The sequence below is a fragment of the Virgibacillus dakarensis genome (assembly GCF_900155625.1).
GTDB lineage: Bacteria > Bacillota > Bacilli > Bacillales > Amphibacillaceae > Lentibacillus_C > Lentibacillus_C populi.
The window spans coordinates 806,611-864,281 of the sequence record NZ_LT732554.1; the positions used below are offsets into that span (position 1 = coordinate 806,611).

The following is a 57,671-nucleotide window of genomic DNA, read 5'->3' on the forward strand; positions in this document are numbered from 1 at the left end:
AATAGACTAACTATGTTTTATTTTATGTATCCAGGGGAAAACCCGTTATGTATCATCTTTAAAGAGGAGCGGATAAAAAATGGCAAAGAAAATAGCAGCGGTTCTGACAAACATGTTTGAAGATGTAGAATATACAGAACCAGCAAAAGCATTTACGGATGCCGGACATAAAGTTGTGACAATTGAAAAGCAGAAAGGTAATGAAGTAACTGGAAAAAATAATGAAGTAACGGTTACAATTGATGAAGGTATTGACAATGTAAATCCGGATGACTATGATGCGTTGTTTATCCCGGGTGGCTTTTCACCGGATCAATTACGTGCGGATGACCGGTTTGTCGCGTTTGCCAAGCATTTTATGGATGTCAAAAAGCCGGTATTTGCGATTTGCCACGGACCACAGCTGCTCATTACAGCGAAGTCCCTGGAAGGTCGTGCAGCTACGGGATACAAATCCATTCAAGTGGATATGGAATATGCAGGTGCATATGTAAAGGATGAGGAAGTAGTCGTTTGTAACAATCAATTAGTAACGAGCCGCCAGCCCGATGATATCCCGGCATTTAATCGGGAAGCATTGAATCTGCTGAAATAATGATGTTTAATATCAATAGTAAAAATTGAAACATCGACAGTAAAACACAGAATATCAATAGTAAAAGTTGAAACATCAACAATAAACCGGGCAACACCAACAAAAATCCCCAACGTTAAAAGCTTTGGGGATTTTTAATCGGTTTTATGACGATGGTCCCGCTTTCCTAATTGTAAAATTATCAGCAAGCAACAACCAATTCTGCGGAAAACGTAACCCAAGCTTCCAGTAACTGATTCCACGCAGTCCTAATTCCTTAATGAGGTCAAATTTAGCTTGGATCGAACGAGCATCTTCAAACCAGACTTCATGACGATTCCCTTGATCATCCGTATAATGATAAAAAGGTGCTTGTGATTCCTGATCGTATTCAATTGCCACATTCTGCTCACGTGCAATTGTTATTGCTTGCTGCGGACTAATCGCCCTGGCTGGTTCACCGCCTTGTTCGAATGGCAATGTCCAATCATAGCCGTATAAATTCTGACCGAGCAAAATTTTATCAGCAGGCATAACACTTAAGGCGAAGTTGACTACGTTACGCACTTGATTGATCGGTGATACTGCCATTGGCGGTCCATAACTGTACCCCCACTCATACGTCATTAACACAACCATATCGGCAATTTCGCCATGTGCTGCGTAATCATGTGCCTCATACACTACTCCTTGCTGTGTTGCGCTTGTCTTTGGTGCTAAGGCCGTTGACAGCAACAACCCGTTAGCATGCAGGCGGTCCCTTGCTTTTCGTAAAAAAGTATTATAGTCTTCCCTGTTCTCCGGGGGCAAAAATTCCAGATCAAAATGGACATCACGGTAACCCCCAGCATTGGCAGTTGCAATAATATTGTCCAATAAATTATTTTGTACGGTTTGGTTGTTCAGGATCGTTCTGCCTAATTCCGTGCTGAACTCACCTCCTTGAAGATTGGATACGACAAGCATTAAGGATGCATTATTGTTTGCAGCTATTTGTCTGAAGTTGTCCAATGGTGGAGGGTTTAGTGTACCATCACTGTTAATCGTATAACTGAATGGCGCAAGATAGGTGAGATATGGGGCAGCGTTTTCTGCAGCATTAATTAATGATTGGGATACGGTTTCACCATAAGGTTCAATATAGGCATTGGATGTGATTTCTCTCTTTGGTTGTTCCGGAATATATAACCGGAACCCAGCTTGTAGTACATTTCCTGCCGGGATATTATTAATCTGTGCCAGTTCCTGATAGGACATCCCAAACCTTTGCGCGATTGCATATAAGGTGTCACCTGGCTGGACAAAATAAAATTGGCCAATAATTGGAATAACCAGTGCCTGCCCAACTACAAGCTCATTTGGTGCATCAAGCTCATTAGCATCAATAAGTGCTGTAGTAGTCGTGCCATATGTATCGGCAATTTGATAAAGCGTATCCCCTGACTTTATGACATAAATTTGCAAGGAAGCTTCCTCCTTTCCGTTTTAACTCTACTTACAAAATATGCGAAGGAAGCTTTCCATATGCTTGCTAAATTGGTTCAGTGTTTGCATCCATCACGGTGCGCATTAAATAGAGGGCATATTCATTGCCTTGTTTTTCATTGGATGCCATACAATTTTCCGGAACGTGCAGGGAGTATTCATACATGTAAGCATCCTTCGCCGAGAATAATATACAAATATCCCCTGCGATTCCTGACATAATCAGGTTTGTCTTTTTTAAATGGGTTAACAATGATTGCAATGGTGTTTGAAAAAAGGCGGAGTGCTTCGGTTTTATAAAAAAGTAATCGTCGGGAGCAGGCTTCATTGCATCAATTACTTCACGGCTAGCGTCATTTCTGCAATACTCTACTACTTTATGAAAATCCGCTTGCCACAAATTGTAATGATCATTAATATAAATAACAGGTAGATTATTTTCTTTGGCAAATGACTTCAGTCTTTTTAGATTTGGCAGAATTTCCTTTGTGTGGTGAAGTAATCGTTCCCCGCCTTCAAATTTAAAGTCATTGATAAGGTCGATAAACAAGACAGCACTGTTTTCCATTGAAATGTTCATAGCAATGCCCCTTTCGTTTCTTGTTTATTTTTTTCCTAATTAAACAGATTTAAAACTTTTTTCCTGCGTGGTGATTTATAATGGATGATGAAAAATACATGCGTGAAGCACTGAACCAGGCATTGCAAGCACAAGAAGCTGGTGAGGTTCCGATTGGTGCGGTGATTGTTTATCATGGGGAGGTTATTGCTACCGGATTTAACGTTCGGGAAACATCCCAATTAACGTTGTCACATGCCGAATTGCTTGCAATTGAACAGGCAAATCAGGAAATTGGCAGCTGGCGGTTGGAAGATTGTACCCTTTATGTAACACTCGAACCGTGTCCAATGTGTGCGGGTGCGATCGTTCAGTCACGGATTGCCCGTGTTGTCTTTGGAGCATCTGATCCAAAAGCGGGCTGTGCTGGGACATTAATGAATTTATTGGATGATAACCGGTTTAATCATCAGGCAGAAGTAACCGCGGGTGTATTGGAACGAGAATGTGGGCAGTTATTGACTGACTTTTTCCGGGGATTACGTAATAAGAAAAAACAAATGTAGAGATGGATAAAGTTTACTGTTCTTGTCCATAGATTTCCATTGCATTTGTCTTAAAAACGCTTTATAATAAAACATGCCGTGCTAAGTGGGGAGGTAGCGGTGCCCTGTACTCGCAATCCGCTATAGCGAGGCCGAATCCCCATCCAAGGTGAGGCGACTTTAAGGTCTGCCTTAAGGGATTGGTGTTGACGTCTCAGGTCCTGCGCAACAGAGACCCATGAACCCTGTCAGGTCCGGAAGGAAGCAGCAGTAAGTGGATTCCTCTGTGTGCCGTGGGGAAGCCTGGACTGAGCCATGAACTTAAGTAACGCTTAGGGACGTTTCATCGACGATGGGTGCACGGTTTACATAATCGAAAAGGCTGTATCAATGGCAGAAATGGCATTGATACAGCCTTTTTATTCATCGGTATCTAGCCTATTTGATGAGTAGTTTTTAGCTATTTTGATCGATGAATTTTATATTGCTTGATCGGGAATCTCACCATTTGATCACCAACTTTATGCATTTTACCGGGAACTTTCAGCAACTGAACGGTAACGATGAAAAAGTCGAGCGCATTTCGATGCAAAACGGATGTTATGGTTCACATCTGCCCCTTAAATCGGGTATAATTAGAATGAATTGACAAAGGGGAACGTTCGTTATGAGCTATCAAGCATTATATCGTGTTTGGCGTCCAAAAACGTTTGCAGATGTTGTTGGACAGGAACACATTACTAGAACCTTACAGAATGCTATTGTGCAGCAAAAATTTTCGCATGCGTATTTATTTTCCGGTCCACGTGGTACAGGGAAAACGAGTGCAGCGAAGATTTTTGCAAAAACGATCAATTGTGAGCATGCACCGATAAAAGAACCATGTAATGAATGTGCATCCTGCCGTGGTATTCAGGATGGTTCAATTTCTGATATTATCGAAATGGATGCTGCATCGAATACGAGCGTAGAAGATATTCGGGAGATACGTGACAAGGTGAAATATGCTTCCAGCTCTGTTCCATATAAAGTGTATATTATTGATGAAGTTCATATGATATCGGTAAATGCATTTAATGCTTTATTAAAAACACTGGAAGAGCCCCCAAAGCATGTTGTATTTATTTTAGCAACGACAGAACCACATAAAATACCATTAACCATCATTTCAAGGTGCCAGCGTTTCGATTTCAAACCGATTTCTAATCAAGCTATTGTGGATCGGATGAAAACAATTATAGAATCTGAAGGAATTTCGGTTTCACAAGAGGCATTAGAAGTGGTAGCACTAGCTGCTGAAGGTGGAATGCGTGATGCATTAAGTATTTTAGATCAGGCCATTTCTTACAGTGACGATCGTGTGGAATTAGCTGATGTGTTAGCGGTGACGGGTGGGGTTTCGCAAAAGCTTTTGACCAATATTGTAAAAGCAATGCATGAAAAAGATGCTCAGCAGTCATTAAAAATATTGGATGAATTAATCCAACGAGGGAAAGATCCGGGACGATTTGTTTTTGATTTGATTTATTTCATGCGTGATTTGCTGCTTTATCAAAGTGCACCTTCATTAGAAGGAATTTTGGAACGTGCGTTGATCGATGATGATTTCAAGCAATTGGCAGATCAAGTGGCTGCTAACTGGATCCAGGAAGCAATCATCCAGTTGAACCAATGTCAACAGGAGATGAAGTGGTCGAACAGCCCGAAAGTGTTTATTGAAATGGCGATATTGACGATTGTAAATAACGATCGTGGATCAAGTCAAGCAGTCATAACGAATGATTCAGAAACGGTTGCCAAGCTTACAAGTCGATTGGAACAATTGGAACAGGAATTGAAGACACTAAGGGAATCACCGGCCCAGGTAGTAAGTCAACCAGCACAATCAGTATCAAGGCGATCCCAGCCGAGACAAACGAAAAACAGCTATAAAATTCCGTATGAAAAAATTCGTTCCGTTTTACAGGAGGCGGAAAAGCCGGCATTGAAACAGGTAAGAACCGAGTGGGCCGCGTTTTTAAACGCTTTAAAGGCGACAAACGCACCGGCACATGCAACCATTCAGGATAGTAAGCCGGCAGCGGCGTCCAGCCAAGCGCTTGTCGTCGCATTCAAATATGAAATACACTGTTCTCTTTTTCTTGAACACCGGGAGACAAGTGAATCTATACTGGAAAAAGCTATCGGAAAACATTTGACAATTATCCCGATTCCGGATAATAATTGGCAAGAGTTACGCCGTGAATATATTCAACAGCAAGAACAGCAAACGAACGACCAGCAATTGGAAGAACAAGCTGATCCATTAATTGAAGAGGCAAGAAAACTGGTTGGCGATGATTTGCTGGAGATAAAAGATTAGCAACATAGGCAGCTGTCCAGGGTATTACTGCCTTATAACCCTGGGAGCTAAACGCTACAACTGTAAATTTAAAGGAGGAATTTTCCATGAAGGGTAATATGGGTAATATGATGAAGCAAATGCAAAAAATGCAAAAGAAAATGATGGCTGCACAGGATGAGCTTTATGAAATGAGCTTTGAGGCCTCAAGCGGTGGTGGAATGGTAACAGTTACAGCGAACGGAAAGAAAGAAATTACCGATGTGCAAATTAAAGAAGAAGTTGTTGACCCAGATGATGTAGAAATGCTGCAGGATCTGATTTTAGCAGCAACTAATGATTGTTTAAAACAAATTGACGAGAAAACCAACGAAACAATGGGGCAATTCACGAAAGGATTAAATATGCCCGGAATGTTCTAGTTCTAGGGGGCAACTAAATGTATTATCCAGAACCGATTTCCAAATTGATTGATAGTTTCACAAAACTGCCAGGGATCGGACCAAAAACAGCAGTCCGTCTGGCTTTTTTTGTGATTAATATGAATGATGATGATGTAATGGATTTTGCTAATTCATTAGTCAATGCAAAACGCGAACTGACACACTGTTCTATTTGCGGTCATATAACCGATCAGGACCCTTGTGCGATTTGTCAAGACGAGTCACGTGATCAGTCGATTATTTGTGTTGTTCAGGATCCGAAAGATGTCATTGCAATGGAAAAGATGAAAGAGTTTCATGGAAAATATCACGTCCTGCATGGTGCTATCTCGCCGATGGATGGCATTGGTCCGGAAGATATTAATATTCCCGATCTGCTTAATCGTTTAAAAGATGAAGAAGTGAAGGAATTAATATTAGCAACAAATCCAAATATCGAGGGTGAGGCAACGGCGATGTATATTTCCCGTCTTGTTAAACCATCGGGTATCAGAACAACGCGAATAGCCCATGGATTACCTGTCGGCGGTGACTTGGAGTATGCAGATGAGGTTACCTTATCAAAGGCATTGGAAGGCAGAAGGGATTTGTAGTGAACAAAGGCGTAAGCGCCCGTTTAGCGACGTATAAACTGGACTGAGCCGTAGGAGATAAAGGAAACACGGTGAGCTGAAAGCGAACAGATGTTGACCTTATCGTACGGAGGTGAAGGAAGTTTACTAGTCGCTGGGTGCTGGAGCCGGACGTGGCCTACTCTGGCGTGAGCAGAATAGCGCTTGAAATGTTTGTAGACTCATTTGTAGGAGTTTGGTACTGTCATGAGTAAAAAAATAAAGAAAAAAGATATCGATGAACAACTATTGGATTCCATTTTTACCCTGGAGCGAGAATGGAAACAAATTCGCTCTCTTGTTGAGAGGAGTATCGAACCAATGGACACAAGTATCTATCGGGAGAATCTTGCTCAAGCAAAGTATTTATTTTTACTGCGGGAGGCACGTCACCGGAAAATCAGCGCGATTCGCTATAATTAATGCTTGTTTCCAGTTCTTTTTCCTCGTTTTCTTTCATAGATAGTAGAAAGGGACAAGGAGAAGGAGTTGAAGGTTTTGAGCTCAACCGTTGTTATTTCCATTATGGTTGCATTAATTGTATTACTTTTAATTGTTGGGGCACCTGCAAAGCCAATGCGTTTTATCGCCCACAGCACGGTGAAGTTAGGGATTGGCATCTTGTTTTTATTTTTCTTTAACGTGTTTGGCGGGGCAATTGGTCTGCATATACCTATCAATCTATTTACAACTGTCGTATCAGGTTTTTTAGGCTTGTTTGGAGTAGCCTCACTTGCTGCGATCCAATTGTTTATCATTTCATAAAAAGCAAAAAGCCGGGACGTATGGTATACGCCTGGTTTTTTTGGCCTGTTTATGGAAACAAACAGGCTAATAAAACATATAGTTAACTATAAGAAAGTTTTACAGATTACATGTATAGATTTCGTTAGATTAGGAGATACTAAGCTAACGGAGGTGGGGAGATGAAACAAACTATTTCAATGGAACGCTGTGGTATATGTGAGGAAGAGAAAGAAAAAGGAATTCATTTATACAAAATGTTTATCTGTTGTGAATGTGAACGAAACATGATTCACACAGAGCCAAGAGAAGAAAAATATCATTATTATCTACAAAAGTTAAAAAATATGAATCAACCAACACTACACTCATAAGTACAAAAAGCGGAGGCGACCGAGCTTGACGTTGCCCACTTTGCCTTGTACAAAATAGAAGCTTTTGTAGTCTTTGCATTTTTACTTGCAAAGGCTTTTTTTATTGGATTAATATTGGGGGAGGATAAAGAAAGAGGACGTAAAATCATGAAACTAAATCAGCAAGATACACCACTATACGCAAGGTTAATCCAATTTAGCGAACAACACCCTATTTCCTTTCATGTACCAGGGCATAAAAATGGATCTATATTCCTTGATGATGCCAAAAACACATTCAATCATATTCTGCCGATTGATTTGACCGAATTGACTGGTTTGGATGATCTGCATGCGCCTAATGGGGTAATTGCTGAGGCTGAGCAACTTGCCGCAAATTTTTTTGGTGCAAACCAGACCTTTTTCCTTGTCGGTGGGAGTACAGTGGGGAATCTGGCGATGATTCTCGCCGCTTGTTCAGCGGGGGAAAAAATTATTGTGCAGCGTAATAGCCATAAATCAATTATCAATGGGTTAGAGTTGTCTGGTGCAATGCCAGTTTTTATTGCACCATTATATGATGAATCAGTTGGTCGTTTTACACACCCAGACATTGATACACTTAAACAGGCGTTGGAAATACATCCTGATGTTAAGGCAGTTGTCTTAACCTACCCGGACTATTTTGGTAAAACATATCCGCTAAGACAGATGATCGACTTGGTTCATTCCTATAATATCCCCATACTAATTGATGAGGCACATGGGGTACATTTTTCACTTGGTGATCCATTTCCACCGTCTGCTTTAAAGCTTGGTGCCGATATTGTTGTTCAATCAGCACATAAAATGGCACCGGCACTGACCATGGCCTCCTATTTACATATGAAGACGGAACGAATTGCAGCAGATCGGATAGCCCATTATTTACAAATGCTGCAATCAAGCAGCCCTTCCTATCCATTAATGGCGTCATTGGATATAGCACGATCATTTTTAGCATCCATTTCACCAACAGACATAGAAGCTGTGAAAACGAGTGTTATGCAAGTCAGAAAATCTTTTGCTTTAAGTGGGTTTTGGAATCTTTTACCAATTACTGAATTTGATGACCCACTTAAATTAACGTTAAGCGTGAAACCAGGGCTTACTGGATTTGAATTAGCTCACTATTTTGAACAAGGCGGGATCTATCCGGAATTAGCTACACATAATCAGGTGTTATTTATTCATGGACTGCAGCCCTTTGAAAAACTTATGCAGTTGCGGAAAGTAATGAAAAGCGTGATGGATCAATTAAAAATAATCGAAAGTCATGCTACAATAGAGATAACAAAAATGTTTTCCAAAAAAATGGGCACGCTTAGCTTGCCTTACCAGAAAATGAATCAGCATAAAACAGCAACCGTTTCGCTTAAGCAGGCAATCGGCAAGGTAGCGGCGGAAGCGGTAATCCCATATCCGCCTGGAATACCACTAGTCATGAAAGGCGAGCGGATTACAGGAGATCATATCAAGATAATCGAACAATTAATCATCCAAGGTGTTACAATTCAACACCGAGATATAACAAGGGGTATCCGTGTTTTTACCGGACAGATAAAGGAGAAAAATACGTGAACGGACATTTTATAACATTTGAGGGCGTTGAAGGAGCCGGAAAGACGACCATTCTTCATTCTTTAGGAAATAAACTGCAGCAGTTAGGGTTTGCTGTAGTCATCACACGTGAGCCAGGCGGGATCGAAATTGCCGAGAAAATAAGGGGAATCATTCTGGATCCGTTAAACACCGAAATGGATGGTCGGACAGAAGCATTGCTATATGCTGCAGCACGGAGACAGCATTTAGTCGAAAAAGTGTTACCAGCATTAGAAAAAGGGAATATTATATTATGTGACCGGTTTGTTGATAGTAGTCTTGCCTACCAAGGATATGCAAGAGGATTAGGAATCGATGAGGTATGGTCGATCAATCAATTTGCCATTGATCACTGTATGCCGGATCTAACCTTATTTTTTGATATCGAACCAAAAAAGGGATTACAGCGTATTACGGCGAATAAGAATAGAGAAAAGAACCGATTGGATTTAGAAACGATTCATTTTCATGAGCAAGTATATGAGGCGTATAACATATTAAGAACAAGGTTTTCCGATCGTTTTACAACGATCAATGCTGATCAGCCGCTTGAGCAGGTGGAATTAGATGCAAAAGACAAAATTGTTTCTTATTTGAGAGAAAACAATAAGTAAAGGAGGTTTTGAATAATGAAGCTGATTATTGCAGTCACGCAGGATAAGGATTCCAACCGTCTGGTAGATGCACTTGGTGAAGAAAACTTTAAAACGACAAAGCTTGCTACAACTGGCGGATTTCTTAAAGAAGGAAATACAACACTCATGATTGGCTGCGAGGATGAATATGTCGATGAGGCCCTTAAAATTATCCGGGATAATTGCTCACAGCGGGAACAAATGGTAGCACCAATTTCGCCAATGGGCGGTAATGCCGACTCCTACATTCCAAAACCGGTCAAAGTAGAAGTAGGCGGAGCAACCGTATTCATCCTCCCAATCGAATCATTCTTTCAATTTTAACTTCAAAAGCGGAAGCGCCCGTTTAGCGGCGTATGGACTGGACTGAGCCGTAGGAGATAAAGGAAACACGGTGAGCGTAGCGAGGCGATGTTGACTTATCGTACGGAGGTGAGGGAAGTCCACTAGCCGCTGGGCGCTGGAGCTAGACGATCAAAAGCGGAAGCGCCCGATTAGCAGGTTTGATCTACTGCGCTTCCGTACATATGGATTAAAGGGGTCATCCCAATGAAAATTACCCAGGAAATGCGGGGACAAATCGATTCCGCAGCTAAAAATAATCGAAATAATATAGATGGCAGGCAATCATTTGACGGTGTCATGGAGTCGCATACGCAAAAACTGAAGCAACAGGAGCTTCAGCAATTAATGAAGGACATTACGCTGCAAGGAGACAGGCTTGCCCGCTTTCGTTCATTTCGTGACTTGGTGAAATTCAAGCGTATGGTGAAGAGTTTTTTACAGGAAACAGTGTATAGTGGTCTTCATCTGCAGAAATCACACAGCTTTGAAGCAAGTCAAAGTCGAAAACTGACCATCGTCAAAAAGGTAGATGAAAAATTAATTGAATTAACCGAGGAAATGATGAGCCAAGAGAAAAAAACGGTTGATTTATTAGGTATTATTGGAGAAATCAAAGGGTTATTAATTAATTTATATAGATAAAGAAAAAAGTGGAAGTACAATCATATAGTTTTTGTACAGTTTAACTTTGTTAAAATATCTAACATTCCGGAAATTAGAACTGAAGGACGAAAAGCAATGAAAACATGGGAAGAAATAAAGGAAATCCAACCATTGGCAGGTAAAATTATTACGAATAGTATGGAAAAAGGGCGAATTTCACATGCATACTTGATTAGCGGAGAACGAGGAACCGGGAAAGAGAAGATAGCACTTCAGCTTGCTAAAAGTGTGTTTTGTTCCAATAAAGATGGTGTTGAACCATGCCAAACCTGTAATGCGTGTCAGCGAATAGCATCGAAAAATCACCCTGATGTACTTTGGATAGAGCCTGAAGGGCAATCAATTAAGAAGGAACAAATTGATAAACTGCAGAAGGAATTTATGTACTCAGGTTTGGAATCCAATCGGAAGGTCTATATTATCAAAGCAGCTGATACGTTAACATTAAATGCAGCAAACCGTATTTTAAAGTTCCTGGAAGAACCGAATAAAGCAACGACAGCCATTATGCTGGCAGAAAATAGTCAATCTATTATCCCTACCATTCGCTCACGCTGCCAAATACTTGATTTAAAGCCATTGAATCCACAACTTTTCCAGCAACAGTTAATGGAATCAGGAATACCGGAAGCGAACGCCAGACTTTTCAGTGCGCTCACTAATAACTTGACTGAAGCAATACACTGGAATGAAGATGAGTGGTTTGCACAGGCTCGAAAATTAATGGTACAATTAGTAGAAACGTTTGCAGCTAATCCAGACGATGTTTATTTGTTCATCCATAGTAAGTGGCTGCCCCACTTTAATGAGAGAAGTGGGCAGGAGCATGGTATGGATTTATTACTATTAGCCTTTAAAGATATTCTCCTGTCACATATCGGCTATGAGGATGCGACCGTTGTATTTGCTAAATCCAGCAATAAACTGGAAGACCTCGTGATGGCCTTTTCACAGGAGAAGGTTCTGGCAATTTTAAATGCTATTTTAAAGGCGAAACAAAAATTGAAGCAAAATGTTCATCCGACGTTAGTGATGGAACAACTTACACTTCAAATACAGAGGTGATAAATAGTGGTTGAAGTGATTGGTGTCCGTTTCAAGAAAGCGGGTAAAATATATTATTTTGATCCTGGGGAACATGATATTGATATAGATAGCTACGTTATTGTCGAGACAATACGTGGCATTGAGTTTGGCAAGGTTGTGATTGCCAGTAAACAGGTTGATGAGGAAGATGTCGTTCTTCCGTTGAAACAGGTTATGCGGATAGCTGATGAAAAGGATAAAATAACGGTCGTTGAAAATCAGCAACAAGCAGAAACTGCTTTCGAGACGTGCGCCAGGAAGATTACGGAACATAATCTGGATATGAATCTAGTAGAAGTGGAATATACATTTGACCGGAATAAAATTATTTTCTATTTTACAGCAGATGGACGAGTTGATTTTCGTAATTTGGTCAAAGATTTGGCAGCATTGTTTAAAACACGGATTGAACTTAGACAAATTGGTGTACGTGATGAAGCGAAAATGCTTGGCGGGATTGGCCCGTGCGGCAGGATGCTTTGCTGTTCGACATTTTTAGGTGACTTTGAGCCGGTTTCCATTAAAATGGCCAAGGACCAAAACCTTTCGCTTAATCCAGCAAAAATATCCGGATTGTGCGGCAGGCTAATGTGCTGCTTAAAGTACGAAAACGATGATTACGAAACGGCTAAACGCGTACTGCCTGATTTAGGAGAAATGATAAAAACACCGTTCGGGAACGGAAAAGTGGTTGGTCTGAACATCCTTGAGCGTGTCATCCATATTGAGCTTCCAGAGAAAGAGCGTGTTATTGAATATACATTAGATGAACTAATCGAAGAGGGAATCATTTCAGCACAAGCCACGGAATAGTGGGGTGTAAAATGTTGAGCAAAAGGCAAATTTTTGACCAAGTATCCGATATGGAGAAACGTATTGGTGAATTGTATGAACAGCTTGGAGATTTAAAGAATGAGTTGGGCAGTTTGCTTGAAGAGAATCAGCGGCTAACGATGGAAAATCATAATTTGCGTAATCACTTAAATACAAGCAAGCAGGATAAGAGAGAGATCGGAGACATACAGCAACCAAAGGATATACCGGGCGAGGGATATGATAATCTGGCAAGACTGTACGAGGAAGGGTTTCATATTTGCAACCTGGAATTCGGCAGTCCCAGAAGGAATGAGGATTGTATCTTTTGTCTTGATTTCCTGAGCAAAACGAAATAAAAGTACGAGCTGGCTCTATGTCTTACCAAGACACATGAGGCAGCTTTTCTGTCATAAGGATGGATCCCGAAAATGGTTGAATTACATAATGATGAACGACTTGATTATTTATTAGCTGATGAAACGATAAAAATCATTCAAAGTCCGACGGTTTTTTCGTTTTCGTTGGATGCTGTTTTGCTTGGACACTTTGCCTCTATTCCGTTAAAAAAAGGCAGTATTCTCGATTTGTGTACGGGGAATGGAGTTATTCCGCTGCTTCTGTCAAGAAGAACCCGTGCACACATTACAGCAGTTGAAATACAGGAGAGGTTATTCGACATGGCTAGCAGGAATGTACAAATGAATGGACTGCAGGAACAGGTGACAATGACTCATGGTGATTTAAAAGCAATGCAGCCCCAGCTTGGCCAAAGCAATTTTGATGTTGTGACGTGTAATCCTCCATATTTTCGTACCCCGGCCAAAACGGAGTATAACAAAAATGATTATTTAACAATTGCCAGGCATGAAGTGTTCTGTACGTTAGAGGATGTGGTGAAGGCTTGTAAATTGCACGTTCGCCCTGGTGGTAAGGTGGCAATGGTTCACCGTCCGGGACGACTTGTTGATATTATTACCTTGTTTCGCAACTATAAGCTAGAGCCAAAAAGGATGCGGCTTGTTTATCCAAAAATGGGCAGGGATGCTAATATGCTTTTAATTGAGGGAATCCGTGATGGGAGAGCAGATCTGACCATCCTGCCGCCGTTATATATTTATAACCCGGATAATACATACACAAAAGAAGCAGAGGAAATCATTTATGGAGGAATTTGAACATGTTGTCTATATACTAAAATGTAAAGATGGGACGTTATATACAGGCTATACAAATGATTTAAAAAGACGATTACGTTTGCATGAAACTGGTAAAGGGGCAAAATATACAAGAGGACGGGGTCCATTTCAGGTTGAATTCATTGAGCGGTTTCCAACAAAGGAAGAAGCAATGCAAAAGGAATATGCGATTAAGCAGCTTGACCGAAAAGAAAAAGAGCAATTAATACGTCTTAATAAGAAAGATGTGGTATGGGTTGAAAATACAAAAAAGCTTTGATAATCAGGAAGCAGGAACAGTCTATGTTGTCCCAACCCCAATTGGCAATTTAGAGGATATTACGTATCGAGCATTAAACGTGCTGCGTACGGTTAGTATCATCGCCGCTGAAGATACGAGAAATACGAAAAAACTACTGAATCATTTTGACATCGCAACACACTTGACGAGTTATCATGAACACAATAAAGAAGCAAAGGAGGGACAATTAATTGCTCGTTTAGAAAATGGTGAATCAATCGCAATCGTAAGTGATGCCGGGATGCCGGGAGTGTCAGATCCGGGATATGAGATTGTTCGCACAGCAATTAATCAGGACTTTCCGGTTGTTGTTTTACCAGGAGCAAATGCAGCGTTATGTGCCTTAGTTGGTTCAGGACTTCCATCAACTGAATTTTTATTTTACGGATTTTTACCAAGAAAAAAGCAGGAAAAGCATAACGAGTTGGAGCGATTGCAGTCACTACAGGCAACATTGTTGTTTTATGAATCGCCTTTTCGGGTCAAGGATACGCTTGCAGCTATCCTAGAAGTACTTGGCAATCGGCAAATCGCCATTGCCAGAGAGTTGACCAAACGATATGAGGAATATACTAGAGGAAATGTTGATGAGATTATCGGCTTGCTCGAGGAAAAGCAGTTAAAAGGGGAGTTTTGCATCGTAGTTGAAGGGGGTACCAATGAAAAGGATACGAGTAAGGAACTATGGTGGGGACACTTATCTGTTATTGAACATGTTAATCATTACATCGATAATGTGGGGATGCATAATAAGGAGGCCATAAAACAGGTTGCCAAAGATCGGCAAATGGCAAAACGAGCTGTTTATCAAATGTATCATGTAAACAATTAAAAAAGAGACTAACGTTAGCGATGTAAAGCGTCAGCCCCTTTTACCACATTAACTTATTTTCATTTTACGTCTCGCTAACCGTTCAAAAACTTTCTACCCTTATTTATTAAATCGTGACTGGATTTCCTCTATTAAATTTTTTGCCCCTTCAGGGCTAAGTATGAGTTTCCCGTTGGCAAATGACATGTTTTCGTCAGAGGTTTCCCCGGTAATTTGGCATGTCATGTTTGGTGTGTATTTTTTCAAAACAATTTTGTCATTATCGACATAAATTTCCAATGCATCTTTTTCATGAATATCAAGTGTACGACGCAATTCAATCGGTATGACAACACGGCCCAGTTCATCAACTTTTCTTACAATTCCTGTAGACTTCATAATTTTTTCTCCCCTCTATAGGTTAAGAATGTTTTTCGTCAAGGTTCGACATGTATCTATGCAATATAGTACCAACGTTTCCCAAAAGTGTCAATAAATTTTTAATTAAAATAAAAATAAATTTGAAAATTGGATTACCTTAAATTAGCTGCTTAGAAATGTAGTATGAATAGCACGAAAATGGAAAACTTGTGTTAAAATCGCTACAATAGAAGGAAGAACTTGTGCAGGAGGTCAAAGTACATGCCGAAAGAAAAAAAGACATTTTATATTACAACACCAATTTATTATCCGAGTGGTAATTTGCATATTGGACATGCCTATTCTACTGTAGCCGGAGATGCGATAGCACGCTATAAGCGATTGCGCGGATACGATGTGATGTATTTAACCGGCACAGATGAACACGGGCAAAAGATCCAGCGAAAAGCAGAGGAGAAGGGAATTTCACCACAGGAATATGTGGACGATATTGTTGGTGGTATTCAGGATCTATGGAAACGGCTTAATATTTCCAATGATGATTTCATTAGAACAACCCAAGACCGCCATAAAAAAGTGGTGGAAAAGATATTTGCCCGGTTATTAGAACAAGGTGACATTTATTTAGACGAGTATGAAGGATGGTATTGTACATCGTGTGAATCATTTTTTACAGAACGTCAACTGGAGGACGGGCATTGTCCTGACTGTGGTGGACCGGTTGAAAAGGTAAAGGAAGAATCGTATTTCTTTAAAATGAGCAAATATGTTAATCGACTTGTACAGTTTTATGATGAGCACCCGGAATTCATTCAGCCGGAAAGCCGTAAAAACGAGATGCTGAATAACTTTATTAAGCCGGGGCTGGAAGATTTGGCAGTATCACGCACAACCTTTGACTGGGGGATTAAGGTACCAGGAGATCCAAAGCATGTTATTTATGTATGGATCGACGCACTCAGTAACTATATCACAGCACTTGGCTATGGAACAGAAGACGATGCCAAATTCCAAAAATACTGGCCGGCCGATGTCCACTTAATGAGCAAGGAAATTGTCCGATTCCATACAATTTACTGGCCAATTATGTTGATGGCATTGGATTTGCCACTCCCTAAAAAAGTATTTGCCCATGGCTGGATTCTTATGAAGGATGGAAAAATGTCCAAATCAAAAGGGAACGTGGTCGACCCTGTCAAGCTTACGGATCGTTATGGGCTGGACGCTCTTCGTTATTATTTGCTGCGTGAGGTTCCGTTTGGTTCAGATGGTGTATTCACGCCGGAGGGATTCGTGGAACGGACGAATTATGATCTGGCGAATGACCTAGGTAACCTGTTAAATCGAACAGTTGCGATGATTGTAAAATATTTCGATGGGGAAATTCCGGCATATACAGAAGCGGAGACAGAGGTAGATCAGAGATTGGAACAGCTTGCTGAGGAAACAATCGGCAAAATAGAAAATGCAATGGAAAATATGCAGTTTTCTGTCGCCCTTTCGTCATTATGGCAATTCATCAGTCGGACAAACAAATATATTGACGAAACAGAGCCATGGATTTTGGCGAGGGATGAAAGTAAAAAGGCACGTCTTGGTAATGTGATGGCTCATTTAGCGGAATCATTGCGGATTGCTGCTGTCATGCTGCAGCCGTTCCTGACTGAAACGCCAACGGAGATGTTTAGACAATTGGGGATTAATGATGATGCTCTAAAGGAATGGGATAGTGTTCATAAACAAGGGCAGATAAATCCTGGAACAAAGGTAGAAAAAGGGGAGCCGATTTTTCCGCGTCTTGATGTCGATGAAGAAATAAAAACGATCAAAGCAATGATGCAAAAACCTGCCGAAGCGAAAAAGGAAACAAAAGGTAATGCAGCAGCAGCGAAAGAGCAAATTGTCTATGAAGCGTTTATGAAGCTTGATATGCGCGTAGCAGAGGTTGTTAAAGCCGAAAAAATGAAAAAGGCGGACAAGCTGTTAAAGCTGCAGCTCGATTTGGGAACGGAAAAACGTCAAGTTATTTCCGGGATTGCCGAACATTATCAGCCTGATGAGCTTATCGGTAAAAAGGTTATTTGTGTAACAAACTTGAAGCCGGTTAAATTACGCGGGGAAATGTCTGAAGGAATGATTCTTTCCGGCGAAGATGCTGGTGGAACACTGGCATTAGCAACAGTTGAGCAGGCACTGCCGAACGGTTCAGTAGTGAAGTAGTGGAAGAAAAAGGCCAAATACCGTAACGGGTTGGCTTTTTTTCTGTAAAAGGGCGTGTTCAAGGTGATACTTTTACCAACTTTGAATACGGACTAAAAAGGAGGGTTACTGTGCTATTTGATACGCACGTACATTTAAATGCAGAACAGTTTTTTGAAGACCGTAACGAGGTAATTAAGCGGGCATTTGCTACAGGTGTTGAATATATGGTTGTTGTCGGGTTTGACCGGGAAACCATTCCGCTTGCTATTGAGATTGCCGAACAATATGCGTCCATTTATGCTGCAGTAGGTTGGCATCCGGTTGATGCGATTGACATGACAGATGAGGAGCTCAAGTGGATTGAAGAGCTAGCCAAGCATCCAAAAGTAGTGGCAATTGGGGAGATGGGTCTGGACTATCATTGGGATAAGTCACCAAAAGATATTCAGAAGGATGTTTTCCGCAAACAGATCCGACTTGCCAAAAAAGTAAATATGCCGATAATTATTCACAACAGGGAAGCAACAGAGGATATCTTGGAAGTTTTACAGGAGGAAGATGCCAAACAGGTTGGTGGTATTATGCATTGTTATAATGATTCAGCCGACTATGTACAAGCATGTTTGGATATGAACTTCTATATTTCGCTTGGCGGTCCTGTTACCTTTAAAAATGCCCCATTACCAAAGGAAGTTGCCGTTCAAGTACCTTTAGACCGATTGTTGATTGAAACGGATGCACCGTTTTTAGCACCACATCCAAATCGCGGGAAACGAAATGAACCGGCATATGTAAAATTGGTTGCAAAAAAAATCGCTGAATTAAGAGATATGTCCTTCGAGGAAATCGGTAAAGTCACGACAGAAAATGCCTTTTCTCTCTTTGGAATCACGTAAAAATGTCGTAAATTAGCTGTAATAGTCAACAAAAAATTAGACCGGTTAAAGTAGAGATCAGAGTGTATTCTGGTCTCTTTTTTTTTCAGTTTTGTAACACGTATAGATACCCTCTGTAACAGCACTTTATGGTTTTAAAAACAGAAAACATATACGATGCGTTTGCAGATGTAATCAGATTGTAACCAAACCGTAAACGGAATTGCTTTGATTTCGCATATGACTGTTACTATACCTAAAAAGGAAATAAGGGAGGCAAGAAGCATGAAAGTAATTTCAAAGCTGTTGCCGGCGTTGAAATGGAAGCTGGTTATCTCTGGTATTGGTGTATTAGCACTTGCGGTATTTTCCAGTCTGCTGTTGATAGAAGCGCAGAAAGCTGAAGTGGCCCTTACAGAAGACGGAAAAAAACAAACAGTGAAAACACATGCAAATACTGTAGAAGAACTGCTTAATGAAGAGGGAATTGCTATTGGCGAACATGATGACTTATCTCCCGGTCCTGCTACTGCAATTGAAGATGGCATGATGATTAATGTGAAGCATGCCAAACAGGTTGTAGTAAAAATTGATGGTGCTGAAAGGGAATATTTTACAACGGAGGAAACAATCGGAGAATTCCTAAAGGCCAATGATTTATCTTTTACCAAGCATGATGATACGTCATTTGCCCCGGATGATGCGATCAAGGATGGCCTGGAACTGAAGATTAAAAAGGCGTTTCAAATTGCTGTGAACGATGGCGGCGACAAGCAGCAATACTGGACAACAGGTGGCACAATTGAGGAATTTTTAGCGGCAAAAGATATTACATATGAAGCAGACAGTGATGATAAAATCGAACCAGCTCTAGATGAACAGGTAACAAGAGATACGGCCATTACGATTACTCGTATCGAAAAATTGCCAAATATCGTATTGGAAGAACCAGTTCCAATTGAAACAGAAACAAAAAAGGATGATACCCTTGAAAAGGGCGAGGAAAAGGTAATTAAAGAAGGTAAACAGGGAAAACTGGAAAAAACCTATGAAGCGTATAAGAAGAATGGTGAAGAAAAAAGAGGAGATTTAATCAATACGGAAATCACAGTAGAAAGCGTAAACCGCATCGTTGCAATCGGGGCGAAGGAGCCTGAGTCGGAAACCGCATCAGAACCCAACGTTGTTAAAACAGTTTCCAGCAATAATGATTCCAATGCAGAAGTGTTGTATATGACTGCGACGGCATTTACAGCTGATTGCAGCGGGTGTTCCGGTCATACTGCAACAGGTATTGATTTAAAAGCAAATCCGAATGCTAAAGTAATAGCTGTTGATCCAAATGTTATCCCACTAGGTTCGAAAGTATGGGTTGAAGGATACGGTAATGCCATTGCAGCGGATACAGGGGGGTTTAGTGGGAACCATATCGATTTACACGTACCGACGAAAGCGGACGCCTATAGCTTTGGGAGAAAGAAAGTAAAAGTGAAAGTAATGAACTAATATTTAAATATACAGTCACTTTTGCTGCTTATAACATTTGGCTCTTATTGATAAAATATATATAGCCTTTTCATAATAAGTGAAAACATTGCTCTTGCCATGCTATTATGGTAGGAGCATTGTTTTCTTACATTCGGGAAGTAAACAGGATGGAATGAGGTATAGATTTTGAAGATTAAGGAAGTTATCGTTGTCGAAGGACGCGACGATACAGCGAAAATCTGCCAAGCGGTTGATGCAGATACAATTGAGACGAATGGATCCGCTATTAATCATAGGAAACTTGCGCAGATCCGGCATGCACAAACGAAACGTGGTGTCATTATTTTTACGGATCCGGATTACCCTGGAGAGCGAATTCGCCATATTATTGATCAGGCAGTACCAGGCTGCAAACATGCTTTTTTAACAAAGGATGATGCAAGGGCGAAGCATCCGCATCGCAAAAGCTTAGGAATAGAACATGCCTCGGTTACCGCAATCAGACAGGCGTTAGCGGATGTATATGAATTGACCGAAACAAAGTGTAGTGATATTACGAAGCATGACCTCATCCATTATGGCCTGATCGGCGGGTCAAAGGCTAGCTCAAGAAGGGACAGGCTTGGTCAACTATTGCAAATTGGCCATACTAATGGGAAGCAGCTGTTGAAGCGATTAAGCATGTTTGAAATTACCCGCTCCCAATTTGAACAAACGATAAAGCGTATACTGCAGGAGGAAACTAATGGCGAGTAAAAAGTATATTGCTACCCCAACCCGTACAAATGAAATTCTGAACAAGTATCAATTTTTCTTTAAAAAAAGCCTTGGTCAAAACTTTTTAGTCGATGTCAATATCCTTGGGAATATTATCAGGGAAGCAGGAATTGATAAGCAAGCAGGGGTAATAGAAATCGGTCCGGGGATCGGCGCTTTGACCGAACAATTAGCGATTCATGCCAATAATGTTATAGCATTTGAAATTGATCAGCGTCTTTTGCCAATATTGGAGGATACGCTGGATGGTTACGATAATATTAACTTGATCCATCAGGATATCTTAGAAGCGGATGTTCATGCAGCAATAAAGGCAAACTTTCAACCTGAACAGGCTATCCATATTGTAGCTAATTTACCATATTACATTACAACACCAATTTTGATGAAACTTTTAAGGGAGAAGCTGCCAATCGTCAGTATAACTGTCATGATTCAGCAGGAGGTTGCGGCCCGGATGGCGGCTGAACCCAATTCAAAAAGCTATGGGTCATTATCCATTGCTGTGCAATATTATACAAATGCCAAGGTTGTGATGCATGTTCCAAAAAGCGTTTTCATGCCAAAGCCAAATGTTGATTCAAGTGTATTAAAGCTTACCATAAAGGATACGCCGCCTGTCGATGTACTAGACGAGGAATATTTTTTTACGCTTGTTCGAGCTGCATTTGCCCAGCGAAGAAAAACATTAAAAAATAATTTAACCAATTATTTTAAAGGGACATTTGTAAAGGAAGATATTAACATGATATTGGATTCAATTGGAGTCGATGGAGCCAGGCGCGGAGAATCACTCACGATGACTGAGTTCGCAAAACTTGCAAATGCCTTTTTTTTAAGACAAGAAAATATATAAATTTGGCTCTATTTTGCTTGGCACTTACGCCTTTGTTAAGGTAGCTGAATAATAATGTTAGCTATTGTCTTTTGAGTGACAATAGCTTTTTTAATCCGTTCCGAAAATAGAAATCAGGATATCCTCTAATAACGATGGCCACTAGAGAAAATGCAGTAGATTTCTTCGCACGCAAATTTATTTTCCAACATAGGCTATGTCAGGGATGCTTTCATTTGAAGGCTTGTGAGGTGGCTTTATGAATTTTTTAACTGGAGATCTGGTTACACGCAAATCGTATCATCATGATTTATTGTTTCGGGTTTCGTCACAGGCAAATGATCTTGTGATCCTGCATGGTGAAGATATTCGTCTGGAGGCAGATGCGCCGGCACATGATCTTGTACATGTACAGGATCGCGAATTGGAAAAAAGACGCAAAAAAGGAAAAGAACAAGAGGAGTCTTCCTATCGCTTGTTTCGACAGGATTATCAATTAATGAAAGAAAAACGTGATTATCAATCAACTGGTGGATTTACCTACCCAACAAAGTATTTTCAGCTGCCAGCCAGCGTGCTGCATTTGGATGGGGACAGAATTTATTTAAAGAAATGTATTGAATTATACCAACGTATGGGATTACAGGTTCATGGTATGCATTTGAACGAAAAAGAAATGCCCTTTGAGATTGGAGCACTTGTTGAAAAAATTCGGCCAGATATTATTGTGATAACTGGTCATGATTCATTTTCGAAAAATAAAGGATTGAAGAATGACCTCCGAGCCTATCGTCATTCAAAGTATTTTGCCGAGACGGTTCGAGAGGCAAGGCAAATTATCCCTCAATTGGATCAGCTTGTTATTTTTGCGGGGGCATGCCAGTCCCATTTTGAATCACTTATCCGGGCCGGGGCAAACTTTGCCAGCTCTCCATCCAGAATTAACATACATGCGCTTGACCCGGTCTATATAGCGGCGAAAATCGCCTATACCCCGTTTATGGAAAAGGTTGGTGTCTGGGATGCATTACGGAATACCTTAACAGGTGAAAAAGGAATGGGCGGTATTGAAACAAGAGGCTTGCTTCGGACCGGGATGCCATATCTTGAGGAAGACCAGGAACCGATGGAAAACTGAAAAATAAAAGCAAAGCTGGTCCTGATAAGTTACGGCTGGTGTTTTTCAGCATCAGCCAAGATTAATTTTAAATTGTCATACATATTTTTTTAACATTTACGAAATAATAATGCAGATATTTGATTTTCGCTGTTGACATGAAAAAAGGTATACTGTTATAATAAAAAGTTTCATTTGACTATTATACAAGCATGTGGTATCATATATTTAGTGAGGTGGAGTATAGTGGCAAAAACATTAATCGAAATTAAGCAAGGTCTTGAGTGTCAAAAAGGCAAAAGGTTAAGGCTAAGAGCCAATGGAGGGAGAAGGAAAACAATTGAACGGTGCGGTGTGCTGGCAGAAACGTATCCTTCTGTTTTCATTGTTGAACTTGATCAAGACGAGAACGCATTCGAACGTGTTTCATACAGCTATGCAGACGTTTTAACAGAGACAGTAGAACTAAGTTTTCAGGATGACAGAAAAGCGATGGTAATGGAGCAGTAGACATCATGTTTACTGCTTTTTGCATATTATGAAGACGTAAAGGATTAATTATTTCCTCTTTTACATACAAATAACGGGTGTATGTTTTGCTTGTCGGTGAAAGCTATAAATGTCGTAAGAAAAAAGCTCACATTAGAAAGGGGAGTTCTTTCATGGGCAGACGTGGAATTATGTCAGACCAATTGAAGGAAGAAATTGCCAAAGAGTTAGGTTTTTACGACACAGTAAAAGAAGAAGGCTGGGGCGGCATCAAAGCTCGAGATGCTGGTAACATGGTGAAACGGGCGATTGAAATAGCTGAGCAGAACATGCAACAAGGAGGCAGACCCTAATTGGGGGTTTGCCTTTTTCAATAATCACTACTCCGGGATAGATGCACTTACTTGGAGTGTGAAAACATCTCGAACCCCGAAACCATTATCGTCGAACACCCCCAAAGCAGTCGCCTCCACATTTCATTTTATGATACAATTTGGTATAGTTTTATAAAGTGGGTGACGGAGATGGTTCTTTTTGAGAGGGCGCCGGCTAAAATTAATTTATCATTAAATGTGCTGGGGAAGCGTGATGATGGCTTTCATGAGGTGGAGATGATCATGACAGCCATCGACTTAATGGATCGCATCGCACTATATCCTTTAGCCGAAAATCGTATAGAGGTGTCAGCGGATAATCAATATGTACCGAATGATGAGCGGAATTTGGCGTATAAAGCCGCGTTAGCTTTTAAAGATAAATACCATATTAATAAAGGTGTACGGATTGAAATAGAAAAAAATATCCCCGTTTCTGCAGGACTTGGTGGTGGAAGTAGCGATGCAGCGGCTGTGTTGCGTGGACTTGATCGGATGTGGTCAGTTAATGCTTCACCGCAGGAGCTGGCAGCTTTAGGAGAAAGTATTGGGTCCGATGTTCCTTTTTGTGTATACAGTACGACTGCGCTGGCAACTGGACACGGTGAAAAAATTAGGGAACTGCCTCCTCCTCCATCTTGCTACGTGATTTTAGCAAAACCAAACATAGGTGTATCAACAAGAGGTGTTTTTCAAAAAGTAAGCATTAAAGAACTTAGTCATCCGAATACAAATGAAATTATCAAGGCGATCGAAGCAAATGATTTTATTAAGCTATGTAAAAATATCGGAAATGCACTGGAGAATATCACTTTTTGTTTACACCCTAATGTGAAGCGCATCAAGGAAAAAATGGTACAAGCAGGGGCGAACGGTGTGGTAATGAGCGGGAGCGGCCCCACAATTGTTGGGCTTGTTGAACATTATAGCAAGGCGAAACGAATTTATAACGGGTTAAGAGGATTTTGCGAAGAAGTCTATATTGTCCGCTTACTTGACCACCGCTAATCTTGATAAAACACGTATAAAAGTGGTATATTTTAAAGTAAATATTCGGTTTTAGAGGTGTAGTTATGAAAAGAAGTGATCGGTTAGTCTCGTTAACAAATTATTTTTTGGAAAATCCTAAAAAACATACGTCGCTGCCCTATTTTGCTGATATTTATGATGCAGCAAAATCTTCTATCAGCGAAGATTTGGTTATCATTGACAGGGTATTGAAGCAGGAAGGCCTTGGACACTTGCAATCGGTTGCTGGTGCGGCAGGTGGTGTACGATATATACCGGATTATGCCAAAGAAAAAAGCGGGCAGTTTATTGCCGAGCTTATGAATACGTTGGCGGATCCAAATCGGATTCTTCCTGGCGGCTATCTCTATATGAGCGATATCTTAGGGGATCCAAAGATGGTTAAACAAATAGGCCGTGTGTTGGCAGCGACGTTTTCCCCACTGGAAATAGACGTAGTAATGACAGTGGCAACAAAAGGGATTCCACTGGCATATGCCGTTGCCTCCGTTTTAAATGTTCCGGTTGTGATTGTACGGAGAGATCCGAAAATAACAGAAGGATCATCCGTTAGTATTAACTATGTTTCCGGATCGTCACGAAAGGTTCAGACAATGGTGCTTCCTAAGCGAAGTTTGCAGGAAGGTGCAAATGTTTGTATTGTCGATGATTTTATGAAAGCCGGTGGTACGATCACAGGGATGACAAGTCTGCTTGAAGAATTTAATGCGAATGTTAAAGCAATTGGCGTTCTGGCAGAAGCAGATGATGAAGAGGAAGATCGTGTAGTGGAAAGTTATACATCATTAATCAAAATAAAAAATGTAGATATAAAACAGAAACAAATTCAAGTCTTGGCAGGTAATATTATCGATCAGGAAAATAAACCGGCAAATGAAAATAGGGCAGCTGACAAAAACTAATTTGCCAGCTGGGACTATTATCCAAATAGATGTTTCATCCAACTTTTTATGTATTAATTATTTAAACTTTTTTTAATATTAAGCAGGAATTATTAACTTTTTGTTGAATATTGGTAATAAGTTTAAAAAGAGTATGTTCAAAAAGGAAGATAAAGTGACTGAGGTTGGCTACTTCGCGACGTCTTGTTGCAAGACCAACACTGGTAGTCCTGCGCATCAAAGTTCGTGGTGGTGTAGGAAACAAGTTAATCAAAAACATTGATGGTCATTTTCATCGGACTTTTGGTACATCCTCTAAAAGGGAAAAGGTGGTGAAACATCATGGAAGTTACCGACGTTAGATTACGCCGCGTTGCTACAGAGGGGAGAATGCGTGCGATTGCTTCGATTACGTTAGATCAGGAGTTTGTCGTCCATGATATCCGTGTTATTGATGGAAATAATGGATTGTTTGTGGCTATGCCATCGAAGCGCACACCAGACGGGGAATTCAGGGACATTGCGCATCCAATTAATTCCAGTACCCGTGCGAAAATTCAGGATGCCGTTTTAGAGCAATATCGCCAAGCCGGTGAAGAAATGGAATATGAGGAAGCAGGCGCTTCGTAAAAGTGCAGGACAACAAGAGATCTAATCTGCGATGGATTAGTCTCTTTTTTTGGCAGGTGAGAAAGTATAAACTTTCTTATCCTGCATAAGTGCAACTAAGGCATTCGCCCAAAGGCTTGGCGAATGCCAAGTTTTCTAATAAAGCCATATTAACATAAATTGGAATAGTTACAGAAAATCCAATGAAATCGGCTGCTCCGTAATTTTGGCCAATCCGGCTACCGGAAACGAAACCTTCTACGGCCTCTATGTGTTGAAATAATCTACTTTTTGAGATATATTCATAATGGATAATAGAATGGAGGTTTCCTCATGACAGAACGCTTTTGCATCGTTCTTGCCGCGGGGCAAGGCACCAGGATGAAATCGAACGTTTATAAAGTACTTCATCCGGTTGCAGGACGGCCAATGTTGCAGCATGTAATCAATCAAATAAAATCCGTTAATTTAAATGAGATTGTGACGATTGTCGGTGTTGGCGCTGATAAAGTTATGGAACAAATTGGTAATGAATGCCAGTACGTTGTTCAAAAAGAGCAGTTGGGAACAGGGCATGCCGTTCAACAGGCGGAAGAATTGCTGAAGGATAAGGATGGCACAACAATTGTTGTATGCGGTGATACACCATTAATTACTAGTGCAACCTATCAGGCACTTTTTGAGCATCATGAACAGACAGGAGCTAAAGCGACAGTTTTGACAGCCAAGGCACCTGACCCTGCAGGATATGGCAGAGTAATCCGCAACAACAATGGTGAGGTAGAAAAAATAGTTGAACATAAAGATGCAAGCGAAAAGGAACGTTGCATCAACGAAATTAATACAGGTACATATTGCTTTGATAATCAAACACTTTTTCAAGCATTAAAGAAAGTATCAAATGACAATGCCCAGGGTGAATATTATTTGCCGGATGTGATTGGAATTATTCGGAATAATGGGGAGAAGGTAAGTGCATGTTTAACACCTGACTATGATGAAACCTTGGGAGTGAATGATCGGGTTGTACTAGCACAGGCTGAAAAAATCATGAGAAAACGGATTAATGCAAATCATATGCGAAACGGTGTGACAATTATTGATCCGGATAACACCTATATCGAGCCTGATGTGGTAATCGAACAAGATGTAGTCATCCATCCGGGTTCCATTATTGCTGGATCCTCTACTATTAAAGCAAATTCTGTTGTCGGGCCACATACCGAGATTACCAATTGTTTGGTAGGTGAAGAAACAGTCATTAGACAAAGTGTCGCGAAAGACAGCAAAATTGGTGACCGAGTACAAATTGGTCCATTCGCCCATATTAGACCTGAGGCTTTGATCGGAAATGAAGTAAAGATTGGCAATTTCGTCGAGGTAAAAAAATCCTCTATTGCCGAGAAAAGTAAAGTTTCTCATTTGAGCTACATTGGTGATGCGAAAGTTGGCAGTAATGTAAATGTAGGCTGTGGAACGATTACGGTCAACTACGATGGGAAAAATAAATTTTTAACAACCATTGAAGATGATGCTTTCATAGGCTGCAATTCCAATTTAATAGCACCAGTTACCATAGGAAAGGGCTCATATGTAGCGGCAGGGTCGACCATAACGAAAAATGTACCAGAGGAATCATTGTCAGTGGCGCGGGCCAGACAAACCAACAAAGAAGGCTATGCTACAAAGCTGAAAAACAGACAAAAAGGTTAACGGAGGTTTTTTTCATGACATCGAGCTATAAGGATCCATCTTTAAAGGTATTTTCCTTAAACTCCAATCGGCAATTGGCAGAGGAAATTGCAAATCATATTGGAACCACACTTGGTAAATGTACGGTATCGGCATTTAGTGATGGAGAAATTCAAATTAATATTGAGGAAAGCATTCGCGGCTGCGATGTGTATATCGTTCAATCAACCTCTTCGCCGGTCAATACACACATCATGGAATTATTGATTATGATTGATGCGGTGAAACGTGCATCGGCAAAATCGATTAACATTGTTATGCCTTATTACGGGTATGCAAGACAGGATCGTAAAGCACGTGCCCGAGAACCAATTACCGCAAAACTTGTCGCCAATTTGTTTGAGACAGCAGGTGCTGACCGGATGATCACGATCGACTTGCATGCACCGCAGATACAAGGGTTTTTTGACATGCCGATTGACCACTTGCAAGGTGTGCCAATCCTTTCCAGTTACTTTGAAGAAAAAAACCTCGAAGATATTGTTATTGTTTCACCAGATCATGGGGGAGTTACCCGTGCCCGTAAAATGGCTGACCGCTTAAAGGCGCCAATTGGTATTATCGATAAGCGCAGACCACGTCCAAATGTTGCTGAAGTAATGAATATTGTAGGAAATATAGAGGGAAAGACAGCAATATTAATTGATGACATAATCGATACAGCCGGAACGATTACATTAGCGGCGAATGCATTAATTGAGAATGGGGCAAAAGAGGTATATGCCTGCTGTACACATCCGGTTTTATCAGGTCCTGCAATTGAACGTATCGATGACTCAAAAATTAAAGAGCTGGTGATCACCAATACGATTCCGCTTCCCAAGGAAAAACGAATTGCTAAAATTAAAGAATTGTCAGTAGCCCCACTTATGAGCGAAGCAATTATTCGGGTTCATGAACGGCAATCTGTAAGTATCCTGTTCGATTAAGGTTTAGAAAAATGTTAATTCGGGAAATATCTATATGGAATGTTTTGATAGAAACATCGAAGAATGAAACATGATTCTGGCAAAAGACTTAACAGCGCTTAAGTTTTAAATAATTGGAGGATGATGAACATGGCAGTAAAGTTAAAAGCATTAAACCGGGAAGACCATAAAAAATCAACTACAAAGGCAATCAGAGAAAATGGACAAGTCCCTGCAGTTGTTTATGGCAAGGCAAAAGAGGCAAAATCAATTGCCGTAGATAGCTTGGCGTTAATTAAAACCGTTCGTGACGAAGGAAGAAATACAATCATTTCCCTTGATGTTGAAAATGATAAACCAGTTGATGTAATGCTGCACGACTATCAAATAGATCCGATTAAAGATGAATTGCTGCATGCTGACTTTTATGTTGTTAATATGGCTGAAGAAATGGATGTTGAAGTGCCACTCAGATTAGAAGGAGAAGCAAATGGAACGAAAGAAGGCGGTGTTTTGCAACAGCCATTTTATGAGTTGCAAGTACGTGCAAAACCTGGAAATATCCCGGAAGAAATCAGTATAGATGTATCAAATCTCGGTATTGGTGACAGTATTGCAATAGCTGATTTGCCGCAACGTAATGAATATCAATTTCTCGATGATCCGGAAACGACGATCGCAACGATTGTACCACCGGATACATTAAAAGATGTTGAAGAAGCACCGGATGAAAATGATGAGCCGGAATTAGTAGACCGTAAAGGCGATGCCGAATAATGCTGGACGTCTTTTTCGTTTCCACTGCACGACATGTAAGTTTAGACTAAAATAATGGTTACCACCCTCCTAAAGATAGTTTGCTCTTATAGGAGGGTAATTTATATAGGATAATGAAAGTATATAAATTTAGGCTCTATTCTGTTCTTAGCAGAGTAAGCCACGTCCGGCTCCAGCGCCCAGCGACTAGTGGACTTCCCTCGCCTCCGTACGATAAGTCAACATCGGTTCGCTTCCAGCTCACCGTGTTTCCTTTATCTCCTACGGCTCAGTCCAGTCTATACGTCGCTAAACGGGCGCTTGCGCCTTTGTTCATAGCGAAATGACAATTACCGAAAAGGAAGAAACAAAATGAAGTGTATCGCAGGATTAGGTAATCCGGGCAGGAAATATAAAAAAACAAGGCATAATATAGGATTCATGGTAATCGATGAGTTAGCGAATCGTTTTCAAACAGATTTGACGAAAGCAAAATTTAATGGTAAATATGTGATGGAGTCTATATCAGGTGAAAAGGTGGTCTTTTTAAAGCCACAAACCTATATGAACCTTTCCGGGGAATCGATCAGGCCGCTAATGGACTATTACAATATCAATGTTGATGATCTGCTGGTTATCTATGATGATCTGGATCTTCCTGCGGGTAAAATTCGTTTACGGCAAAAAGGCGGTCACGGAGGGCATAATGGAATTCGATCGATTATTGATCATTTAGGTACAAAAGAATTTAAACGGCTCCGTATCGGGGTTGGCAGACCGAATGCACCGATTCCTGTTGTGGATTATGTACTGGGATCGTTTCCGAAAGAACAGAGGGACGCTGTTACCGCAAGTATAAATAAAGCAGCTGACGCTTGTCAGGAGTGGCTAAATAAGCCTTTTATTGAAGTTATGAATGATTTTAATAGATAAAACATATAGTGAATAATTATAATACCAGTATGATACCAGACCGGGGATCCCCATTCCGAAATTACTTTATGCAGGCGTTTTGTGCATACATAGACTCGGCTTCTTCACGTATAAAAAATGACTTTCCGGATAAACTTTATGGTACCCCATGTTTATTCGAGGAGGTATGCTTATGTCTATTGTCTATCAATGCAGGCATTGCGGACATGTCGTCGGGCAGGTAAATCAGCAGCTTGTTGATGAGACAATGCTTGGTCTGGATAAACTGTCTGCAAAGGATAAAAGGGAAATGATTCACTATCAGCAAAATGGGGATGTTCAGATCAAGACGATTTGCGAAAATTGCGAAGCGTCTCTAGGAGCAAATCCACAGTACCATGAGTTGGATTTTTTCATACAATAGCCACGGAAAAATAGCTTTGGTTCTTAAGCCAAGGCATTTTTGCGGTTCAAGATGGTGTTCAAAATGGCACCAAAGGATAAGTAGCGTGCTCGGTCACCTACTTGTTTCTCTAACGCCTTGGTCCTGTAAGACCCAATTCGGCATACCATTTGAACACGCATTTCTAGCTTAATCGGGGGTTTACGATGAAAGGGATTAATGGGTTTTTACAATCAAAAGAAGATATACAATCAATTATAAACGGGATTTCCATTGGCATGAAAGAACAGCTTATTGCTGGTTTATCAGGATCCGCCAGAAGTATCCTTGTCTCCATTATTAATGAGGCTAAAAAGAAACCAATGCTGCTGGTGACGCACCAATTGGCTCAGGCACAGCAGCTCTATGATGACTTATCTGAATTTAACAGGGATAAGGACATTCACTTATATCCGGTAAATGAATTAATTGCCTCAGAAATTGCCGTGGCAAGTCCGGAACTAAAAAGCCAGCGCATAGAGGCGTTAACGGAATGGTCAGAAAGGAAATCAGGTATATTAATCGCCCCGGTTGCCGCATTAAAACGAATGCTGCCTCCGTCAGACTATTGGCTGAAATATCAATTGCAATTTAATCTTGGCAAAGAAATAGATATCAAATCCTGCGTCCAGTCATTAGTAGATATGGGATATGAGCGTGCTTCCATGGTAAATACACCAGGGGAATTCAGTATGCGCGGCGGGATTATTGATATTTATCCGGTTACGGAAGAACATCCAATACGTATCGAATTATTCGATGAAGAAGTAGATTCGATCCGCTATTTTGATGCCGATTCCCAACGTTCATTGGAAAAACGAAAGGAAATAAAGGTTGGCCCTGCTACAGAGCTGTTGCTAACAGATGAGGATATGGTTACAGGTGCTGAACGTTTAGAGGAAGCATTGGCAAAATCCCTGCAAAAAATGCAGAAGAAAGAAGCCAAAGAAACGCTTAATGAAGTAATTAAACATGATATCGAACGGTTGAAAAATCTCGAGCGTTTTCCGGAAATGGCGAAATATAGTGGCTTTCTTTACAAAGATCCTGCTAGTTTGTTAGATTATCTGCCAGACAAAGGCATGATTGTGCTTGATGAAATGAGCAGAATCCAGGAAACGGCTACCCATTTGGATACGGAGGAGGCCGAATGGTACAGCAGTCTTTTGGCATCCAATCAAATGGTGCAGCAGAACCGGTTTTCTTTTGATTGGCATGATATTGGTGATAAAGTACAAAAGCAGCAGCGAATTTATATGTCTGTTTTTTTACGTCATATTCCGAATACGCAGCCGGAAAATATTATTAATTTGTCCACAAGGGCAATGCAGGAATTCCACGGACAAATGCATTTATTTAAAAATGAATTAAAGCGCTGGGAAAAAGGAAACTTTTCCGTTGTAATATTAGCACCGAATGAAAAACGTGCGGAGAAGATTCATTCCATTTTTACTGATTATGATATTGAAGCAGCTTTTGTAAAACAATTAACATTGCCAGTTAAAAAACCGACAATTTCAATTGGGAATATTAGTGGTGGTATCGAATTCCCAATGCACAAATTAGTCCTGATCACGGAAAATGAACTGTTCAAAAAAGTAACGAAACGTTCCCGGAAAAAACAAAAAATTTCTAATGCGGAACGAATAAAAAGCTACCAGGAGCTACGTGTTGGTGACTATGTTGTCCATGCGAACCATGGTATTGGTAAATATCTGGGAATTGAAACACTTAAACTGAATGATTTGCACAAGGATTATATGCTTATCAAGTATTCCGGGGACGATAAGCTATACGTCCCCATTGACCAAATTGATTTGGTACAAAAATTTGTCGCTTCTGAAGGGAAAGAGCCTAAATTATATAAATTGGGCGGCAGTGAATGGACGAAGGTAAAACGAAAAGTACAATCATCGGTAGAAGATATTGCTGACGATCTCATCAAGCTTTATGCGGAACGGGAAGCAAGAAAAGGTTATGCGTTTTCAAAGGACACTGAAATGCAGCGTGAGTTTGAAGCATCCTTTCCGTATCAGGAAACGGAGGACCAGTTGAGATGTATTGAGGAAATTAAACAGGATATGGAAAAATCACGGCCAATGGATCGTTTGTTGTGTGGGGATGTGGGATACGGCAAAACGGAAGTGGCGATTCGTGCAGCGTTTAAAGCGGTTGCTGATGGGAAACAAGTGGCCATTTTAGTTCCGACAACCATTTTGGCACAGCAGCATTTTGAAACAATTCGCGAAAGGTTCCAGGGTCATGCCGTTAATATTGGATTACTCAGCAGATTCCGGACGAAAAAACAGCAAAAGGAAACACTGGACGGATTAAACAGGGGTCTGGTCGATATTGTTATTGGGACACATCGCCTATTGTCAAAGGATGTACACTATCAGGATCTTGGCTTGCTCGTTGTTGATGAGGAGCAGCGATTTGGTGTGAAACATAAAGAAAAAATTAAGCAGCTGAAAACAAATGTCGACGTTTTAACATTAACAGCTACACCAATTCCAAGAACATTGCATATGTCGATGTTAGGTGTCCGTGATCTATCTGTTATTGAGACACCCCCAGAAAACCGCTTTCCAATCCAAACATATGTAATGGAATATAATCCGGTTTTCATCAGGGAGGCAATTGAACGGGAAATGGCTCGAGGGGGCCAAGTGTTTTTCCTTTATAATCGTGTTGAGAATATTGACCGTATTGCCCGGGAAATAGGCATGCTTGTCGATGATGCCAAGGTTGGGATTGCGCATGGCCAGATGAACGAGACAGAGCTTGAAAGTGTTATGTTTGGCTTTTTGGAAGGGGAATTCGATGTTTTAGTTAGTACCACGATTATTGAAACGGGTGTAGATATTCCAAATGTTAATACATTAATTGTCTATGATGCCGATCGTATGGGATTAAGTCAACTGTATCAGCTAAGAGGCCGAGTAGGACGATCCAATCGTGTTGCCTATGCGTATTTCACATACCAAAGGGATAAAGTATTAACAGAAATTGCCGAAAAGCGTCTGCAAGCAATTAAGGAATTCACTGAACTTGGATCCGGATTTAAAATTGCGATGCGTGATTTGTCGATCCGCGGTGCTGGTAACCTATTAGGCGCCCAGCAGCATGGCTTTATTGATTCTGTTGGTTTCGATATGTATTCGCAAATGTTGAAGGATGCTATTGATGCACGCAAGGCAGGCAAAGAATTAGATGAAATCAAAGTCTTTGAACCAGAGCTTTCCCTTGAACTTGATGCCTATATTCCGGAATCATATATTAAAGATGAAAAGCAAAAAATTGATATGTATAAGCGCTTTCAAAGTCTTGCCTCTGCCGAAAACATTGCAGATTTACAAGAAGAATTAATCGATCGGTTCGGGGATTATCCAGGAGAAGTGGAGCATCTGTTCATTGTTTCGACAATGAAAATGTATGCGAAACAGGAAAGGGTTGAATCGATAAATGAGAAAAACAATAAAATCGAGTTGCTTGTCGACGAGGAACGCAGCCAACGGATTGATGGATCAAAACTATTCACTTTAGCTAATACATTTGGCCGCGGTATCCAGCTTGGAACAGAAAATAAAAAATTGAAGATCGTATATAAATGGCCAAGCGAAGTGAAACATAAACGATACGAGGTTGTTACAGAATTTATTAAACAACTATCCACTGTGGATCGCGAAAATTAGAAAAAAATGTGTTTTATGCATAGTTCTTACCAGATGAATTATACTAAAACCACAACTGGTGCTTTTTTCACTTTATGAAAGTATCTAGCTTTAAAGGGAAATAAGAAAAGCGGAAGCGCCCGGTTAGCGGCGTATGGACTGGACTGAACCGCAGGAGATAAAGGAAACATGCCCCTGCAAAAGGGGTATGCCGACGTTGGGCGCAAAGCCCGTTCTTAGTCGGCCTTCCTTCTTACCCAAGGCGATGTTGACTTATCGTACGGAGGCGGGTGTTGTCCACTAGCCGCTGGGCGCTGGAGCTGGACATGGCCACTCCAGGTAACGAGTTAATACATTCTTACCAATAGACCAAACAACAACCATATTACTTATCCCAATTTTGCTAAGAATAGAAGTGAAAAATGGTACCAGAGACGATCATCATAGGAAAGTGAGGCTTCATAAAAATGAAGGCAACAGGAATTGTACGTCGAATTGATGATTTAGGAAGAGTAGTAATCCCGAAGGAAATCAGAAGAACATTGCGTATACGCGAAGGAGATCCATTAGAAATATTTGTTGACAGAGAAGGTGAAGTCATCCTAAAAAAATACTCACCAATAAATGAACTGGGCAGCTTTGCAAAAGAATATGCTGAAGCACTATTCGATTCCCTAAATTACCCGGTAATCATTTGCGACCGTGATGAAATTATCGCAGTTGCAGGAGATTCCAAAAAAGACTACTTAAATAAAAATATTGGCACAAAACTGGAAAAGGCTATCGAGAATCGCTCGGTTTTATTCGAAACCGAAAAGTCCACTTTGGAAATTCTGGAAGGTAGGGAAGAAGAGTTGACCTCCTATTGTGTTAATCCAATTATTGCAAACGGTGATCCTATCGGTTGTGTTATGATGTATGCAAAGGATGGTAAAGCACTTAGCAATGTCGAACAAAAGGCAATCGAAACAGCAGCCAATTTCTTGGCAAAGCAGATGGAATAATCAGTGATGAACAAACAGGAAAATCAGCGTAGAAGGTTGCGCTGATTTTTTTTGGATAATAATATGCGTAATTGGGAAAAGTGCTGAAGTCCTACTGGAAGTTGCCGAAGTTTCATTAAAAAGTGCTTGAAGTTTTGACGAAAGTTACTGAAGTTTCAACGAAAGTTGCTGAACCATCATGGAAAATGTCTTAAAGGAATAATCGTCCAGTTTTATTAGACAGGCCTGTTCATATGCTATAATAAATTTGAAATGAAGTTCGTGTTAGAAAGGCGTTTGTCATGGATGGCAATGAATCAAATAAATTAGTAAAAGGTGCACTAATCCTAACAATGGCTGGTGTTATCAGTAAAGTTCTAAGTGCGGGGTATCGGATCCCTTTGCAAAATCTGACGGGAGATATCGGGTTTTACATTTATCAGCAAGTATATCCATTTCTCGGAATTGCCCTCGTCTTATCGTTATATGGCTTCCCATCCGCAATAGCAAAAATGGCGGTTGAAATAGGGGCTAAGGACAGACAGCTATCGTACAGCAGTTTTTATATACCGATCTTATCCATATTATTTGTCGTAAATGGTGCAATATTTCTTTTTCTGTTTTTAAATGCCCATGAGATCGCCATATGGATGGGAAACATTCACTTGGAAACCGGGCTCGAGTATACGGCTTTTGCCTTTTTGCTGATCCCTTTAACAGCATTATTGCGAGGGGTATTTCAAGGTAGTTATCAAATGACGCCAACTGCATTATCGCAAATTGGTGAACAATCTGTACGTGTTGTTATGATTATTTTTGCAGCAGCTATGCTCACAGGCACAGGAAAAAATATTTATGAAATTGGCATAGCCGCGGCAGTTGCTTCGATTGCAGGATCAGTTATGGCCTTCGTCGTTCTGGGGGTCTATTTTTTAAAACATAAGCCAATTGGAAGTGGATCGTTTCCTATTCCTTGGGGGTTTTATTTGAAGACACTGCTTATTTTTGGTGTCATTGCCGCTTTGAATCATATGCTATTACTTGTTATTCAATTTGCGGATGCCTTTACTTTGGTCCCTGGCTTGATGGAATACGGCCTGTCACAGCATGAGGCGATGGCGGCCAAAGGGGTATTTGACAGGGGACAACCATTAATTCAGCTTGGAACGGTGATTGGCTCCTCTTTTGCATTAGCCTTGATTCCTTCCATTTCCAAACAAAAGCTGGAAGCAAATCCGATTCAATTCCACCATTATATTCGCAGTACACTGAAATTCAGTTTTTATTTAGCAGTTGGTGCAACAATCGGATTGGTCATTATTTTTCCGGATGCAAATATGTTATTGTTTCAAAATGATAAAGGGACTTCCAGCTTACGTATTCTGGTTATGGCGATAGTTCTCTGTTCGATTGCCATTACCGCGTCCTCCATTCTCCAGGGATTAGGATATTTGAAACGAACAGCAGCATTTATTTTCATTGCATTTTTTATAAAATGGATTGTTAATCAGGTGCTTGTCCCATTATTGGGTATCACAGGAAGTGCGATTGCTACTGTGATCAGCTTACTGATTCTTAGTGGATTGGTTATGATCGAGTTAAAACGCAAACTGCCTGATTTATTGTTTTGGAAAACCTTAAATTGGCGGGCTCTTATCATTTCTGGCCTTGGGATGGCTATATATCTTTTACTTATTGATTTTTCTATTCATTTGTTTACCTATTCTCGTTTTGGATTACTTATTTATGTTTTATTTGTCGTATTATCAGGTGCAGCTGTTTATCTAGTTTTACTACTAAAAAACAAGGCATTTACGGAAGAGGAATTGATGATGCTGCCATTTTCCTCATTTTTAGTTCAGTTACATAAAGAGAGGAGAAAACGTGGTTCAAAAAATTGAAGTTATTGGCCTGGGTGCAGGAGATATCGACCAACTGCCACTTGGGATCTATAAAAAATTAACAAATACAACGAAAGAGATCTATGTCCGGACGATGAAACACCCGGTCATTGAAGCTTTACAGGCTGAAGGAGTTAGTTTCGTGTCCTTCGACGAGGTGTATGAATCCAAAGAACATTTTCGTGATATCTATCAGGAAATTACAGAAAAATTGGTCGAACATTCATTAGAATCACCAGTTATTTATGCTGTTCCTGGACATCCAATGCTTGCTGAAAAAACAGTCCAGCTGCTATTGGAACGGAACGATACTGCTGTAACTGTTGCGGGCGGACAAAGCTATTTAGATGATTTGTTCACCGGACTTGCAATTGACCCGATTGACGGGTTCCAATTTGTTGATGCTACTTCATTCAAGCGAAGCCAGCTCGATTATCAGCATCACATAATCTTTTGTCAGGTTTACGACCGTTTTATTGCCTCAGAGGTTAAACTTGAGCTGCTAGAGGATCTTCCAGCAGATTATCAAATTACCATTGTCGAAGCTGCAGGCAGTAATCAGGAAAAAATGACGACCATCCCGCTTACAGAGCTTGATCATGTAATGGAAATCAGCAATCTGACAAGTGTTTATATTCCACCAGTACCACAGAAGCAATTGCACCATACGTTTAACCGGTTACGTGAGGTGATCGCGGAACTGCGTGGTACAAAGGGCTGCCCATGGGATAAGGAACAAACACATGAGTCATTACGGGAGTATGCCATCGAAGAAGTGTATGAATTAATTGATGCGATTGACGCGGGGGATGATGAAGGAATCATCGAGGAATTGGGTGATCTTCTTCTGCAGGTCATGCTGCACAGTCAGATCGGGGAAGATTCCGGTTATTTTACAGTTGATGATGTGATCAAGTCGATAACGGATAAAATGATCCATCGCCATCCGCACGTTTTCGGTGATAAAAAAGCGGATTCTATTGCCGATGTTTACACAAATTGGGATGCATTGAAGCAGGAGGAAAAGGGCAAACAGCGTAAATCGGTATTGGATGGTGTTCCAAAGCGTATACCAGCACTTGCCAAAGCTTATCAATTGCAGAAAAAAGCAGCTAAAGTTGGATTCGAATGGGAAAACATTGATGGTGTGTGGGAAAAACTGAATGAAGAGCTTGCTGAAGTGCAAGAGGCTATTGGAGAAGCGAACCAAGAGGAAATAGAAAGGGAATTGGGTGATGTTCTGTTTGTGCTGGCGAATATTTCGAGGTATTATAAGGTGAACCCGGAAATCGCCTTAAATCGAACCAATCAAAAATTCATTTCACGGTTTTCCTATATTGAAAAACGGCTTCATGAAGAAAATAAAGACATTAATCAAGCGAGTTTGCGTGAAATGGACGAGTATTGGAATCAAGCAAAGGTTGAGGAGTGATCAATTTGCGTCTTGACAAATTTTTAAAAGTATCCAGATTAATTAAGCGCCGGACACTGGCAAAGGAAGTTGCTGATAAAGGACGGATTACGATTAATGGCCATCAAGCAAAAGCAGCGTCCAATGTAACAGTAGGCGATAAGCTCGTTATTCAGTTTGGGCAGAAACTTGTAACAATTGAAGTAACTGCACTGAAAGAAACAGTAAAGAAGGACGAAGCAGAAACATTGTACAAAGTATTAAAAGAGGAAGTTCCTAAAGACACCAAATGATTGTATGAAACGACAAAGGCGCTGGAGCCGGACGTGGCCTACTCTAGTATGAGCAGAATAGAGCCTAGATTTTTATACTTTATTATCTATTAGAAAAGTGTGTGCAAAAAGGAAAGAAAAGTTAAGTTCTATCCTTGTCCAATCTATCATAGGTTAATAATGACAAGGAGGGACAAGGTATGAATTATTATGAAAAAGATTCCGTACAACGTGTGCAACAAGATCATTACGTAAAGATTAATAACCGAAAAAACTTGGAAATCTCAGGTGTTAAAGAGGTAGACAGTTTTGATAATGAAGAATTTCTACTGGAAACGGTAATGGGGTTCCTAATCATCCGCGGACAAAACCTGCAATTGAAAAATCTTGATGTTGGTGAAGGACTAGTTTCGATAAAAGGGAAAATATATGAGCTCTCCTATGTAGATGAACAACACCAGGAGAAAGCTAAAGGATTCTTTAGCAAGCTATTTCGATGACACTCGATGTCCAGTTCATGACGATGATTGTCATGGTGATAAGCGGCTTTTATTTGGGGATCATTCAAGAGACATTTCGTCGTTTTCAGCCACATTGGAAAGAAAATCGATTTTTACGCTATTTTTTGGAGATTACCTTTTGGCTGTCACAGGTTTTGCTGTTATTTTATGTGTTATTCCGTGTCAATGCTGGCGAATTACGCTTTTATGTGTTTTTAGCGCTTTTACTGGGTTTTGCTGCATACCAGGCATTGGCTGCTCACGCCTATAAACGTTTACTGGAATATGTTATCCGTGTAATTGCAGCTTGCTATCACTTTTTGGAAAAGCTGATCCAAACATTAATTATCACCCCGGTAAAATACCTTATACAATTAGTAATAACATTAATTCTGTTTGTCGTTCAGCTCGTCATATCGATTCTCCTTTTTATAGCTAAGGTTATCATTTTCCCGATAAAATGGGTAATTTATCTGATTTATCGTCTGCTGCCAAAAAGTATCCAAAATTTTTTACACAAAACAGCAGGATTTTATAGTACAATAAAGAATATATGTAGAAAGGGCTTGGAGTATTTAAAGTTTAAAAGGAGGTAGCAGGCCTTGCCGACAAAGAAAAAAACCGTAACAAGACTGGATTCACACTATATGCAGCAATATGACGCATACATAGAAAGACAGAAGAAGAAAAAGAAGCGTCTGATTCGTCGTCTAGCGTTATTTTCTATTGTAGTAATCATCACGATTGGCAGTATGGCTGCATACCATGTTAAACAGCGTACACTTCATGCTGAAAAAAAGGAACAATATACAGAGCTGCAGGATAAATTGACTACGTTGAAAAAGGAAGAGGAAAACCTTACCGAAGAAATTAACCTGTTAAAAGATGAAGATTATGTGTTGGAGATTGCCCGGACAAACTATTTTTTCTCTGATGAGGGGGAAACCATCTTCAAAATTCCTGACGAGGATCCATCTTATTGACACGCTTTCATATGCTTAGCTATAATATATTAGAACTATATATTTAATTCTTTAAGGAGGAGCATTTTTTTTATGTCAATCGAAGTAGGCAGCAAGCTGCAGGGAAAGGTAACAGGTATCACTAATTTCGGGGCCTTTGTTGAGCTTGGAGAAGGCAAAACTGGTCTTGTTCATATTAGTGAGGTTGCCGACAACTATGTGAAAGACATTAATGAACATCTTAGTGTCGGGGACGAGGTTAAGGTGAAAGTGATTAATGTCGAAAAGGATGGCAAGATCGGTTTATCGATTAAGAAAGCAAAAGATAGACCTGCACGCCAGAGGAACACCCGTGAGCGCACGGAATCATTTGAATCAAAAATGAATCGTTTTCTCAAAGATTCTGAAGACCGTTTAGCCTCTTTAAAGAAGCACACGGAATCCAGACGTGGGGGTCGAGGTGCAAAAAGAGGATAGCAACTGCTGTCTATTTCGGATGTCGGAGTTCAGAAGCCAGATTGAAGAAATCGGCTAGAGGGTCGATTTTCATTTTAATATATAGAATCGGAAGTCAGAGATCAGAAGCCAGAAATCGGATTAGCAGGAATCGGCAAAACGCCGATTCCTTTTTTTTCTGACTTCAAGGTATTCATTATGACTTAAGATTTAGCTGATTAGGCACATATGCATTTTTTTCTTTCGCTATGAGCGGGTTTTACCAGCTTTCTATTCCATTGATTTCGGCAGACCTGCCTGTCGGCTCCAGCAACACGGTGAGCATCTTGATCGTCGTCTTCCCGGCCCTATTCGGTCGAAGAAAACTACCGCCCAAATCTGAAGGAACTCCCCTGCTGAATTGCGCAAGACGACTCACTTTACACTATAGCGTTTTTGCTTCAAACTACAGCGAATCTCGGGCAATCTACAGCGATTCCGGCTCATTCTACAGCGATTATCCATCAATCTATAGCGCACCGCTCAAGTCTACAGCGTTTTTACTTTAATCTACAGCGCATAATGGAAATAATGTCTGGCATATTAGTAGTAGAACAAAGGCGCTGAAGCCGGACGTGGCCCGTTCTGCTGTAAGCATAACTGCGCCTCAAATTTTATACTTTCTTTAGTTTTAAATCAAAGGCATGTATCACCCCAAGAAGGTTGATACATGTTTTATTATGTAAGAAAGGAATTAGTGTTTAGCTGATTCCTAGTAAATTTGACCTCAGGTAGACCGGAAGTCAGAGATCGGAAACCAGAAGTCGGAATAACAAGAAATCGGCAAAAAAGCCGATTTCCTTTTAAAATTAAAAAGTCGGCGCATAGCCGACTTTTTTCTGACCTCTGTATAGCGGCGGAGGGGATCGAACCCACGACCTCACGGGTATGAACCGTACGCTCTCGCCAGCTGAGCTACGCCGCCTAAATAAGTCACAAATGATATATTACAATAGCGAATCCGATGTGTCAATACAGAGATTATATTTACATAATAGGTAGAAAATGGTGTATATTTCGTATTCGGTGTTACCTCCAAATAATAAATAATACGCACACAGAAAGTTTTATCCATTATTCGAGTTATCCTGATAGTAATAAACACAACTTTTCCTGTTAAACACGAAAAGATCCACGGTAAATTTTTAAGTAATAATCTTTCATAACTTAAGGGAGCAGCAGTTAAAGAATGAAAAAGCATGAGCATCTGCTCCCTGAGGATTTCGTTAGCGCTTGTAGAAAAATCCCAAGTCCTGTAAAAACTTAGTCGAACGATTTTTGGAATATACTCTGTTGTTTTGACAAAAAAACAATCCAGCTTATGATTTAATGATCCAAAGAGGGAGGGCTTGTATATGATCGATTCAATTCCGAGAGCGGATACGAAAGCATTTGGACAAGAGGTAAAAAACATTCATAAAGTAAAAAGAAAGATTTCAACCGGGGTGAAAGGAATCTTGCTGGAAAAGGGGTGGCTGTTTTTTATTGTTGGCTTTTTACTGGGACGAGCCGTTATATTATCCGTTGTTTCGCCATTCGCGGTCGCGTTTTTAGCAACGATCTGGTTTGTACATAAAGAAAAGGCTGCTAAAGTAATGCTTGCTATTATTGCCGGGGCATTAAGTTTCTCCGTGAATCAGGGTGTTTTTATTACATTAGCCATGATTGTATTTATATTTCTGGCTGGCTTGTTTAAAAATGCCAAAAATCAACAAGTAATCATTCCGCTTTTTGTGTTTTTATCCACGATTGCGCCACGTTTGTTTTTTTATTCCATGGCTGGCCAGCTCACATCGTATGAGTGGATGCTTTTATTTGTTGAAGGGGTGCTTGGTACGGTGCTTGTACTTATATTTATGCAGAGCATTCCGCTATTATCACCAAAACGATATAAACCAACATTAAAAAATGAGGAAATTGTTTGCATGATCATTTTAATTGCATCCATTTTGACAGGGACAATTGGCTGGGAGGTGTATGATGCATCATTTGAACAGATATTCTCCCGCTATTTTGTACTGCTGCTTGCTTTTGTCGGAGGGGCTGCAGTTGGTTCAACGGTCGGTGTCGTGGCAGGTCTGATTCTTTCCCTTGCAAACGTTGCCAATCTATATCAAATGAGCTTGCTTGCCTTTTCCGGTTTGCTCGGTGGACTGCTGAAGGAAGGGAAGAAGGTGGGAGTTAGTGTTGGGTTGCTGGTTGGGACGTTTTTAGTTGGAATTTACGGCGACGCTTCCTCACTCGTGCCTTCTATTATGGAATCGTCTATTGCTATTCTGTTTTTCATCCTGACACCGGCAAGCTGGTTTAAACGGTTGTCCCGCTATATTCCTGGTACAGAGGAATATACAAATGAGCAGGAACAATATTTGCAGAAGGTGCGCAATGTTACTGCTAAACGGGTAGAACAGTTTTCCGATGTGTTTGAGGCCCTGTCAAAGAGCTTCACAAACGCGGAAGAGCTGCCCCAGGAGGAAATGGACCGGAAACGAGAGACAGACTTTTTCCTGAGCCAAGTTACCGAGAAGACATGTCAAAGCTGCTTTATGAAAAACAAATGCTGGCAGCAGCAATTTGATAAAACCTATTCATTAATGGAGGATATGAAAGATGAATTGGAGGAGGGAAAGGAACCGAACCGTAAATTAAATCGGGACTTCGCCAATCATTGTGTGAAATCAAAAAAGGTAATGGACACAATGAAGGAAGAAATGTCATTCTTTGAGGCGAATCAGAAGCTAAAAAAACAAGTGATGGAGAGTAAGCGGTTTGTTGCTGATCAGCTGCAAGGTGTTTCAGAGGTCATGGAGAACTTTGCCAAGGAAATTTTAAAAGAAAGACAGCATCATGAAAACCAGGAAATACAGATTGTCAATGCCCTGAATCATATGGGAATTGCTCTGGAAAAACTTGATATATACCGGTTGGACAAGGGTAATGTCGATATTGAAATGACGGTTTCGTTTTATGATTATCGTGGTGAAGGTCCAAAGTTAATTGCTCCCGTGCTTTCCGATATTTTAAATGAAATGATTATTGTGAAACAGGAGGAAATTTCACCATTTCCGAACGGCTATTGTTATTTAGCTTTTGGTTCTGCGAAGGAATTCATCATTGAAACAGGAGTAGCAAATGCTGCTAAAGGTGGTGGTTTAATTTCTGGTGACAGTTTTACCACAATTGAACTTGGAGCGGGAAAGTATGCCATGGCAATTAGTGATGGAATGGGTAATGGAAAACGGGCTCATGAAGAAAGCGGGGAGACATTACGTTTACTGCAGCAGATTTTACAGACGGGCATTCCGGAAAAAGTGGCGATTAAATCAATCAACTCTATCCTTTCATTGCGATCGACTGACGAGATGTATGCGACGCTCGATCTTGCTGTTATCAATTTGCACAATGCGTTTGTCCGGTTTTTAAAAATTGGTTCGACCCCAAGCTTCATCAAACGGGGGGAGCAGATGATTAAAATTGAGGCAAGTAATTTGCCGATGGGGATTATTCAAGAGTTTGATGTGGACATTGTCAGTGAACAATTAAAGGCGGAGGATTTATTAATTATGATGAGTGACGGCATTTTTGACGGACCAAAGCATGTAGAAAACACAGATGTCTGGTTAAAACGGAAAATCCGTGAAATATGTACCGATGATCCACAGGAAATCGCTGATTTGCTGCTGGAAGAAGTTGTTCGTACCAGGTCAGGGGCAATTGAGGACGATATGACGGTCATGGTAGCCAAAATTAAACAGAACACCCCACAATGGGCAAGTATCCCGGCATATGCCAAGGAAGCACAGTGATGGGGATGAAGGGGAAGTACGACCAGGCACGTCACATCAACAGCCAACGTTGACCGTCTTAACGGGCGCTTCCGCTTTTAAAATGTATATTCCCTTCCTATTCTGGTGAAGCTGGTACTGGAATAGTTGGGAGGGACTTTTGTGAAAAAAGGGACGTTGAAACAGATTTTATTAATAACGGATGGTTGCTCGAATCGGGGAGAAGATCCTGCGGCAACAGCGAATATTGCTTCCCGGCAAGGCATTACGGTTAATGTTATTGGGATTTTGGACGATGATCAAACAGAAGAATCAGAAGGATTAAAAGAAGTTGAGGATATTGCCCTTTCTGGTGGCGGTGTAAGCCAGTTAGTTTATAAGCAATCATTATCACAGACCGTACAAATGGTAACAAAACAGGCAATGACGCAAACATTGCAAGGTTTTGTTAATCAGGAATTAAAGCAAATTCTTGGTTCCGAACAAACGATGGAAGACCTGGAACCGGAAAAACGCGGGGAAATAATGGAAGTTGTGGAAGACATGGGAGAAACATGTGACTTGGAGGTGCTTGTTCTTGTTGACACGAGTGCGAGCATGCATGATAAACTTCCAACGGTTAAAGAGGCATTAATTGATTTGTCGATTAGTTTAAATGCCCGTATTGGTCGTAATCGTTTCTGTATTTACAGTTTTCCTGGTAAGCGGAATAGTATTCAAAAGGTATTTGATTGGTCACCAAAACTGGATGAAGTGTCAACTGTTTTCCCGAAGCTGACCAGTGGAGGCATTACACCAACAGGACCAGCTATCCGGGAAGCGATGTATCAATTTGGCAAAAAAAGCTTGTTAAGGGGCTTTGAAAATGAAGATGAATCAGACGTGGAAGAAGCAGGGTATTGAATTACAGCCGGGTATGACCATAAAAGGGAAGTGGCACCAGCATCATTATGTCATCAAACGTAAATTGGGAAGTGGTGCAATTGGATCTGTTTATCTATGTGCGCACAATGGAAAAAACCGAGCATTAAAAATCAGTGATAATAGTACATCGATGACGATGGAAGTAAATGTACTAAAATCACTAGCCAAGGTCCAAGGGAATCGTCTTGGGCCTTCTTTATTCGATGTTGATGATTGGGAGACACCTCAAGGGATAAAATATGCATTTTACGTGATGGAATATTTGCAGGGAGAAAGCATTACCAGTTTTATGAAACGAAACGGCAGTGAGTGGATTGGTGTTTTCATGCTGCAGTTATTAGACGACTTGGAGAGGCTCCATCAGTCTGGTTGGGTATTTGGTGATTTGAAAACCGATAATCTGCTTGTTACATCTTCCCCGCCAAAAGTTCGCTGGGTCGATGTCGGGGGAACAACACAGATAGGCAGGGCGATTAAGGAATATACGGAGTTTTACGATCGGGGTTATTGGGGAATGGGTTCAAGGCGGGCTGAACCAAGCTATGATCTGTTTGCATTTGTCATGGTTTTTTTAGCTATATATTTCCCTAAACGATTTAATCGCGGGGCGAACCCGGAAAAACAACTCATTACAAAGTTGCATGAAGCTCAATCGTTAAAAATGTACCGATCATGCTTAAAAAAAGCGATTCAGGGAAAATATCAATCTAGTGCACAAATGAAAAAGGAATTGGCTAGTACGATCTATCTGGCACAAAGGGGACATACGGTTAAGCGGAGCACAAGGAGACAGCGGACTGCCAAGCAAGGACCAGTCATAGTGGAACTCACAGGACTTTTCATTCTGTCACTAGTCTACTATCTCTCATCACTTTTACTTCCTTAGCGATAGGTGTAGTATTATGCTATAAGTGCGTGTTCAAAAAGGAGGATAAAAAGGACCGAGAAATTCGATGCGTCATTTTTACCGGACTTTTTGAACATCCTCTACTAAAGGAAATAAGGATGGATAAGCATGCGTGAAGCGGTTATGGCATTTATCAAAAAACATCGGTTATTGGAAAATAATAGAACGATACTTGCTGGTGTATCCGGTGGTCCTGATTCAATGGCACTTCTGCACTTTCTCTGGTCGATCCAAACCGATTATAATCTTCGTATCATCGCGGTTTCAGTCGACCATCAGTTACGCGGTGCTGAATCGGAAGCAGATCTTACTTATGTAAAAGAAATGTGTGAAAAATGGAATATTGAATTTTATGGAACCTTTGTGGATGTGCCATCGTATAAATTAACGAGAAAGGTTGGAACGGAGGTTGCAGCCCGCGAATTACGATATCAGGTTTTTTCTGAGCAAATGAAAAAGCATCAGGCCAGCTACTTGGCGCTAGGACATCATGGTGACGATCAAGTGGAAACAATGCTCATGGGACTAACCCGAACTGCCAATCCAACAGCACTGGCGGGAATTCCTGTAAAACGCCGATTTGCGACAGGGTTGATTGTACGTCCGTTATTAGGCGTTAGCAAACGGGAAATTGAAACCTACTGCGAACAACAGAACATTATCCCAAGAAGAGATCCGACAAATGAAGGCACGGAATTTACCAGAAATTATTTTCGAAATAAGGTTGTTCCGTTATTAAAAATCCAAAACGGCAATATACATACTACAGTGCAGCATTTAAGCGAATCACTGCAAGCGGATGAACAATACTTGCATAACGAAGCTTCCCGGCTTTTTGACAACGTCATTACGATGGATCAAATGAAAAGCAAGGCAACATTGCAAATTGATCATTTCCAATCACATCCCCTTGCTTTACAAAGGCGGTTCTATCATCTAATATTAAACTATCTGTATGATGAATTACCGAAAGATTTATCGTATATTCATGAGGAACAATTTTTTGCGTTGTTAGCAAGTGAAAAGGCAAACGTCCGGATTGACTTTCCCCGCGAACTAAAAGTGGAAAAATCGTACCAAATGCTGAATTTTTACTTCTATTTTGATGAATCCCAAAGCTTTCAGGTTAATGAAACGCTACCTGTCCCAGGGCAACTGACACTGCCGGACGGATCTGTCATTAGTACGGTTTTTAGCAATCATTCATCGGAGGATGAGAATACATATGTCTGCTGCAAGGATCAGATCGTATTACCTTTACATATTAGAACACGAAAGGCCGGGGATCGGATGCGCTGGAAGGGGCTTAATGGGAGCAAGAAGATTAAAGATATCTTCATAGATGAAAAAATTCCAGTCAAGGAACGGGATAATTGGCCGCTTGTAACCGATAATAAGGGAGAGATTCTCTGGCTTATCGGTTTAAGAAAAGGACAGCCAAGGAAACAGGCAAACAACACATCATTTATTAAAATTTGTTATGAAAAGGGTAATATGTAAAAGCGGAGGCGCCCCTTTCACCGATGTTGATTCATCGTACAAAGGAAGGTGTTGTGCACTAGCTGCTGGGCGCCGGCGCTGGATTGGGAGGATCGGAAATGCATAATGATATTGAAAAAATATTAATATCACAAGAAGATATTGCAAAAAAGTGCGCGGAAATTGGTAAACAATTGACAAAAGAATATGAAGGTAAATTTCCGCTTGCAATTGGTGTATTAAAGGGTGCGATGCCATTCATGTCGGATGTGCTGAGATATACCGAAACACACCTGGAAATGGACTTTATGGATGTATCAAGCTATGGTGGAAAGATGCGTTCCTCTGGTGAGGTTAAAATTGTCAAGGATCTGGACACAAAAGTGGAGGGCCGTGACCTGTTAATTATTGAGGACATTATTGATAGTGGTTTGACATTAAGCTATTTAGTTGATTTATTTAAATATCGCAAGGCAAAATCAATTAAAATTGTTACATTGCTCGATAAACCTGCCGGACGTACAGCAAATATTAAAGCAGATATTATCGGATTTGAGGTTCCAAATGAATTTGTGGTAGGTTATGGACTGGACTATGAGGAGAAATATCGTAACTTGCCGTATATTGGTGTGCTGAAACCGAGAATCTATGGTGGAGAGGAATAATAAGCACGACAAATAGGCAGTTTTTTAACCATTCCTTGGTATTAAAAGCTGAAAAATTTAAATACCATTTATGAAGAGGAATTAGTTGTATTTGAACTTTTTCCTATGGTACTATTTAATATAGTTTTTCCCGCTTGGGAGGAGGTAGGCAATGAACCGATTATTTCGGAACGTGATCTTTTATTTCCTGATATTTCTCGTCATTATTGGCGTTATAGGGGTATTCAAGGGACAAAATGATCAGGCAGAACAATATAATGTAGAAGAATTCATGCAAGCGTTAAATAATGGCGAAATCTCCGAAGTGACGATGCAGCCAGCAAATGGAATTATGCGACTAACTGGGACATTGGAAAAGGATGATAAACAATTCATTGCACAAGTTCCAGATAACACGGATGTAGTCGCTGACATTACAGCTAAAGCACAGGAACAAAGTGTGCTGAATGTTAAAGAAGAGGAACAACCAAGCGGATGGGTTACCTTCCTGACGACGATGATTCCATTTTTGATTATTGGACTATTTTTCTTCTTTATTCTTAGTCAATCGCAAGGCGGCGGCGGTCGCGTGATGAATTTTGGTAAGAGTAAAGCGAAAATGTACTCGGAAGATAAGAAAAAAGTTCGCTTTAAGGATGTAGCAGGAGCCGATGAAGAAAAGCAAGAACTTGTTGAGGTTGTTGAATTTCTGAAGGATCCTCGCAAATTTGCTACGATTGGGGCGCGTATTCCTAAAGGTGTCCTGTTAGTAGGACCTCCAGGAACAGGTAAAACCTTGCTTGCACGTGCAGTTGCCGGTGAGGCAGGCACACCATTTTTCTCGATCAGCGGTTCTGATTTTGTTGAGATGTTTGTTGGTGTCGGTGCATCCCGTGTACGTGACTTATTTGAAAATGCGAAGAAAAATGCTCCTTGTATTATATTTATTGATGAAATTGATGCAGTAGGTCGCCAGCGTGGTGCTGGTCTTGGCGGTGGGCATGATGAACGTGAGCAAACGCTGAACCAATTGCTTGTTGAAATGGATGGATTTGGTGCAAATGAAGGAATTATTATCATTGCCGCTACCAACCGTCCTGATATTCTGGATCCGGCACTACTACGTCCAGGAAGATTTGACCGTCAGATTCCGGTTAACCGCCCAGACGTAAAAGGTAGACAGGAAGTATTAAAAGTGCACGCGAAGAACAAGCCGCTTGACAGCTCAGTGGATCTTAAAATTATTGCGATGCGTACACCAGGCTTCTCAGGTGCAGACTTGGAAAACCTGTTAAATGAAGCAGCATTGGTGGCAGCCCGTCATGATAAAACGAAGATTGACATGCTTGATGTTGATGAAGCCATTGACCGGGTTATTGCCGGGCCTGCCAAGAAAAGCCGGGTTATTTCTGAAAAAGAACGTAATATCGTGGCATATCATGAAAGTGGACATACGATTATTGGTATGGTCCTGGACGATGCAGATACAGTGCACAAGGTAACAATTGTACCTCGCGGGCAGGCCGGTGGCTACGCGGTTATGCTTCCAAAAGAAGATCGTTACTTTATGACGAAACCGGAACTATTCGATAAAATTACCGGTCTCTTAGGTGGACGTGTTGCCGAGGAAATCATCTTTGGCGAAGTTAGTACTGGGGCATCCAATGATTTTGAACGTGCAACAAGTATCGCCCATAAAATGATCACCGAGTACGGTATGAGTGATAAAATTGGTCCATTGCAGTTTAGCAGTGGCGGTGGAGGAAATGTTTTCTTGGGCCGCGATATCCAAAATGAGCAAAATTACAGTGATGCAATTGCCCATGATATTGATAAGGAAATGCAGCATTTCATCCATTACTGTTACGATCGAGCGAAGAAAATTCTTACCGAAAATAAAGATAAATTGGAGCTCATTGCCCAAACACTGCTTAAAGTCGAAACGCTGGATGCAAAACAAATAAAAGGGTTATTTGAGGATGGCGTGCTTCCAGAACCGGAAGATTTGCTGGAAAATGAAGAAGCTGAAATCTCCGATAAGGATGATGTCCGGGTAAATATCCAATCGAAACAGGATCAGGATGAAGCACCGGAAACCTATGAGGAAGCAAAAGCGAAAGCAGAGCAAAAGCGAAAAGAAAACAGGGAAGAAGATAGCAAGGAAAATCAGAATGCTGATGACGCTTCCGATAAGAAAAAGGAATAATCAACAGGACACAACCTCTCATGCCGAAATGAGGGGTTGTTTTTTCTTTTCGAAATTATTATATGGTATAGTAAGAAAAGCCAAAAGCTAATTTAGCATGTTTTGAAAAACATGAGTTTTGATAGAAGGGTTTGGTTATGTATGCTTTTTGTGCTTGATGTAGGAAATACGAATACCGTTCTGGGAGTGTTTGAAAAAGATCAGTTAAAACACGAATGGCGAATCAAAACCGACAGATATAAAACAGAAGACGAATTTGGTGTGTTGATAAAATCGCTTTTTGATCATAAAGGAATTATGTTATCTGATATTCATGGTGCTATTATTTCTTCCGTTGTTCCACCGATTATGTTTGCTCTGGAAAAGATGTGCAGGATTTATTTTGATCTCGCACCGCTTGTAGTTGACAGTGCTATGGCTCAGTCATTTTTGAAAATAGTTTATCCGAATCCAAAGGAAATAGGGGCGGATCGGGTTGTAAATGCTGTTGGTGCCATTGCGGAATATGGAGGACCACTTATTATTATTGATTTTGGTACCGCAACAACGTATTGTTATATCAATGAAAAGGAAGAATATTATGGTGGGGCCATCGCACCGGGGATCCATATTTCCATGGAAGCATTATATAGTAAAGCATCCAAACTGCCGAAAATTGAAATCCAGGCACCAGAAAGCGTAATTGGCAAATCAACCGTTGAGGCGATGCAGTCGGGTGTTTTTTATGGTTATGTAGGACAAGTAGATGGCATTGTAACGCGTATCAAACAACTGGCTACAGTTGAACCGAAAGTCATTGCGACAGGTGGCCTGGCGTCATTAATTTCGGATGCATCCACAACAATTGATCATGTTGATAAACATTTAACACTAAAAGGACTAAATTTAATTTATCAAAAAAACATGCGGTAAGCGGATGCTCAAAAAGTCACCGCTTATTATTTGGTAACTTTTTGAACATCCTTATCAAGGAGGCTTTTCATCATGAACGATTATTTAGTAAAAGCAACGGCGTATCAGGGAATGGTTCGTGCCTATGCTATCACATCGACCAATCTGGTTGAGGAAACGAGACGCCGTCAGGATACATGGGCAACCGCATCTGCTGCAATTGGACGTACGGTATCGATTACAGCGATGATGGGTGCTATGCTAAAGGGAGAAGATTCGTTAACCGTAAAAGTAGAAGGGAATGGCCCGATTGGCGCGATTATTGCGGATGCTAATGCCAAGGGGGAGGTCCGTGGATATGTGACAAATCCGCACGTTGACTTTGATTTGAATGATCGTGGTAAACTGGATGTTTCCCGTGCTGTTGGAACGGAGGGGAACTTAAGTGTTGTAAAGGATTTGGGATTAAAGGATTATTTTACTGGTCAAGTCCCAATTGTTTCTGGAGAGATCAGCGAAGATTTCACCTATTACTACGCTAACTCCGAACAAATCCCCTCCGCTGTCGGTGCTGGCGTGTTAGTAAACCCGGATCATACAATACTAGCCGCTGGTGGGTTTATCGTGCAAGTGATGCCCGGTGCCGATGAGGAGGTTATCGAACGGTTAGAGGAACAAATTCAGTCATTCCCGCCGATTTCAACGTCAGTCCGGGAAGGGAAATCACCAGAGGAGGTTTTACAACGGCTCTTTGTTGATGAGGAAGTAATTTTCCATGAGCTGATTCCGGTAGTATTCAAGTGTAAATGTTCCCGTGAGCGTATTGCTAGAGCGATCAAAGGATTAGGAAATGAAGAAATGGAAAGTATGATTAACGAAGATCATGGCGCTGAAGCAACCTGTCATTTTTGCAATGAAACATATCAATTTACCGAAGCGGAACTTAAAAGCTTCATTCGGGAAAATGAGTAACACCGCTTTAAGTCGTGTTTAAAAAGAGCCAAATAAATTAGAAACAAGAAGGTCAAGGCGGCATAGCTCCTGTACACCGGAAAAACAAGCGAAGTATCGAGTTAGCTGCCGATCATTTGGCACTTTTTAAAGATAGGAAACGATAAAAATCGGCATTGAAATCGTTACCTAGCCGATTTCTTCCAATCCAACCTCTGGCTTCTGACATCTAAAAACACGTGTTAGCGTTTTCTGAACATCCGCTATAAGAAAGGGAGCATGATATGTCAAAAAGATTAATGCTGGGGATCATTGTTGTATTGCTGATAACAAACACTACAACATTATTGTTTTGGAATCAGGAAAAAAAGGTTACCATCGATGGTTCCGATACCAAAATTAACAGTAAGAAGCCAGTTGCAACCGTTGGTAATGAGGAGATCTCCTATAAAAACTGGATGGAGTCACTTAGACAAGATCATGGAAAAAAGCAATTAAAACAGCTAATCGACCGTAAGCTTGTCAAGCGGCTTGCGGATAAAAGCAATATTAAAGTGAATGAAAAAGTGATTGACCGCGAAATCGCACTTTTAACTACGATGCAGGGGGTTATGACGAAAGAAGAAACAAAGCGAAGGGAAAAGGAATGGCGTCGGGACATTATTTATCGCTATCAATTAATGGGACTGTTAACAAAGGATACAGAAATTCCCGAAAAGGAGATTCGCGCGTATTTTGACAGTTACCATAAACAATATGATTTTCAAGCATCCGTACAAGTTTCGCATATCGTTCTACCTGATTTGGAAACCGCTAAAAAGGTAGAGAAAGAACTTGCTGAAGGTGCATCATTTGGGCTGCTTGCCAGGGAGTATTCGATTGACGAAGAAACAAGAGGTGAAGGCGGATACTTAGGGTTTTTCGTTAATTCAAGTCAATTTTTACCTAATGGCTATGCAGATATTGCAAAAGAGATGGAGCAACGGTCGTATAGTAAACCAATTAAAAGTGGCAATGGTACAGCAATCATTTATCTGCACAGAAAATTGCCATCAATCACATTTACCTATGATGAAATTAAGCCATACATAGAAGAAGAACTGGCATTGAAGAAATTAGGTCAAACACTTACAGCGGACCCGCTATGGGATAAAGCTGATATAGAGTGGGTATATGAATAAGACAGCCTATAATTGGCAAACGAACCAGGTTAAACGCCCATTAATTGGCTTTTTGTTGACAAATATGTGTTAACAACGTACATTATAATTAAATCATATAAAAATACTTGGAATTAGGAGGGGATTTTATGAGAGTTGCTAATAGTGTTGCAGGACTAGTTGGCCAGACACCAATTGTAAAATTAAATCGAGCTGCTGATGAAAATGGGGCAGACATCTATTTGAAATTGGAATTTATGAACCCTGGAAGTTCGGTAAAAGACCGGATTGCCCTGTCGATGATTGAGGCGGCGGAAGAGGCAGGAATTTTAAAGAATGGCGATACGATCATTGAACCGACAAGTGGGAATACCGGGATTGGCCTGGCAATGATTGGTGCAGCAAAAGGATATAAAACCGTTATCGTTATGCCTGATACAATGAGTAAAGAGCGTCGTAATTTACTACGGGCTTATGGAGCAAAATTGGTTTTAACACCAGGAGCTGACGGAATGAAGGGTGCAATCAAGAAGGCGGAAGAACTTAAAGAAGAAAATGGCTATTTCATGCCGCAGCAATTTAATAACCAGGCAAATCCGGAAATACATGCACGTACAACCGGGAAGGAAATCGTGGAACAAATGAAAGACGGACTTGATGCATTTGTCTCCGGGATCGGTACTGGTGGAACGATAACGGGTGCTGGAAAGGTATTGAAAAATCATTTTAACGATATAAAGGTATATGCGGTTGAACCGGAGGACTCCGCTATTTTATCTGGTGGGAGACCAGGGCCGCATAAAATTCAAGGTCTTGGTGCCGGCTTCGTTCCTAAGGTACTTGATACAGATGTATATGATGAAGTTGTTCCGATTTCCAATAATGAAGCATTTCAGGCATCACGCGAGGCAGCAAGGTTAGATGGCATTCTAGGTGGTATTTCTTCCGGTGCGGCGATTGCTGCTGCGAAAAAGGTCGCTAAAAAACTCGGAAAAGGGAAAAAAGTTCTTGCGGTTCTCCCGGATAACGGTGAACGCTATTTATCAACCCCGCTTTATCAATTTGATGAAGAAAACTAGGAGCCGGACATGGCTCTTGCTGGGAAAGACTTTGCACATTTGCAAATTCTGTACTTTCATTTCTGAAAAAGGAAGGGTATTTGCTGGACATAGGCCTTTCTTATGATTCAAGGGATTAGCATCAATTTATCTGGTGCTAATCCTTTTTAATGTGATACGATATGTACATAAAATAGCTATAGGTAGGAAGGTAAAGGAAAAATGTTGTTAAAAACGCGAACAAAGACATATAATTTGGCGGATGGAACACACATTATGGGGATTCTCAATGTAACACCAGATTCATTTTCGGATGGCGGCAGCTACACATCTGTCGAAAGAGCTGTTAAACAAGCGGTGTTGATGGAACAACAAGGCGCGGATATGATTGATATCGGTGGCGAATCGACGAGACCCAATCATGAACCAGTCTCATTGGAAGATGAATTAAACCGGGTTCTGCCCGTAATAAGGGCGGTCAAAAAGGAAATCCGAGTGCCAATTTCGATTGATACGTACAAAGCGGAAACGGCGAGACAAGCAGTAGAAGCTGGCGCGGACATTATTAATGATATCTGGGGGGCAAAAAAGGATCCAGAAATAGCAGTTGTTGCCGCTGAATACCATGTTCCGATTATTTTGATGCACAATCGGAGCAATATGAATTACACATCATTAATCGATGATATGAAACAAGATTTACAGGAAAGCATGGAAATTGCTATAAACGCTGGGGTACCAGAAGAAAATATTATCCTTGATCCTGGCATTGGCTTTGCAAAAACGGCAGCAGATAATTTAGTTGTTATGAATAATCTGGAAAGGTTTGCTGAATTAGGATATCCCGTCCTATTAGGCACCTCCAGAAAACGATTTATTGGCGGGGTGTTGGACTTACCCGCAGCGGAAAGAGATATTGGAACAGGGGCAACAACATGTTTGGGAATTACCAAGGGTGTGCATATTGTTCGTGTTCACAACGTCAAAATAAACGTCGAGCTAGCAAGAATGATGGATGCAATGCTTGGAAAAGGGGTGGCTGTCAATGGATAAGATTATCATTAATCGTATGGAGTTTTACGGTTACCATGGTTTGTTTCCCGAAGAAAATAAATTAGGTCAGCGATTTTTCGTGGATGTGGAAATTTTTCTTGATTTAGAGAAACCAGGCAGTTCTGATTGTATGGAGGATTCCATTGATTATGGACAGGTATATGAAACCGTTAAAGCAATTATGGAGGGGGAACCGAAGAACCTTATTGAAGCTGCCGCTGAGCAAGTGGCCAGTGAATTGCTTGCGGCATTTGCCAAGTTGACCGCGTGCACCATTAAGGTCACCAAGCCAGATCCGCCAATTCCGGGTCATTATCAATCGGTAGCTGTAGAAATATTCCGGGAGAGAGCGAAATGAGACATATATACATTGCATTAGGTTCCAATATTGAACCACGAAAACAGTACTTATTAGAAGCGATTTCGTTACTGGATGCCCATGAGGCAATTATGATAACGCAAAAATCGGCTATTTATCAAACGGCTCCGGTTGGATATACCGAACAGGCGGATTTTTTAAATATGGTTGTGGAGTTAAATACATCGCTTTCCCCATTGGAGTTATTGGATGTTTGCCAATCCATTGAACGGAAACTTGGCAGAAAAAGGGAAATACGGTTTGGCCCGCGTACAATCGACCTTGACATTTTACTCTATCATGACGAAAATAAAAAAACAGACCGGCTGATTATTCCGCATCCGAGAATGCATGAACGGGCCTTTGTACTTATTCCGCTAGCAGAAATAGCACCTGATTTATTTATTCCGGGTTGGGATAAAAGTGTAGTGGCCATGGTCCGGGATTTATCCGTAAAAGACAAAAAGGATGTTACAAGATGGACCGTAAACGACTTGGAAGAAGAATAAAAGCATTTCGTAAATTAAAAGGGTATACACAGATTTCTTTTGCAAAAGAAATTGGCGTTTCTATAGCCGTGCTCGGGCAAGTAGAGCGCGGTACAAAAGATGCGGATGATGAGCTGTTAACGAAAATTGTTAATACATTGGCGATATCATGGGGAGAATTAATGTTAGAGGAAAAAGTACAAGAAGGTGATTTTTAAGGAACAAGGGAGGAAGAACAATGTACCAAATAGGTGATATTACGATTCCGAACCGTGTTGCATTGGCACCAATGGCTGGTGTCTCAAACTATGCATTCCGGCTGACTGTCAAGGAATTCGGTGCGGGGCTTGTTACAGCAGAAATGGTCAGCGGTAAAGGGATCGTCAATAAAAATGAAAAAACAATGAAGATGCTTTTTATAGATGAAGAAGAGATGCCGATGAGTCTGCAGATTTTCGGTGGTGATAAAGATTCACTGGTTGAGGCTGCCCAATATGTTGACCAACATACAAATGCCGCTATTATTGATATAAATATGGGCTGCCCTGCCCCTAAGGTTACCAAAATAGAAGCAGGATCCTATTGGCTGTTAGACCCGGAGAAAATATATCAAA

At 40.7% G+C, this 57,671-nt stretch carries 61 protein-coding genes, 1 tRNA gene, 1 other RNA gene and 1 pseudogene (2 of these 64 only partly in view); 60 read left to right on the plus strand and 4 right to left on the minus strand.

Annotated elements, in window-relative coordinates; translation table 11 throughout:
* Together CZ382_RS13530 and CZ382_RS13535 are read left to right on the plus strand one after the other, a co-directional pair.
* Positions 1–10, plus strand: the 3' portion of a protein-coding gene (locus CZ382_RS13530) for an RrF2 family transcriptional regulator (protein WP_088051735.1). Its footprint begins 428 nt before the window's first position; only the last 10 of its 438 coding nucleotides appear in the window; the start codon falls outside the window, past its left edge; it ends in the stop codon at positions 8–10.
* Between the two features lie 69 nt (positions 11–79).
* Positions 80–595 (plus strand): type 1 glutamine amidotransferase domain-containing protein, encoded by a 516-nt coding sequence (locus tag CZ382_RS13535; protein WP_088051736.1) that lies wholly within the window; start codon positions 80–82, stop codon positions 593–595.
* A 144-nt stretch (positions 596–739) separates the two neighbouring features.
* On the opposite strand, the gene CZ382_RS13540 is transcribed toward CZ382_RS13535, so the two are convergent.
* Positions 740–2,038: a LysM peptidoglycan-binding domain-containing protein gene (locus CZ382_RS13540; RefSeq protein WP_088051737.1), complete on the minus strand. Its 1,299-nt coding sequence runs from the start codon at positions 2,036–2,038 to the stop codon at positions 740–742.
* A gap of 67 nt (positions 2,039–2,105) precedes the next feature.
* On the minus strand, positions 2,106–2,639 hold the full coding sequence (locus tag CZ382_RS13545) for an isochorismatase family cysteine hydrolase (protein ID WP_088051738.1): 534 nt from the start codon (positions 2,637–2,639) through the stop codon (positions 2,106–2,108).
* An 80-nt stretch (positions 2,640–2,719) separates the two neighbouring features.
* Here CZ382_RS13545 and tadA point away from each other — a divergent pair, with 80 nt between their 5' ends.
* The 18 genes from tadA (at position 2,720) to rsmI (ending at position 15,149) form a co-directional block, all read left to right on the plus strand.
* Positions 2,720–3,184 carry a tRNA adenosine(34) deaminase TadA gene (gene tadA, locus CZ382_RS13550; protein WP_088051739.1) on the plus strand — a complete coding sequence of 155 codons (465 nt, stop codon included), beginning with the start codon at positions 2,720–2,722 and terminating at the stop codon, positions 3,182–3,184.
* 76 nt (positions 3,185–3,260) lie between these two features.
* Positions 3,261–3,527: signal recognition particle sRNA large type (ffs, locus tag CZ382_RS13555), an RNA gene on the plus strand.
* A gap of 303 nt (positions 3,528–3,830) precedes the next feature.
* Positions 3,831–5,525, plus strand: coding sequence for a DNA polymerase III subunit gamma/tau (gene dnaX, locus CZ382_RS13560; RefSeq protein WP_088051740.1), 1,695 nt, complete (start codon positions 3,831–3,833; stop codon positions 5,523–5,525).
* A gap of 86 nt (positions 5,526–5,611) precedes the next feature.
* Complete coding sequence (locus CZ382_RS13565; protein WP_088051741.1) at positions 5,612–5,926, plus strand: YbaB/EbfC family nucleoid-associated protein; 315 nt, start codon at positions 5,612–5,614, stop codon at positions 5,924–5,926.
* A gap of 17 nt (positions 5,927–5,943) precedes the next feature.
* Positions 5,944–6,540, plus strand: coding sequence for a recombination mediator RecR (recR, locus tag CZ382_RS13570; RefSeq protein ID WP_088051742.1), 597 nt, complete (start codon positions 5,944–5,946; stop codon positions 6,538–6,540).
* A 225-nt stretch (positions 6,541–6,765) separates the two neighbouring features.
* On the plus strand, positions 6,766–6,981 hold the full coding sequence (locus CZ382_RS13575; RefSeq protein ID WP_088051743.1) for a YaaL family protein: 216 nt from the start codon (positions 6,766–6,768) through the stop codon (positions 6,979–6,981).
* A 75-nt stretch (positions 6,982–7,056) separates the two neighbouring features.
* Entirely contained in the window at positions 7,057–7,323 is a 267-nt protein-coding gene (locus CZ382_RS13580; protein WP_088051744.1) for a pro-sigmaK processing inhibitor BofA family protein, read from the plus strand.
* 161 nt (positions 7,324–7,484) lie between these two features.
* Positions 7,485–7,676, plus strand: coding sequence for a sigma factor G inhibitor Gin (locus CZ382_RS13585; protein ID WP_088051745.1), 192 nt, complete (start codon positions 7,485–7,487; stop codon positions 7,674–7,676).
* A 147-nt stretch (positions 7,677–7,823) separates the two neighbouring features.
* Positions 7,824–9,275: an aminotransferase class I/II-fold pyridoxal phosphate-dependent enzyme gene (locus CZ382_RS13590; RefSeq protein WP_088053472.1), complete on the plus strand. Its 1,452-nt coding sequence runs from the start codon at positions 7,824–7,826 to the stop codon at positions 9,273–9,275.
* A complete protein-coding gene (gene tmk, locus CZ382_RS13595) occupies positions 9,272–9,910 on the plus strand; it encodes a dTMP kinase (RefSeq protein WP_088051746.1) in 639 nt (212 codons plus the stop codon). The genes CZ382_RS13590 and tmk overlap by 4 nt, the downstream gene beginning before the upstream one ends.
* 15 nt (positions 9,911–9,925) lie before the next feature.
* Positions 9,926–10,255, plus strand: coding sequence for a cyclic-di-AMP receptor (locus CZ382_RS13600; protein WP_088051747.1), 330 nt, complete (start codon positions 9,926–9,928; stop codon positions 10,253–10,255).
* Positions 10,256–10,480: 225 nt separating this feature from the next.
* On the plus strand, positions 10,481–10,918 hold the full coding sequence (locus CZ382_RS13605; RefSeq protein WP_088051748.1) for a YaaR family protein: 438 nt from the start codon (positions 10,481–10,483) through the stop codon (positions 10,916–10,918).
* A 96-nt stretch (positions 10,919–11,014) separates the two neighbouring features.
* Positions 11,015–12,004, plus strand: a complete 990-nt coding sequence (gene holB / locus CZ382_RS13610) for a DNA polymerase III subunit delta' (protein WP_088051749.1) — start codon at positions 11,015–11,017, stop codon at positions 12,002–12,004.
* A 6-nt stretch (positions 12,005–12,010) separates the two neighbouring features.
* Positions 12,011–12,838: a PSP1 domain-containing protein gene (locus tag CZ382_RS13615; protein WP_088051750.1), complete on the plus strand. Its 828-nt coding sequence runs from the start codon at positions 12,011–12,013 to the stop codon at positions 12,836–12,838.
* Between the two features lie 14 nt (positions 12,839–12,852).
* Complete coding sequence (gene yabA / locus CZ382_RS13620; protein WP_088053473.1) at positions 12,853–13,197, plus strand: DNA replication initiation control protein YabA; 345 nt, start codon at positions 12,853–12,855, stop codon at positions 13,195–13,197.
* Positions 13,198–13,269: 72 nt separating this feature from the next.
* Positions 13,270–14,016: a tRNA1(Val) (adenine(37)-N6)-methyltransferase gene (locus CZ382_RS13625; RefSeq protein WP_088051751.1), complete on the plus strand. Its 747-nt coding sequence runs from the start codon at positions 13,270–13,272 to the stop codon at positions 14,014–14,016.
* Entirely contained in the window at positions 14,003–14,296 is a 294-nt protein-coding gene (locus CZ382_RS13630; RefSeq protein WP_088051752.1) for a GIY-YIG nuclease family protein, read from the plus strand. Before CZ382_RS13625 ends, CZ382_RS13630 begins: the two co-directional genes overlap by 14 nt.
* Positions 14,262–15,149 (plus strand): 16S rRNA (cytidine(1402)-2'-O)-methyltransferase, encoded by an 888-nt coding sequence (gene rsmI, locus CZ382_RS13635; protein ID WP_088051753.1) that lies wholly within the window; start codon positions 14,262–14,264, stop codon positions 15,147–15,149. The genes CZ382_RS13630 and rsmI overlap by 35 nt, the downstream gene beginning before the upstream one ends.
* Positions 15,150–15,248: 99 nt before the next feature.
* Here rsmI and CZ382_RS13640 read toward each other — a convergent pair whose 3' ends face one another.
* Positions 15,249–15,527 carry an AbrB/MazE/SpoVT family DNA-binding domain-containing protein gene (locus tag CZ382_RS13640; protein ID WP_088051754.1) on the minus strand — a complete coding sequence of 93 codons (279 nt, stop codon included), beginning with the start codon at positions 15,525–15,527 and terminating at the stop codon, positions 15,249–15,251.
* Between the two features lie 243 nt (positions 15,528–15,770).
* On the opposite strand from CZ382_RS13640, the gene metG reads away from it, so the two are divergent.
* The 25 genes from metG to CZ382_RS13765 all read left to right on the plus strand — a co-directional run bounded on the left by metG (position 15,771) and on the right by CZ382_RS13765 (position 41,135).
* Entirely contained in the window at positions 15,771–17,729 is a 1,959-nt protein-coding gene (gene metG, locus CZ382_RS13645) for a methionine--tRNA ligase (protein ID WP_088051755.1), read from the plus strand.
* Positions 17,730–17,839: 110 nt separating this feature from the next.
* Positions 17,840–18,607 carry a TatD family hydrolase gene (locus tag CZ382_RS13650; protein WP_088051756.1) on the plus strand — a complete coding sequence of 256 codons (768 nt, stop codon included), beginning with the start codon at positions 17,840–17,842 and terminating at the stop codon, positions 18,605–18,607.
* Positions 18,608–18,871: 264 nt separating this feature from the next.
* Positions 18,872–20,092 carry a G5 and 3D domain-containing protein gene (locus CZ382_RS13655; RefSeq protein WP_088051757.1) on the plus strand — a complete coding sequence of 407 codons (1,221 nt, stop codon included), beginning with the start codon at positions 18,872–18,874 and terminating at the stop codon, positions 20,090–20,092.
* 168 nt (positions 20,093–20,260) lie between these two features.
* The gene (rnmV, locus tag CZ382_RS13660; protein ID WP_088051758.1) at positions 20,261–20,830 is read left to right on the plus strand and encodes a ribonuclease M5; all 570 of its coding nucleotides are present in this window, start codon (positions 20,261–20,263) and stop codon (positions 20,828–20,830) included.
* Positions 20,820–21,707: a 16S rRNA (adenine(1518)-N(6)/adenine(1519)-N(6))-dimethyltransferase RsmA gene (gene rsmA, locus CZ382_RS13665; protein ID WP_088051759.1), complete on the plus strand. Its 888-nt coding sequence runs from the start codon at positions 20,820–20,822 to the stop codon at positions 21,705–21,707. The genes rnmV and rsmA overlap by 11 nt, the downstream gene beginning before the upstream one ends.
* Positions 21,708–21,945: 238 nt before the next feature.
* Positions 21,946–22,824: a sporulation peptidase YabG gene (gene yabG / locus CZ382_RS13670; protein WP_088051760.1), complete on the plus strand. Its 879-nt coding sequence runs from the start codon at positions 21,946–21,948 to the stop codon at positions 22,822–22,824.
* Positions 22,825–23,049: 225 nt separating this feature from the next.
* Positions 23,050–23,313 carry a biofilm formation stimulator Veg gene (veg, locus tag CZ382_RS13675; protein ID WP_088051761.1) on the plus strand — a complete coding sequence of 88 codons (264 nt, stop codon included), beginning with the start codon at positions 23,050–23,052 and terminating at the stop codon, positions 23,311–23,313.
* 152 nt (positions 23,314–23,465) lie between these two features.
* Complete coding sequence (locus CZ382_RS13680) at positions 23,466–23,645, plus strand: small, acid-soluble spore protein, alpha/beta type (RefSeq protein WP_088051762.1); 180 nt, start codon at positions 23,466–23,468, stop codon at positions 23,643–23,645.
* A 171-nt stretch (positions 23,646–23,816) separates the two neighbouring features.
* Positions 23,817–24,674 carry a 4-(cytidine 5'-diphospho)-2-C-methyl-D-erythritol kinase gene (ispE, locus tag CZ382_RS13685; RefSeq protein WP_088051763.1) on the plus strand — a complete coding sequence of 286 codons (858 nt, stop codon included), beginning with the start codon at positions 23,817–23,819 and terminating at the stop codon, positions 24,672–24,674.
* Between the two features lie 65 nt (positions 24,675–24,739).
* Entirely contained in the window at positions 24,740–25,597 is an 858-nt protein-coding gene (gene purR / locus CZ382_RS13690) for a pur operon repressor (RefSeq protein ID WP_088051764.1), read from the plus strand.
* Positions 25,598–25,918: 321 nt separating this feature from the next.
* Complete coding sequence (spoVG, locus tag CZ382_RS13695) at positions 25,919–26,206, plus strand: septation regulator SpoVG (protein ID WP_088051765.1); 288 nt, start codon at positions 25,919–25,921, stop codon at positions 26,204–26,206.
* Between the two features lie 312 nt (positions 26,207–26,518).
* The gene (gene glmU / locus CZ382_RS13700) at positions 26,519–27,898 is read left to right on the plus strand and encodes a bifunctional UDP-N-acetylglucosamine diphosphorylase/glucosamine-1-phosphate N-acetyltransferase GlmU (protein WP_088051766.1); all 1,380 of its coding nucleotides are present in this window, start codon (positions 26,519–26,521) and stop codon (positions 27,896–27,898) included.
* Between the two features lie 14 nt (positions 27,899–27,912).
* Positions 27,913–28,866 (plus strand): ribose-phosphate diphosphokinase, encoded by a 954-nt coding sequence (locus tag CZ382_RS13705; protein ID WP_088051767.1) that lies wholly within the window; start codon positions 27,913–27,915, stop codon positions 28,864–28,866.
* A 129-nt stretch (positions 28,867–28,995) separates the two neighbouring features.
* Entirely contained in the window at positions 28,996–29,622 is a 627-nt protein-coding gene (locus CZ382_RS13710; protein ID WP_088051768.1) for a 50S ribosomal protein L25/general stress protein Ctc, read from the plus strand.
* 351 nt (positions 29,623–29,973) lie between these two features.
* Positions 29,974–30,534 (plus strand): aminoacyl-tRNA hydrolase, encoded by a 561-nt coding sequence (pth, locus tag CZ382_RS13715; RefSeq protein WP_088051769.1) that lies wholly within the window; start codon positions 29,974–29,976, stop codon positions 30,532–30,534.
* A 172-nt stretch (positions 30,535–30,706) separates the two neighbouring features.
* The gene (locus CZ382_RS13720; protein WP_088051770.1) at positions 30,707–30,937 is read left to right on the plus strand and encodes an anti-sigma-F factor Fin family protein; all 231 of its coding nucleotides are present in this window, start codon (positions 30,707–30,709) and stop codon (positions 30,935–30,937) included.
* Positions 30,938–31,122: 185 nt separating this feature from the next.
* The gene (gene mfd / locus CZ382_RS13725) at positions 31,123–34,650 is read left to right on the plus strand and encodes a transcription-repair coupling factor (RefSeq protein ID WP_088051771.1); all 3,528 of its coding nucleotides are present in this window, start codon (positions 31,123–31,125) and stop codon (positions 34,648–34,650) included.
* Between the two features lie 446 nt (positions 34,651–35,096).
* Entirely contained in the window at positions 35,097–35,633 is a 537-nt protein-coding gene (gene spoVT, locus CZ382_RS13730) for a stage V sporulation protein T (RefSeq protein WP_088051772.1), read from the plus strand.
* A gap of 281 nt (positions 35,634–35,914) precedes the next feature.
* Positions 35,915–37,513 carry a putative polysaccharide biosynthesis protein gene (locus CZ382_RS13735; RefSeq protein ID WP_088051773.1) on the plus strand — a complete coding sequence of 533 codons (1,599 nt, stop codon included), beginning with the start codon at positions 35,915–35,917 and terminating at the stop codon, positions 37,511–37,513.
* On the plus strand, positions 37,497–38,945 hold the full coding sequence (yabN, locus tag CZ382_RS13740) for a bifunctional methyltransferase/pyrophosphohydrolase YabN (RefSeq protein ID WP_088051774.1): 1,449 nt from the start codon (positions 37,497–37,499) through the stop codon (positions 38,943–38,945). Before CZ382_RS13735 ends, yabN begins: the two co-directional genes overlap by 17 nt.
* A gap of 5 nt (positions 38,946–38,950) precedes the next feature.
* Entirely contained in the window at positions 38,951–39,217 is a 267-nt protein-coding gene (locus CZ382_RS13745; protein ID WP_088051775.1) for an RNA-binding S4 domain-containing protein, read from the plus strand.
* A 179-nt stretch (positions 39,218–39,396) separates the two neighbouring features.
* Positions 39,397–39,696 (plus strand): sporulation protein YabP, encoded by a 300-nt coding sequence (gene yabP, locus CZ382_RS13750; protein WP_088051776.1) that lies wholly within the window; start codon positions 39,397–39,399, stop codon positions 39,694–39,696.
* A complete protein-coding gene (gene yabQ / locus CZ382_RS13755; protein WP_088051777.1) occupies positions 39,693–40,292 on the plus strand; it encodes a spore cortex biosynthesis protein YabQ in 600 nt (199 codons plus the stop codon). Before yabP ends, yabQ begins: the two co-directional genes overlap by 4 nt.
* Positions 40,293–40,298: 6 nt before the next feature.
* Positions 40,299–40,679 carry an FtsB family cell division protein gene (locus tag CZ382_RS13760; RefSeq protein WP_088051778.1) on the plus strand — a complete coding sequence of 127 codons (381 nt, stop codon included), beginning with the start codon at positions 40,299–40,301 and terminating at the stop codon, positions 40,677–40,679.
* Between the two features lie 72 nt (positions 40,680–40,751).
* Positions 40,752–41,135, plus strand: coding sequence for a S1 domain-containing RNA-binding protein (locus CZ382_RS13765; RefSeq protein ID WP_088051779.1), 384 nt, complete (start codon positions 40,752–40,754; stop codon positions 41,133–41,135).
* 869 nt (positions 41,136–42,004) lie between these two features.
* Here the strand turns inward: CZ382_RS13765 and CZ382_RS13770 are convergent.
* Positions 42,005–42,078: transfer RNA gene (locus CZ382_RS13770), tRNA-Met, on the minus strand.
* Between the two features lie 430 nt (positions 42,079–42,508).
* Here CZ382_RS13770 and spoIIE point away from each other — a divergent pair.
* From spoIIE to dusB, 15 genes and pseudogenes are all read left to right on the plus strand, one after another.
* Positions 42,509–44,959 carry a stage II sporulation protein E gene (spoIIE, locus tag CZ382_RS13775; protein ID WP_088051780.1) on the plus strand — a complete coding sequence of 817 codons (2,451 nt, stop codon included), beginning with the start codon at positions 42,509–42,511 and terminating at the stop codon, positions 44,957–44,959.
* 141 nt (positions 44,960–45,100) lie between these two features.
* Positions 45,101–45,841, plus strand: a complete 741-nt coding sequence (locus CZ382_RS13780; RefSeq protein WP_088051781.1) for a VWA domain-containing protein — start codon at positions 45,101–45,103, stop codon at positions 45,839–45,841.
* Positions 45,804–46,748 carry a protein kinase domain-containing protein gene (locus CZ382_RS13785; protein ID WP_088051782.1) on the plus strand — a complete coding sequence of 315 codons (945 nt, stop codon included), beginning with the start codon at positions 45,804–45,806 and terminating at the stop codon, positions 46,746–46,748. Before CZ382_RS13780 ends, CZ382_RS13785 begins: the two co-directional genes overlap by 38 nt.
* A 129-nt stretch (positions 46,749–46,877) precedes the next feature.
* On the plus strand, positions 46,878–48,269 hold the full coding sequence (gene tilS, locus CZ382_RS13790) for a tRNA lysidine(34) synthetase TilS (protein WP_088051783.1): 1,392 nt from the start codon (positions 46,878–46,880) through the stop codon (positions 48,267–48,269).
* Positions 48,270–48,367: 98 nt separating this feature from the next.
* Positions 48,368–48,913, plus strand: coding sequence for a hypoxanthine phosphoribosyltransferase (gene hpt / locus CZ382_RS13795; RefSeq protein WP_088051784.1), 546 nt, complete (start codon positions 48,368–48,370; stop codon positions 48,911–48,913).
* Between the two features lie 151 nt (positions 48,914–49,064).
* Positions 49,065–51,098, plus strand: coding sequence for an ATP-dependent zinc metalloprotease FtsH (gene ftsH / locus CZ382_RS13800; protein WP_088051785.1), 2,034 nt, complete (start codon positions 49,065–49,067; stop codon positions 51,096–51,098).
* Between the two features lie 141 nt (positions 51,099–51,239).
* Positions 51,240–52,010 (plus strand): type III pantothenate kinase, encoded by a 771-nt coding sequence (locus tag CZ382_RS13805; RefSeq protein WP_088051786.1) that lies wholly within the window; start codon positions 51,240–51,242, stop codon positions 52,008–52,010.
* A gap of 72 nt (positions 52,011–52,082) precedes the next feature.
* Positions 52,083–52,961, plus strand: coding sequence for an Hsp33 family molecular chaperone HslO (hslO, locus tag CZ382_RS13810; protein ID WP_088051787.1), 879 nt, complete (start codon positions 52,083–52,085; stop codon positions 52,959–52,961).
* 263 nt (positions 52,962–53,224) lie between these two features.
* Complete coding sequence (locus CZ382_RS13815) at positions 53,225–54,121, plus strand: peptidylprolyl isomerase (protein ID WP_088051788.1); 897 nt, start codon at positions 53,225–53,227, stop codon at positions 54,119–54,121.
* Between the two features lie 128 nt (positions 54,122–54,249).
* On the plus strand, positions 54,250–55,179 hold the full coding sequence (gene cysK, locus CZ382_RS13820; RefSeq protein ID WP_088051789.1) for a cysteine synthase A: 930 nt from the start codon (positions 54,250–54,252) through the stop codon (positions 55,177–55,179).
* A gap of 201 nt (positions 55,180–55,380) precedes the next feature.
* Positions 55,381–56,211 carry a dihydropteroate synthase gene (gene folP / locus CZ382_RS13825; protein ID WP_088051790.1) on the plus strand — a complete coding sequence of 277 codons (831 nt, stop codon included), beginning with the start codon at positions 55,381–55,383 and terminating at the stop codon, positions 56,209–56,211.
* Positions 56,204–56,569, plus strand: a complete 366-nt coding sequence (gene folB / locus CZ382_RS13830; protein WP_088051791.1) for a dihydroneopterin aldolase — start codon at positions 56,204–56,206, stop codon at positions 56,567–56,569. The genes folP and folB overlap by 8 nt, the downstream gene beginning before the upstream one ends.
* The gene (gene folK, locus CZ382_RS13835; protein WP_088051792.1) at positions 56,566–57,078 is read left to right on the plus strand and encodes a 2-amino-4-hydroxy-6-hydroxymethyldihydropteridine diphosphokinase; all 513 of its coding nucleotides are present in this window, start codon (positions 56,566–56,568) and stop codon (positions 57,076–57,078) included. The genes folB and folK overlap by 4 nt, the downstream gene beginning before the upstream one ends.
* On the plus strand, positions 57,048–57,275 hold the full coding sequence (locus CZ382_RS13840) for a helix-turn-helix domain-containing protein (protein WP_088051793.1): 228 nt from the start codon (positions 57,048–57,050) through the stop codon (positions 57,273–57,275). The genes folK and CZ382_RS13840 overlap by 31 nt, the downstream gene beginning before the upstream one ends.
* Before the next feature lie 20 nt (positions 57,276–57,295).
* A pseudogene (dusB, locus tag CZ382_RS13845) lies at positions 57,296–57,671 on the plus strand (tRNA dihydrouridine synthase DusB) (it continues 610 nt past the right edge of the window).

Coding starts and splice junctions, on each gene's coding strand:
- CZ382_RS13535 (WP_088051736.1), top strand. CDS start 80: ATGGCAAAGAAAATAGCAGCGGTTCTGACAAACATGTTTGAAGATGTA.
- CZ382_RS13545 (WP_088051738.1), bottom strand. CDS start 2,639: ATGAACATTTCAATGGAAAACAGTGCTGTCTTGTTTATCGACCTTATC.
- tadA (WP_088051739.1), top strand. CDS start 2,720: ATGGATGATGAAAAATACATGCGTGAAGCACTGAACCAGGCATTGCAA.
- dnaX (WP_088051740.1), top strand. CDS start 3,831: ATGAGCTATCAAGCATTATATCGTGTTTGGCGTCCAAAAACGTTTGCA.
- CZ382_RS13565 (WP_088051741.1), top strand. CDS start 5,612: ATGAAGGGTAATATGGGTAATATGATGAAGCAAATGCAAAAAATGCAA.
- recR (WP_088051742.1), top strand. CDS start 5,944: ATGTATTATCCAGAACCGATTTCCAAATTGATTGATAGTTTCACAAAA.
- CZ382_RS13575 (WP_088051743.1), top strand. CDS start 6,766: ATGAGTAAAAAAATAAAGAAAAAAGATATCGATGAACAACTATTGGAT.
- CZ382_RS13585 (WP_088051745.1), top strand. CDS start 7,485: ATGAAACAAACTATTTCAATGGAACGCTGTGGTATATGTGAGGAAGAG.
- CZ382_RS13590 (WP_088053472.1), top strand. CDS start 7,824: ATGAAACTAAATCAGCAAGATACACCACTATACGCAAGGTTAATCCAA.
- CZ382_RS13600 (WP_088051747.1), top strand. CDS start 9,926: ATGAAGCTGATTATTGCAGTCACGCAGGATAAGGATTCCAACCGTCTG.
- CZ382_RS13605 (WP_088051748.1), top strand. CDS start 10,481: ATGAAAATTACCCAGGAAATGCGGGGACAAATCGATTCCGCAGCTAAA.
- holB (WP_088051749.1), top strand. CDS start 11,015: ATGAAAACATGGGAAGAAATAAAGGAAATCCAACCATTGGCAGGTAAA.
- CZ382_RS13625 (WP_088051751.1), top strand. CDS start 13,270: ATGGTTGAATTACATAATGATGAACGACTTGATTATTTATTAGCTGAT.
- CZ382_RS13630 (WP_088051752.1), top strand. CDS start 14,003: ATGGAGGAATTTGAACATGTTGTCTATATACTAAAATGTAAAGATGGG.
- rsmI (WP_088051753.1), top strand. CDS start 14,262: ATGTGGTATGGGTTGAAAATACAAAAAAGCTTTGATAATCAGGAAGCA.
- CZ382_RS13640 (WP_088051754.1), bottom strand. CDS start 15,527: ATGAAGTCTACAGGAATTGTAAGAAAAGTTGATGAACTGGGCCGTGTT.
- metG (WP_088051755.1), top strand. CDS start 15,771: ATGCCGAAAGAAAAAAAGACATTTTATATTACAACACCAATTTATTAT.
- CZ382_RS13655 (WP_088051757.1), top strand. CDS start 18,872: ATGAAAGTAATTTCAAAGCTGTTGCCGGCGTTGAAATGGAAGCTGGTT.
- rsmA (WP_088051759.1), top strand. CDS start 20,820: ATGGCGAGTAAAAAGTATATTGCTACCCCAACCCGTACAAATGAAATT.
- yabG (WP_088051760.1), top strand. CDS start 21,946: ATGAATTTTTTAACTGGAGATCTGGTTACACGCAAATCGTATCATCAT.
- CZ382_RS13680 (WP_088051762.1), top strand. CDS start 23,466: ATGGGCAGACGTGGAATTATGTCAGACCAATTGAAGGAAGAAATTGCC.
- ispE (WP_088051763.1), top strand. CDS start 23,817: ATGGTTCTTTTTGAGAGGGCGCCGGCTAAAATTAATTTATCATTAAAT.
- purR (WP_088051764.1), top strand. CDS start 24,740: ATGAAAAGAAGTGATCGGTTAGTCTCGTTAACAAATTATTTTTTGGAA.
- spoVG (WP_088051765.1), top strand. CDS start 25,919: ATGGAAGTTACCGACGTTAGATTACGCCGCGTTGCTACAGAGGGGAGA.
- glmU (WP_088051766.1), top strand. CDS start 26,519: ATGACAGAACGCTTTTGCATCGTTCTTGCCGCGGGGCAAGGCACCAGG.
- CZ382_RS13705 (WP_088051767.1), top strand. CDS start 27,913: ATGACATCGAGCTATAAGGATCCATCTTTAAAGGTATTTTCCTTAAAC.
- CZ382_RS13710 (WP_088051768.1), top strand. CDS start 28,996: ATGGCAGTAAAGTTAAAAGCATTAAACCGGGAAGACCATAAAAAATCA.
- pth (WP_088051769.1), top strand. CDS start 29,974: ATGAAGTGTATCGCAGGATTAGGTAATCCGGGCAGGAAATATAAAAAA.
- CZ382_RS13720 (WP_088051770.1), top strand. CDS start 30,707: ATGTCTATTGTCTATCAATGCAGGCATTGCGGACATGTCGTCGGGCAG.
- mfd (WP_088051771.1), top strand. CDS start 31,123: ATGAAAGGGATTAATGGGTTTTTACAATCAAAAGAAGATATACAATCA.
- spoVT (WP_088051772.1), top strand. CDS start 35,097: ATGAAGGCAACAGGAATTGTACGTCGAATTGATGATTTAGGAAGAGTA.
- CZ382_RS13735 (WP_088051773.1), top strand. CDS start 35,915: ATGGATGGCAATGAATCAAATAAATTAGTAAAAGGTGCACTAATCCTA.
- yabP (WP_088051776.1), top strand. CDS start 39,397: ATGAATTATTATGAAAAAGATTCCGTACAACGTGTGCAACAAGATCAT.
- yabQ (WP_088051777.1), top strand. CDS start 39,693: ATGACACTCGATGTCCAGTTCATGACGATGATTGTCATGGTGATAAGC.
- CZ382_RS13765 (WP_088051779.1), top strand. CDS start 40,752: ATGTCAATCGAAGTAGGCAGCAAGCTGCAGGGAAAGGTAACAGGTATC.
- spoIIE (WP_088051780.1), top strand. CDS start 42,509: ATGATCGATTCAATTCCGAGAGCGGATACGAAAGCATTTGGACAAGAG.
- CZ382_RS13785 (WP_088051782.1), top strand. CDS start 45,804: ATGAAGATGAATCAGACGTGGAAGAAGCAGGGTATTGAATTACAGCCG.
- tilS (WP_088051783.1), top strand. CDS start 46,878: ATGCGTGAAGCGGTTATGGCATTTATCAAAAAACATCGGTTATTGGAA.
- hpt (WP_088051784.1), top strand. CDS start 48,368: ATGCATAATGATATTGAAAAAATATTAATATCACAAGAAGATATTGCA.
- ftsH (WP_088051785.1), top strand. CDS start 49,065: ATGAACCGATTATTTCGGAACGTGATCTTTTATTTCCTGATATTTCTC.
- CZ382_RS13805 (WP_088051786.1), top strand. CDS start 51,240: ATGCTTTTTGTGCTTGATGTAGGAAATACGAATACCGTTCTGGGAGTG.
- hslO (WP_088051787.1), top strand. CDS start 52,083: ATGAACGATTATTTAGTAAAAGCAACGGCGTATCAGGGAATGGTTCGT.
- CZ382_RS13815 (WP_088051788.1), top strand. CDS start 53,225: ATGTCAAAAAGATTAATGCTGGGGATCATTGTTGTATTGCTGATAACA.
- cysK (WP_088051789.1), top strand. CDS start 54,250: ATGAGAGTTGCTAATAGTGTTGCAGGACTAGTTGGCCAGACACCAATT.
- folP (WP_088051790.1), top strand. CDS start 55,381: ATGTTGTTAAAAACGCGAACAAAGACATATAATTTGGCGGATGGAACA.
- folB (WP_088051791.1), top strand. CDS start 56,204: ATGGATAAGATTATCATTAATCGTATGGAGTTTTACGGTTACCATGGT.
- folK (WP_088051792.1), top strand. CDS start 56,566: ATGAGACATATATACATTGCATTAGGTTCCAATATTGAACCACGAAAA.
- CZ382_RS13840 (WP_088051793.1), top strand. CDS start 57,048: ATGGACCGTAAACGACTTGGAAGAAGAATAAAAGCATTTCGTAAATTA.